General features: G+C 62.5%; 51 protein-coding genes (2 of these 51 cut by a window edge). 31 read left to right on the top strand and 20 right to left on the bottom strand.

The annotated features are described in order from the left end of the window. The 10 genes from gspE to ACIP1G_RS00670 all read left to right on the top strand — a co-directional run. Window positions 1–477: the final stretch of a type II secretion system ATPase GspE gene (gene gspE, locus ACIP1G_RS00715; RefSeq protein WP_400732635.1), read on the top strand. It extends 987 nt beyond the left edge of the window; the window shows 477 of its 1,464 coding nt (coding positions 988–1,464); the start codon falls outside the window, past its left edge; it ends in the stop codon at window positions 475–477. 1 nt (window position 478) lies between these two features. After that, window positions 479–1,684, top strand: coding sequence for a type II secretion system inner membrane protein GspF (gene gspF, locus ACIP1G_RS00710; RefSeq protein ID WP_400732632.1), 1,206 nt, complete (start codon window positions 479–481; stop codon window positions 1,682–1,684). Between the two features lies 1 nt (window position 1,685). Beyond that, a complete protein-coding gene (gene gspG, locus ACIP1G_RS00705; protein ID WP_201201920.1) occupies window positions 1,686–2,132 on the top strand; it encodes a type II secretion system major pseudopilin GspG in 447 nt (148 codons plus the stop codon). After that, the gene (gene gspH, locus ACIP1G_RS00700; RefSeq protein ID WP_400732629.1) at window positions 2,129–2,593 is read left to right on the top strand and encodes a type II secretion system minor pseudopilin GspH; all 465 of its coding nucleotides are present in this window, start codon (window positions 2,129–2,131) and stop codon (window positions 2,591–2,593) included. The genes gspG and gspH overlap by 4 nt, the downstream gene beginning before the upstream one ends. Continuing rightward, window positions 2,571–2,954: a type II secretion system minor pseudopilin GspI gene (gene gspI, locus ACIP1G_RS00695; RefSeq protein ID WP_400732626.1), complete on the top strand. Its 384-nt coding sequence runs from the start codon at window positions 2,571–2,573 to the stop codon at window positions 2,952–2,954. The genes gspH and gspI overlap by 23 nt, the downstream gene beginning before the upstream one ends. Continuing rightward, window positions 2,941–3,528, top strand: a complete 588-nt coding sequence (locus tag ACIP1G_RS00690; protein ID WP_400732623.1) for a type II secretion system protein GspJ — start codon at window positions 2,941–2,943, stop codon at window positions 3,526–3,528. The genes gspI and ACIP1G_RS00690 overlap by 14 nt, the downstream gene beginning before the upstream one ends. Further along, complete coding sequence (locus ACIP1G_RS00685; protein ID WP_400732621.1) at window positions 3,525–4,382, top strand: general secretion pathway protein GspK; 858 nt, start codon at window positions 3,525–3,527, stop codon at window positions 4,380–4,382. The genes ACIP1G_RS00690 and ACIP1G_RS00685 overlap by 4 nt, the downstream gene beginning before the upstream one ends. Beyond that, window positions 4,375–5,484, top strand: coding sequence for a type II secretion system protein GspL (gene gspL, locus ACIP1G_RS00680; RefSeq protein ID WP_400732618.1), 1,110 nt, complete (start codon window positions 4,375–4,377; stop codon window positions 5,482–5,484). Before ACIP1G_RS00685 ends, gspL begins: the two co-directional genes overlap by 8 nt. Then, window positions 5,481–5,960, top strand: a complete 480-nt coding sequence (gspM, locus tag ACIP1G_RS00675) for a type II secretion system protein GspM (protein WP_400732615.1) — start codon at window positions 5,481–5,483, stop codon at window positions 5,958–5,960. The genes gspL and gspM overlap by 4 nt, the downstream gene beginning before the upstream one ends. A gap of 61 nt (window positions 5,961–6,021) precedes the next feature. Further along, window positions 6,022–6,369, top strand: coding sequence for a NirD/YgiW/YdeI family stress tolerance protein (locus tag ACIP1G_RS00670; RefSeq protein WP_400732612.1), 348 nt, complete (start codon window positions 6,022–6,024; stop codon window positions 6,367–6,369). Window positions 6,370–6,469: 100 nt separating this feature from the next. On the opposite strand, the gene ACIP1G_RS00665 is transcribed toward ACIP1G_RS00670, so the two are convergent. Continuing rightward, window positions 6,470–7,747: an MFS transporter gene (locus ACIP1G_RS00665; protein WP_400732610.1), complete on the bottom strand. Its 1,278-nt coding sequence runs from the start codon at window positions 7,745–7,747 to the stop codon at window positions 6,470–6,472. Between the two features lie 75 nt (window positions 7,748–7,822). On the opposite strand from ACIP1G_RS00665, the gene ACIP1G_RS00660 reads away from it, so the two are divergent. After that, window positions 7,823–8,716 (top strand): LysR substrate-binding domain-containing protein, encoded by an 894-nt coding sequence (locus ACIP1G_RS00660; protein ID WP_400732607.1) that lies wholly within the window; start codon window positions 7,823–7,825, stop codon window positions 8,714–8,716. 92 nt (window positions 8,717–8,808) lie between these two features. Beyond that, entirely contained in the window at window positions 8,809–9,582 is a 774-nt protein-coding gene (locus tag ACIP1G_RS00655; protein ID WP_400732605.1) for a ParA family protein, read from the top strand. A gap of 400 nt (window positions 9,583–9,982) precedes the next feature. Here ACIP1G_RS00655 and trxC read toward each other — a convergent pair whose 3' ends face one another. From trxC to betI, 7 genes are all read right to left on the bottom strand, one after another. Then, the gene (gene trxC, locus ACIP1G_RS00650; RefSeq protein WP_400732602.1) at window positions 9,983–10,417 is read right to left on the bottom strand and encodes a thioredoxin TrxC; all 435 of its coding nucleotides are present in this window, start codon (window positions 10,415–10,417) and stop codon (window positions 9,983–9,985) included. Between the two features lie 130 nt (window positions 10,418–10,547). Beyond that, a complete protein-coding gene (selO, locus tag ACIP1G_RS00645) occupies window positions 10,548–12,008 on the bottom strand; it encodes a protein adenylyltransferase SelO (RefSeq protein ID WP_400732599.1) in 1,461 nt (486 codons plus the stop codon). Between the two features lie 181 nt (window positions 12,009–12,189). Beyond that, window positions 12,190–15,498 (bottom strand): mechanosensitive channel MscK, encoded by a 3,309-nt coding sequence (gene mscK / locus ACIP1G_RS00640; protein WP_400732597.1) that lies wholly within the window; start codon window positions 15,496–15,498, stop codon window positions 12,190–12,192. Window positions 15,499–15,533: 35 nt separating this feature from the next. Continuing rightward, entirely contained in the window at window positions 15,534–17,276 is a 1,743-nt protein-coding gene (locus tag ACIP1G_RS00635) for a potassium/proton antiporter (protein ID WP_176510910.1), read from the bottom strand. A gap of 249 nt (window positions 17,277–17,525) precedes the next feature. Next, window positions 17,526–19,223 (bottom strand): choline dehydrogenase, encoded by a 1,698-nt coding sequence (gene betA, locus ACIP1G_RS00630; protein WP_400732593.1) that lies wholly within the window; start codon window positions 19,221–19,223, stop codon window positions 17,526–17,528. 78 nt (window positions 19,224–19,301) lie between these two features. Continuing rightward, window positions 19,302–20,774 (bottom strand): betaine-aldehyde dehydrogenase, encoded by a 1,473-nt coding sequence (gene betB, locus ACIP1G_RS00625; RefSeq protein WP_400732591.1) that lies wholly within the window; start codon window positions 20,772–20,774, stop codon window positions 19,302–19,304. A gap of 39 nt (window positions 20,775–20,813) precedes the next feature. Continuing rightward, a complete protein-coding gene (gene betI / locus ACIP1G_RS00620; RefSeq protein WP_400732588.1) occupies window positions 20,814–21,470 on the bottom strand; it encodes a transcriptional regulator BetI in 657 nt (218 codons plus the stop codon). 536 nt (window positions 21,471–22,006) lie between these two features. On the opposite strand from betI, the gene ACIP1G_RS00615 reads away from it, so the two are divergent. From ACIP1G_RS00615 to ACIP1G_RS00605, 3 genes are all read left to right on the top strand, one after another. Continuing rightward, window positions 22,007–23,953 carry a BCCT family transporter gene (locus ACIP1G_RS00615; RefSeq protein ID WP_400733126.1) on the top strand — a complete coding sequence of 649 codons (1,947 nt, stop codon included), beginning with the start codon at window positions 22,007–22,009 and terminating at the stop codon, window positions 23,951–23,953. Between the two features lie 534 nt (window positions 23,954–24,487). Continuing rightward, window positions 24,488–25,003 (top strand): hypothetical protein, encoded by a 516-nt coding sequence (locus ACIP1G_RS00610; protein WP_400732586.1) that lies wholly within the window; start codon window positions 24,488–24,490, stop codon window positions 25,001–25,003. Beyond that, window positions 24,981–25,694: a hypothetical protein gene (locus ACIP1G_RS00605; RefSeq protein ID WP_400732583.1), complete on the top strand. Its 714-nt coding sequence runs from the start codon at window positions 24,981–24,983 to the stop codon at window positions 25,692–25,694. The genes ACIP1G_RS00610 and ACIP1G_RS00605 overlap by 23 nt, the downstream gene beginning before the upstream one ends. Window positions 25,695–25,773: 79 nt before the next feature. Here ACIP1G_RS00605 and ACIP1G_RS00600 read toward each other — a convergent pair whose 3' ends face one another. The 5 genes from ACIP1G_RS00600 to gpmI all read right to left on the bottom strand — a co-directional run bounded on the left by ACIP1G_RS00600 (window position 25,774) and on the right by gpmI (window position 32,504). Then, on the bottom strand, window positions 25,774–27,177 hold the full coding sequence (locus ACIP1G_RS00600) for a trypsin-like peptidase domain-containing protein (protein ID WP_400732582.1): 1,404 nt from the start codon (window positions 27,175–27,177) through the stop codon (window positions 25,774–25,776). Between the two features lie 77 nt (window positions 27,178–27,254). After that, a complete protein-coding gene (locus tag ACIP1G_RS00595; RefSeq protein ID WP_400732579.1) occupies window positions 27,255–28,022 on the bottom strand; it encodes a divergent polysaccharide deacetylase family protein in 768 nt (255 codons plus the stop codon). An 8-nt stretch (window positions 28,023–28,030) separates the two neighbouring features. Continuing rightward, window positions 28,031–29,347 carry a S41 family peptidase gene (locus tag ACIP1G_RS00590; protein ID WP_400732578.1) on the bottom strand — a complete coding sequence of 439 codons (1,317 nt, stop codon included), beginning with the start codon at window positions 29,345–29,347 and terminating at the stop codon, window positions 28,031–28,033. A 77-nt stretch (window positions 29,348–29,424) separates the two neighbouring features. Further along, on the bottom strand, window positions 29,425–30,738 hold the full coding sequence (locus ACIP1G_RS00585; protein WP_400732576.1) for a murein hydrolase activator EnvC family protein: 1,314 nt from the start codon (window positions 30,736–30,738) through the stop codon (window positions 29,425–29,427). Window positions 30,739–30,968: 230 nt separating this feature from the next. Next, window positions 30,969–32,504, bottom strand: coding sequence for a 2,3-bisphosphoglycerate-independent phosphoglycerate mutase (gene gpmI / locus ACIP1G_RS00580; protein ID WP_400732574.1), 1,536 nt, complete (start codon window positions 32,502–32,504; stop codon window positions 30,969–30,971). 207 nt (window positions 32,505–32,711) lie between these two features. On the opposite strand from gpmI, the gene ACIP1G_RS00575 reads away from it, so the two are divergent. The 3 genes from ACIP1G_RS00575 to secB are packed head-to-tail and all read left to right on the top strand — an operon-like array spanning window position 32,712 to window position 33,906. Continuing rightward, the gene (locus ACIP1G_RS00575) at window positions 32,712–33,125 is read left to right on the top strand and encodes a rhodanese-like domain-containing protein (protein ID WP_400732572.1); all 414 of its coding nucleotides are present in this window, start codon (window positions 32,712–32,714) and stop codon (window positions 33,123–33,125) included. 1 nt (window position 33,126) lies between these two features. Beyond that, window positions 33,127–33,381: a glutaredoxin 3 gene (gene grxC, locus ACIP1G_RS00570; protein ID WP_400732570.1), complete on the top strand. Its 255-nt coding sequence runs from the start codon at window positions 33,127–33,129 to the stop codon at window positions 33,379–33,381. A gap of 39 nt (window positions 33,382–33,420) precedes the next feature. Beyond that, window positions 33,421–33,906, top strand: a complete 486-nt coding sequence (gene secB, locus ACIP1G_RS00565) for a protein-export chaperone SecB (RefSeq protein WP_400732567.1) — start codon at window positions 33,421–33,423, stop codon at window positions 33,904–33,906. 146 nt (window positions 33,907–34,052) lie between these two features. Here the strand turns inward: secB and trmL are convergent, their stop codons facing one another. Beyond that, window positions 34,053–34,514, bottom strand: a complete 462-nt coding sequence (gene trmL, locus ACIP1G_RS00560) for a tRNA (uridine(34)/cytosine(34)/5-carboxymethylaminomethyluridine(34)-2'-O)-methyltransferase TrmL (protein WP_400732564.1) — start codon at window positions 34,512–34,514, stop codon at window positions 34,053–34,055. On the opposite strand from trmL, the gene ACIP1G_RS00555 reads away from it, so the two are divergent. Beyond that, entirely contained in the window at window positions 34,513–34,950 is a 438-nt protein-coding gene (locus ACIP1G_RS00555) for a hypothetical protein (RefSeq protein ID WP_400732561.1), read from the top strand. The genes trmL and ACIP1G_RS00555 overlap by 2 nt on opposite strands. 452 nt (window positions 34,951–35,402) lie before the next feature. On the opposite strand, the gene ntrC is transcribed toward ACIP1G_RS00555, so the two are convergent. The 3 genes from ntrC to glnA all read right to left on the bottom strand — a co-directional run bounded on the left by ntrC (window position 35,403) and on the right by glnA (window position 39,699). Then, complete coding sequence (gene ntrC / locus ACIP1G_RS00550; protein WP_346645121.1) at window positions 35,403–36,839, bottom strand: nitrogen regulation protein NR(I); 1,437 nt, start codon at window positions 36,837–36,839, stop codon at window positions 35,403–35,405. After that, the gene (glnL, locus tag ACIP1G_RS00545) at window positions 36,836–37,921 is read right to left on the bottom strand and encodes a nitrogen regulation protein NR(II) (protein WP_346645120.1); all 1,086 of its coding nucleotides are present in this window, start codon (window positions 37,919–37,921) and stop codon (window positions 36,836–36,838) included. The genes ntrC and glnL overlap by 4 nt, the downstream gene beginning before the upstream one ends. Window positions 37,922–38,292: 371 nt before the next feature. Continuing rightward, the gene (gene glnA, locus ACIP1G_RS00540; RefSeq protein ID WP_400732558.1) at window positions 38,293–39,699 is read right to left on the bottom strand and encodes a type I glutamate--ammonia ligase; all 1,407 of its coding nucleotides are present in this window, start codon (window positions 39,697–39,699) and stop codon (window positions 38,293–38,295) included. 613 nt (window positions 39,700–40,312) lie between these two features. Between glnA and thiI the strand changes: the two genes are divergently transcribed. Together thiI and typA are read left to right on the top strand one after the other, a co-directional pair. Continuing rightward, window positions 40,313–41,767 (top strand): tRNA uracil 4-sulfurtransferase ThiI, encoded by a 1,455-nt coding sequence (thiI, locus tag ACIP1G_RS00535; RefSeq protein WP_400732557.1) that lies wholly within the window; start codon window positions 40,313–40,315, stop codon window positions 41,765–41,767. Between the two features lie 128 nt (window positions 41,768–41,895). Next, window positions 41,896–43,719 (top strand): translational GTPase TypA, encoded by a 1,824-nt coding sequence (typA, locus tag ACIP1G_RS00530; RefSeq protein ID WP_400732554.1) that lies wholly within the window; start codon window positions 41,896–41,898, stop codon window positions 43,717–43,719. Window positions 43,720–43,905: 186 nt separating this feature from the next. On the opposite strand, the gene ACIP1G_RS00525 is transcribed toward typA, so the two are convergent. Next, on the bottom strand, window positions 43,906–44,799 hold the full coding sequence (locus ACIP1G_RS00525) for an RHS repeat-associated core domain-containing protein (protein ID WP_400732552.1): 894 nt from the start codon (window positions 44,797–44,799) through the stop codon (window positions 43,906–43,908). A 103-nt stretch (window positions 44,800–44,902) separates the two neighbouring features. On the opposite strand from ACIP1G_RS00525, the gene ACIP1G_RS00520 reads away from it, so the two are divergent. Further along, window positions 44,903–45,130 carry a hypothetical protein gene (locus tag ACIP1G_RS00520; RefSeq protein ID WP_400733148.1) on the top strand — a complete coding sequence of 76 codons (228 nt, stop codon included), beginning with the start codon at window positions 44,903–44,905 and terminating at the stop codon, window positions 45,128–45,130. 200 nt (window positions 45,131–45,330) lie between these two features. Here the strand turns inward: ACIP1G_RS00520 and ACIP1G_RS00515 are convergent, their stop codons facing one another. Next, complete coding sequence (locus tag ACIP1G_RS00515; RefSeq protein WP_003249225.1) at window positions 45,331–45,735, bottom strand: YkgJ family cysteine cluster protein; 405 nt, start codon at window positions 45,733–45,735, stop codon at window positions 45,331–45,333. Between the two features lie 185 nt (window positions 45,736–45,920). On the opposite strand from ACIP1G_RS00515, the gene ACIP1G_RS00510 reads away from it, so the two are divergent. The 5 genes from ACIP1G_RS00510 (at window position 45,921) to ACIP1G_RS00490 (ending at window position 51,339) form a co-directional block, all read left to right on the top strand. Then, the gene (locus ACIP1G_RS00510) at window positions 45,921–48,371 is read left to right on the top strand and encodes a glycogen/starch/alpha-glucan phosphorylase (protein ID WP_400732550.1); all 2,451 of its coding nucleotides are present in this window, start codon (window positions 45,921–45,923) and stop codon (window positions 48,369–48,371) included. A 239-nt stretch (window positions 48,372–48,610) separates the two neighbouring features. Then, window positions 48,611–49,621 carry a class 1 fructose-bisphosphatase gene (locus tag ACIP1G_RS00505; RefSeq protein WP_025340932.1) on the top strand — a complete coding sequence of 337 codons (1,011 nt, stop codon included), beginning with the start codon at window positions 48,611–48,613 and terminating at the stop codon, window positions 49,619–49,621. A gap of 3 nt (window positions 49,622–49,624) precedes the next feature. Next, window positions 49,625–50,221, top strand: coding sequence for a DUF924 family protein (locus tag ACIP1G_RS00500; RefSeq protein WP_400732547.1), 597 nt, complete (start codon window positions 49,625–49,627; stop codon window positions 50,219–50,221). Between the two features lie 294 nt (window positions 50,222–50,515). Then, entirely contained in the window at window positions 50,516–50,770 is a 255-nt protein-coding gene (bamE, locus tag ACIP1G_RS00495; RefSeq protein WP_003249234.1) for an outer membrane protein assembly factor BamE, read from the top strand. Further along, window positions 50,767–51,339 (top strand): lipocalin family protein, encoded by a 573-nt coding sequence (locus ACIP1G_RS00490; RefSeq protein ID WP_400732545.1) that lies wholly within the window; start codon window positions 50,767–50,769, stop codon window positions 51,337–51,339. Before bamE ends, ACIP1G_RS00490 begins: the two co-directional genes overlap by 4 nt. 115 nt (window positions 51,340–51,454) lie before the next feature. On the opposite strand, the gene ACIP1G_RS00485 is transcribed toward ACIP1G_RS00490, so the two are convergent. After that, the gene (locus tag ACIP1G_RS00485; protein ID WP_400732543.1) at window positions 51,455–52,819 is read right to left on the bottom strand and encodes a formimidoylglutamate deiminase; all 1,365 of its coding nucleotides are present in this window, start codon (window positions 52,817–52,819) and stop codon (window positions 51,455–51,457) included. A 145-nt stretch (window positions 52,820–52,964) separates the two neighbouring features. On the opposite strand from ACIP1G_RS00485, the gene hutC reads away from it, so the two are divergent. The 4 genes from hutC to hutH form a co-directional block, all read left to right on the top strand. Continuing rightward, complete coding sequence (gene hutC, locus ACIP1G_RS00480; protein WP_400733123.1) at window positions 52,965–53,675, top strand: histidine utilization repressor; 711 nt, start codon at window positions 52,965–52,967, stop codon at window positions 53,673–53,675. Further along, a complete protein-coding gene (locus ACIP1G_RS00475) occupies window positions 53,672–54,244 on the top strand; it encodes a HutD family protein (protein ID WP_400732541.1) in 573 nt (190 codons plus the stop codon). Before hutC ends, ACIP1G_RS00475 begins: the two co-directional genes overlap by 4 nt. Before the next feature lie 258 nt (window positions 54,245–54,502). After that, a complete protein-coding gene (gene hutU, locus ACIP1G_RS00470) occupies window positions 54,503–56,176 on the top strand; it encodes a urocanate hydratase (protein WP_400732539.1) in 1,674 nt (557 codons plus the stop codon). A 107-nt stretch (window positions 56,177–56,283) separates the two neighbouring features. Then, on the top strand, window positions 56,284–56,773 hold the start of the coding sequence (gene hutH / locus ACIP1G_RS00465) for a histidine ammonia-lyase (RefSeq protein ID WP_400732538.1). 1,043 nt of this gene lie beyond the right edge of the window; 490 of the gene's 1,533 nt are visible here — the first part of the coding sequence; its start codon is at window positions 56,284–56,286; its stop codon lies beyond the right edge, outside the window.

The raw sequence follows: 56,773 nt of genomic DNA, 5'->3' as shown, positions 1-56,773 counted from the left end.
GTGCAGGCCTCGCTGACGGGCCACCTGGTGCTGTCCACCTTGCATACCAACAGCGCTCTGGGCGCTATCACGCGCCTTGCCGACATGGGCATCGATACCTGTCTGCTTGCCACCTCGCTGGCGGGGGTGATGGCCCAGCGGCTGGTGCGGCGGCTCTGCGACCACTGCAAAGTCGCTTATGCAGTGGAGGAGGCCACGGCCAGCGCCCTGGGCTACCCCGCCGGGCTGCCGTTGCAGCTCTATGAAGCGCAGGGCTGTAGCGAATGCCAGCTGGGCTACAGCGGGCGCCTGGCCTTGCACGAGATGGTGGAGGTGACACCAGCGCTGGCCCAGGCGATCCATGCCCGGGCGTCGCAGGCGGGCATGCTCGAATTGATCCGCCGGGACACACCAAGCCTGTTCCAGCATGGCGTCCAGCGTGTCTGCCAGGGGCAGACCAGCGTGGCAGAGCTGCTGCGCGTGACGGGGCAGGACTGACATGTCGCTGTTCCGCTACCAGGCCCAGGATGCGAAGGGGGCGCGCCAGCGCGGCACCCTGGAGGCACAGGGGGCGCGCCAGGCTCGGCAAACCTTGCGCGAGCAAGGCTTGCAGGTACTGAAGCTGGCCCCCGTCCGGGTGTCGGCCATGGGCGGCTGGGGCATACGTAACAGCCTGAACCTGGCCCAGCGCTCGCTGCTGACGCGCCAGCTGGCGACCCTGCTGCATGCCGGGGTGCCGTTGACCGAGGCCCTGCAGGCCGTGGCTGAGCAGAGTACCCAGCACCAGGTACGTCAGGTGTTGCGTGGCGTGGCTGAGCGGGTTGCCGAGGGCCATGCCCTGGCCCAGGCCCTGGCGCATTACCCGCAGGCGTTCCCCGTGGTTTACCGGGCCACCGTAGCCGCCGCCGAGCGCTCTGGCCACATGGCGGGCGTACTCGAGCTCTTGGCCGAGCATGGCGAGAACCAGCAGGCCCTGCGCCAGAAAGTACAGCTGGCCATGGTTTACCCGGTGATCCTGCTGGTTGTTTCGTTGCTGGTGGTGGGGTTTCTGCTGGGTTACGTGGTGCCGGATGTGGTGCAGGCCTTTTCGCGTGACCAGGCGCAGCTGCCGCTGGCAACGCAAGTGCTGATCGCCCTGAGCGATGCCACCCAGCAGTTCGGCCTGGCAGCGCTGGCGCTAGTGGCGGTAACCATTGCACTGGTTGCCTGGGCCCTTCGGCAACCGGCACGGCGCAGGCAATGGCATGGCTTTTCACTGCGCCTGCCGGGCTATGGCGAGTTTGTCCGCGCCAGTGAAGCGGCCCGCTTCATCAGTACCTTGGCGATCCTTGGGCGCAGCGGTGTGGCCCTGGTCGAGGCGATGAACATTGGTGCGGCGGTGATCGGCAACCTGATCCTGCGCGAGCGTTTGCTGCAGGCGGCTCGCGAGCTGGGCGAGGGCCGCTCGCTGGCCAATTGCCTGGCACGCAGCCAAACCTTGCCGCCACTGATGCTGCACATGATTGCCAGCGGCGAACGTGCCGGTGAGCTGGACGCCATGCTGGAGCGGGCCGCAGACCTTCAGGCCAGGCAACTGGCAGGGCGTATCTCGTTGCTGGTGAGCCTCTGCGAGCCGCTGATGCTGCTGGTGATGGGCGCCATCGTGCTGTTCATCGTGCTCGCCATCCTGCTGCCGATTCTCAACCTCAACCAACTGGTCAACTGATATGTCCTTACGTTCAGCACGCCGCGCCCAACGCGGCTTCACCCTCATCGAAATCATGGTGGTGGTCATCATCCTGGGCGTGCTTGGCGCGCTGGTGCTGCCCAATGTGATGAGCCGTCCTGACCATGCCAAGCTGACCGCAGCCCGCACCGATATCCAGTCGATTTCCACCGCGCTGGAAATCTACCGTCTGGATAATGGCCGCTACCCGACCACTGCCCAAGGGCTGGAAGCCTTGGTGAAGCGACCAACCGTGGCGCCACTGCCGCGTCAGTGGAGTGCCCAGGGCTACCTCAAAAGCACACCTACCGACCCTTGGGGCTCGCATTACCAGTACGCGAACCCGGGCACCCGCTCGACCCAAGGTTATGACCTTTACTCGTTGGGGGCCGATGGGCAACCGGGTGGCGAGGAAATGGATGCCGATATCGGTAACTGGCCTGAATGAACCCGCGCCGTTCTCAAGGCTTTACGCTGCTGGAACTGCTGCTGGTCATGCTGCTGCTGGGCATCGTGATGGGCATGGCGGAGTTCATCTTCGGGCGTGATCCGCAACGTATGGCCAATCAGGAAGCCAACCTGTTCTACCAGTTGGTGCAGCACGCGCGGCAACAGGCGGTGCTGGAGGGCTTGGCGCTGGGTATTCGCATTGATGCCCAGGGCTATCAGCTGCTTGAAGCCGCTGACGATGGCTGGGCGGCAGTGGGTAAGCATCGAGATGTCGAGCTGGATTTGCGTGTGGAGGTCGATGGGGTTGGGGTGCCTCACGCCCTGCCTGGCAGTGCACCGCAACTGGTGATGTACGGCAATGACGAGCACACGCCGTTTTCCCTTCATTTCGAGGCGGGCAACGTGCGCCTTGTCTCTGTGTCGAGTGATGGCATCAATGACCCCAGCTTTGTGCGCTGAGCGCGGCTTCACCTTGTTGGAGGTGCTGGTGGCGTTGGCGATCTTCGCGGTACTGGCCGTGGCGGTAACCTCCGCCAGCCAGCACGTACTGCTGCAGTCGCAGGGGCTTGAGGAGCGCTTGCTCGCCAGCTGGGTCGCCGACAACCACTTGATGGATATGCGCCTGCAACCTGCGCCGGCGCCTGGCCAGCGCAGCCTGGATGTCATGTTCGGCCAGCGTCGCTGGACCCTGCTGGAAACCCGCCGCCGCCTGGGCGGGAGTGCGTTGCTGGAGGTGCACGTGCGGGTGGCCCTTGCCTCGGATCGCCACGTACTGCATCAAGCCACGGGCTGGCTGGGGTTGGTCGATGCGCCACGCTAGAGGCAGGTTGGCCCGTCAACGCGGCTTCACCTTGATCGAACTGTTGCTGGCGATCGCCATCTTTGCCTTGCTGGCGGTGGGCAGCGCGCGCGTGCTCGATGTGTTCATGCGTGCCGAAAGCGCACGCCAGGTGCAGGCTGATGAGCTGCGTGCGTTAGGCAGGGCCATGAGCCTGATGCAGCGCGATGCCTTGCTGGGTTACCAGCCCGCGAGCCTGGGCAAGGAAGGTTTTGGTGTGCTGCTGCACGGCGCACGGGTTCACTGGCTGGCCAGGGAGCAAGACAACCAGGCGCTCAAGCGCAGCGAGTTGAGGGTTGTCGAATACTGGCTGGAGGAGGGCGTGCTCTGGCGCCAACGGCGCACCCAGGGGCAAGACCAGCCTCGACCGCAGCGCTTGCTTGAAGGTGTACGTGAACTGCACTGGCGTGTGCATGTGCCCGGAAGCGGCTGGCACGCACGCTGGCCAATGGCGCAACGGCGGCCGGTGCCACCACAAGCGCTGGAGGTGACGCTGTCGACCAAGCGCTTTGAGCAGCTGCGGCGGGTACTGCCGCTGGGGGGCGCCAGCCAATGAGGTGGCAACGGCAAAAGGGGCTGGCACTGGTTACCGTGCTGTTGATCATGGCGCTGTTCACGTTGCTGGTGGCCGGCATGTTGCACAGCCATCAACTGCTGCTTGGTGGGGTCACCCAGCAGATCGAGAGTACGCGCTTGCTGCGCCTGGCCCATGCTGGCGAGCAGCATGCCCTGGCCAGCTTGCGCCGCGAAGTGGGCGAGGTACTGCAGGTTACCCATGACCGGCAAGCCTGGGCCCAGCCGCGAGAGTTAAGCCTCGGTGAAGGGCAGGTACATCTGCAGCTTGAGGACCTTGCGGGGCGCTTGAACCTGGGCGCCCTGATGCCCGGGAAGGTGCCTGACCCACTGCTGCTAAAGCGCTGGGAGCGCCTGTGCCATTCGTTGCAACTGGAGCCACCGGTATTGGACAGGCTGATTGGCCAGCCGATGCTTGACCCCACCCAGCTGCGCGCATTGCCAGGTGTTACCGCCGAGGTGATGACGCGTTTGCAGCCATGGGTGGTGGTATTGCCCAAGGAGGCGCGGCTCAACATCAATACGGCCCCGGTGCGCTTGCTGGCTGCGCTCGCCGAGCTGTCACCCACGGTGGCTGCAGCGTTGGCAAGTGAGCGCCCAGAGTCGGGCTACCCCTCGGTGGAACGCTTTCTGGCCCAGCCCCAACTGGAGGGCCTGGGCCTGGACCGCCGTGGGCTGGCAGTGACCAGCCGCTGGTTTCGCCTTGAGGTACAGGCGCAGCTGGCAGATAAGCGAATGTACCTGTACAGCGACATGGAAATCGATTTGAACACGCACCAGGTCCGTGTGGTGCGTCGTGTGTTTACTGCAAGGCGGGAGCGTAGTGCAGATGAGTGAGAACTGGCTGTACCTGTTACCTGAAGGCGTTGCGGCGGCTGATGCGCACTGGCCGGTGTGGTTGCGGACGAAGGATGGCAGCCTGAACAAGGCGCGCCTGGGTGAACTGGCCGCGAGCGTGACCGGCCCTGTGATCGTGGTGGTGCCCATGGAAATGCTGGGCAGCTGTGAAATCGGCCCTGTACCGGGTAAACGGCCGACAGCAGAAACATTGGCCTATGCCGCCGAGGATCAGTTGGCAGCGCCGCTGGAAACGTTGCACCTGGTGTTCGGTTCGCCGAGTCCGCAAGGGCATCGTCGTGCCCTGGTAATAGAACTTCAGGTCATGACCAACCTGATGGCCCTGCTGCAAGCCCAAGGTATCGACCCGCTGGGCCTGTACGCCGATGCCGACCTGCTGGGTGCCGGGCCGCCCTGCGCCTTGTGGGTCGGGGGCCGCTGGTTGCTGGGCGGTCAAAATGGGCCATGGCTGGCCGCCAGCCCCAGAGTGGCTGAGGTTCTGGCGCAGCAGTTGCCGCCGATGCCCTGGCAGGCCGAGGCTGCTCATGCAGGGCAGGTACTCTGCAACCAGGCAGTCGACAGCGTTTTCCACGTCCTGGTGCAAGGGCGGGCCACGGCCCTTGACCTGCGCCAAGGAGCATTCCGGCGGCGCGGCTCGGCCGTGCCCTGGCCGGCCTTGGCGGGCGGGGTGCTGCTGGCATTGGTGATGGTGTGCCTGGCGGATCATCTGCGCGCCACGTGGTTGTCGCAACGCGCGGCGCAGCTGGATGCCGACAACGTTCAGGCATTTCAGCGGTGGGCGCCTGGGCAGCCTGTCGCGGGTGACCTGCTTGCACAGGTCAAGGCGCTGGAGTTCCGCCCCCGGGCAATGACCGCTGTCGAGGAACTGGCAACGTTCACCGAGCAGTTGGTGGAGGCCGGGAACATCACGGTTGAACAGGCGGTGGCCAGCCCTACCGAAGGCTGGCGCCTGGAAGTGGTTGCCCAAGGGTTCGAAGACCTTGAGCGCTTGCGTCAGCGGGCCCCTGCGGTGTTGATGGACCAGGCCCGCCAGGCCGAGCAAGGCGTGCGCGCGACCCTCACTTGGCGCGAGGCTCGATGATGCGGTGGTTCAAGCAGACCTGGCTACGCCAGTGGCAATCGCTACCTGGCGCGCGGCGCAGCGTGATTGGGGCCGCACTCTGGAGCCTGGTCTTGGTCGTACTCTGGCAAGTTGCCTGGGAACCCGGCAAGCAGCGCTTGCAGCAGGCCGAGCTTGATCATGCACGCGCGCTGGCGCTGGCCGGGCACCTGCAGAGGGTTTCGGCAGGCCCGGCCATGGCTCGGGACGCGGTGCGGACGTTGACCCCCGCCGGGCTCAACGAGCGAGCGCAGGCTGCCGGACTGCGGGTCACCGGGCTGCAGGCCCGCGCCGCTCAAGTGGATGTCAGCCTTGAAGGCGACCCTGCGAAACTGCTGGTCTGGCTGCACGCACTGGAGCGCGATGGCGCGCAGATCCGCAGTTTGCAATTGCAGGTGGTCGGTGAGCAGTTGCAAACGCAGCTGGTGCTGGAACTGGACGAAGCCTGGACAGATTAAGATTCGCTTCAGCCAGCTTCGGTAGGCTTTTCCCATCGAAAACGAAAAAGGACCTGCCACCATGAAAGCTCGCTACCTCGCCCTGATCCTCGCCCCACTGTTCAGTACTGCCGCCTTGGCTGCTGGCTACACAGGCCCCGGTGCCCAGTCGGTTAGCACCGTTGCAGCGGCCAACGATGCCGCCGATGACACCCCGGTGGTGCTGCAGGGCTTCGTGACCAAGAAGATCAACAACGACGACAAGTACGAGTTCAAGGACAACACCGGCACCATCACTGTTGAAATCGACGATGAAGACCTGCCGCCGACACCGTTCAATGACAAGACCAAGGTCAAGCTGACCGGTGAGGTGGAGAAGCACCTGATGAGCCGGGAAGTGGATGTGGATATGGTTGAGATCATCAACTGATCCGGCGGCCCTTTCGCGGGTAAACCCGCTCCTACAGGTATGGCGCTTGCCTCAGGTGTAGCGCAGTCCCTGTGGGAGCGGGTTTACCCGCGAAAGGGCCTCATGCGGTTTTCGGTGGTAACTTGCTCAAGTGCAATGCCACCAGCAACGCCACCGCCAGCAAGCTGCCAATGAACAACCCGATGCCGTTCCAGCCCCACTGGTGCCAGAACACCCCGCCCGCCGTACCGGCCACACTGGACCCTGCGTAATAACTGAACAGATACAACGACGACGCCTGCCCCTTGGCCCTAAGCGCCCGCCGGCCAATCCAGCTGCTGGCCACCGAGTGCGCGCCAAAGAAGCCGAAGGTGAACACCAGCATGCCGATGATCACCATCGCCAACGGGCTGGCCAGGGTCATCAGCAAGCCGCCTGCCATCACCACGATACTGGCCCAGAACACCTTGCGCCGGCCCAGCTTGTCGGCCAGGGCGCCGACTTGCGCCGAGCTGTAGATACCTGACAGGTACACCACCGACAGCAAGCCGACCAGCGCCTGGTTCATGTGATAGGGCTCGGCCAGCAGGCGGTAGCCGATGTAGTTGAAGAGGGTGACGAACGCGCCCATCAGCAGGAAGGCTTCAAGGAACAGCCAAGGCAGGCCGGCGTCCTTGAAGTGCATGACAAAACCGTCCAGCAGGCTGCGCGGGTTCATCATCTGCGGGCGGAAGTTGCGCGATTCCGGCAGCACCTTCCAGAACACCAGCGCGGCCACCAGGGCCAGGCCGCCGATGCTCAGCATTGCCGTGTGCCAGCTGACGAAGTCGATCAATACGCCGGTGATGAGCCGCCCGCTCATGCCGCCAATGGCGTTGCCGCCGATGTACAGGCCCATGGCCAGGCCGATGTGCTGCGGGTGGATCTCTTCGCTCAGGTAGGTCATGGCCACCGCCGCCAGGCCGCTCAGCGACAGGCCGACCAGGGCGCGGGTGGCCAGGACCAGCTCCCAGCTTGGCATCACCGCGCTGGCCAGGGTGGAAAGAGCAGCACAAACGAGGGCAAAGACCATCACCGGCTTGCGCCCTATGCGGTCGGAGATGGGGCCGGTAATCAGCAGGCCGAACGCCAGCATGGCGGTGGCTACCGACAACACCAGGCTGCTCTGCGCCGCGGTGATGGCAAATTCCTTGGACAGCAGCGGCATCATCGGCTGCACGCAGTACAGCAGGGCGAAGGTGGCGAAGCCGCCGCTGAACAAGGCCAGCACGGTTTTCATGAAGGCGGCGGTGCCTTTTTCGATCCACATCTCGTTCAGGGGAGCAAGTTCTGGCTCGGCAGGAAGGGGGGCTACAGCAGTTTTCACGGCGGGTACCTCTGGCGCAATGAAAAAAAGCATATAGCTGGCTAATGATTAGATCCAATATATTGTTCGACCTATTTAAGACGTTTTGCGACCTGTTCGGAGCCGACCATGGAACTGCGTCATCTGCGTTACTTCATTGCCGTGGCCGAAGAGCTGCACTTTGGCCGAGCCGCCCAGCAGCTGGGTATTTCCCAGCCACCGCTCAGCCAGCAGATCCAGGCGCTGGAGCAGGAGCTGGGGGCGCGGTTGTTCGAGCGTACCAATCGTCGGGTCGAGCTGAGCGAGGCGGGCAGGCTGTTCCTTGAAGAGGCACGCCAGGTGCTGGCGCAGGTCGATAGAGCCGCGGATGTAGCCCGACGCGCTCAGTTGGGCGAGTTGGGCGAAATGAAGATCGGTTTTACCTCGTCGGCACCCTTCACTTCGAAGATTCCCAAGGCCATCCACGCCTTTCGCCAGCGCTTTCCGGCGGTGCACCTGAACCTCAAGGAAATGAGCAGCCGGGATGTCGCCGAGGGGGTGTTCGACGAAACCATTGAAGTGGGGCTGATGCGGCCGATGCCGCTGCCTGAGGGCTTGCTGGCCACCGAATTGTTTCGTGAGCCGCTGGTGGCGGTGATCAACGCTTCGCATCCGCTGGCCGAAAGTGCTGAGCATGGCGTGCATATGGCGGCTTTGGCCCATGAGCCGTTCGTGTTCTTTCCGCGCAGTTACGGCAGCGGTTTGCACGCGCAGTTACTGAGCCTGGCGCGGCAGGCGGGCTTCAGCCCGCATCTTGCCCAGGAGGCAGGGGAGGCGATGACCATCATCGGCCTGGTATCGGCGGGGTTGGGGGTGTCGGTGCTGCCGGCCTCGTTCCAGCGCATGCGCATTGAAGGGGTGGTGTACCGCACATTGCTCGACGAAGGGGCCACGTCGGCGGTGTGGCTGGTGCAGCGTGAGCGCGGAGGTTCGGTTATGGCCAAGGCATTTGCCGAGCTGGTCACCGGGCAGGCCTATGGCTGACCAGCCGATGTATCCATACCCGGCAAATGGCACTGGCCATTGCTGCGGCGTCGCCACATACTCGGGCATTCGTAGAAACACGGAGGTCAATCATGCGGCGCGTGGTGTTCAATCAGAAGGGTGGCGTGGGCAAGTCGAGCATCGCCTGCAACCTGGCGGCGGTCAGTGCCAATGAAGGCTACCGGACCCTGTTGATCGACCTGGATGCCCAGGCCAACTCGACCCAGTACCTCACCGGTCTGACCGGCGAGGACATCCCCATGGGCATTGCCGATTTCTTCAAGCAGAGCCTATCCAGCGGGCCATTCAGCAAAAAGAACAAGGTCGATATCTACGAAACCCCGTTCGACAACTTGCACGTGGTGACTGCAACGCCTGAACTGGCCGACCTGCAGCCCAAGCTTGAGGCCAAGCACAAGATCAACAAGCTGCGTAAGTTGCTCGACGAGCTGGACGAGGACTACGAGCGTATCTATATCGATACCCCACCGGCGCTTAATTTCTATGCGGTATCTGCACTGATCGCTGCCGATCGTGTGTTGATCCCATTCGACTGCGACAGTTTCTCGCGCCAGGCCCTGTATGGCCTACTGGCCGAGATCGAAGACCTCAAGGAAGACCATAACGAAGACCTGGTGGTAGAAGGCATCGTGGTCAACCAGTTCCAGTCCCGTGCCACCCTGCCGCAGCAGATGCTTGACGAGCTGCTGGCCGAAGGCCTGCCGGTGCTACCGGTATACCTGGGCAGCTCGGTGAAGATGCGCGAGTCGCACCACGCCAACCTGCCGCTGATTCACCTGGAGCCGAAGCACAAGCTGACCCAGCAGTTTGTCGAGTTGCATGATTTGCTGGAGGAGGGGGTTTAGGCGGAGGGTATGGCTAGGGATTCGGTCAGGGCTGCTGGGTGGCTGGCGGGGAATTTTCGGCGCCTGTGAAATCGAGCGCCGCGGATGTTCGCCGAAACATTTACAGCGCCTATGAGATCGAGCGCCGCCCGCGCGGCGCTTCGCGGCTAAAGCCGCTCCTACGTTTGTTTCTGGCCAATTATTTCTGTGGGATTTGCGCGCGAACGCCTTGGCGCATATCTCGATATCGCGTCGTACAAACAAGGCGGTCGCGCGCGTCTGGCACAGGCGATACTGGCCCGAAACAAATGTAGGAGCGGCTTTAGCCGCGAAGCGCCGCGCGGGCGGCGCTCGATCTCACAGGCGCAGACCTCCTCAAGGCGTACCCCTGGCAGCCCTCACGCATTCAACAGCGGCCCCCCTAAACCCCCTGCCCACGCACCCATTCCAGCAACGACTGCAGCGGAAACGCCCCAGCCTGGCGGCTGACTTCGCGGCCGTTCTTGAACAGCAGCAGGCTGGGGATCGAGCGGATGCCCAGTTGCCCGGCCAGGTTGCGGTTGGCTTCGCTGTCGAGCTTGGCCAGGCGGCAACGGCCGGCCAATTGGTGGGCGGCTTGTTCGAAGGTGGGGGCGAAGGATTTGCAGGGGCCGCACCAGTCGGCCCAGATGTCGACCAGCAGCGGCAGGTCGCCTTTGATCTGACTGGCGTAGCTGGCTTCGGTGAGTTCGAAGGGGGTGCTCAGCAGAACATCCTGTTTGCAGCGGCCGCATTTCGGGGCATCGCCCAGGCGTTCGGCGGGCAGGCGGTTGAGGCCGTTGCAGTGGGGGCAGGGGATTACCAGTGGTTCGGACATTTCATCTCCAGTATGTGTATCGCGGACCCCTTGTAGGAGCGGGTTTACCCGCGAAGAATACGACGCGGTGGATGGCACCGGCTGCGCCGGTGTTCGCGGGTAAACCCGCTCCTACAAGATTCGGCGTTAATCAGGAAGAGCAGCTGATTTCCAGGTGCTTGCCCCACTCTGGTGGCCGTTCGGCGTAGGCCTGCATTCCGGCTTGCTCTTCGAAGGGTTTACTCAGCACCTGGTGCAGCCGCCGCACTTCACAGTAATCCCCTGCTTCTGCCGCTTCGATGGCTTTCTGCGCCAGGTAGTTGCGCAGCACATACAGCGGGTTCACTGCATGCATGCGCGCTCGCCGCCCGTCGGCATTCCCGGACTCCCGCTCGCAGCGGGCCAGGTAATCGGCGCCCCAGGCATCGAAGCCGGCCAGGTCGATGAAGTCGTCACGCACCACGCTCAGCGCCTCGGCCACTGGCTGCTCGCCCAGTTTGCGGAAGAAGAGGTTGTAATCCACGCCACCGCTCTGCATGCGTTGCAGCAGGCGCTCGACCAGCGCCATGTCGTCATCCTCGGCAGTGGTCAGGCCCAGGCGTCGGCGCATCAGGTCCAGGTAATGGGCCTGGTACAACGGCAGGAACAACCCCAACGCTTCCTTCAGTGGCTCCACCTCGATCACCGTGGTCAGCGCCTGGGCCAGCGCGCTGAGGTTCCAGTGGGCGATGGGCACCTGGTTGGCGTAGCTGTAGCGGCCACGGTCGTCGGAGTGGTTGCAGATGAAGTTGGCGTCGAAGTCGTCGAGGAAGGCGAACGGGCCGAAATCGAAGGTGATGCCGAGGATCGACATGTTGTCGGTGTTCATCACCCCGTGGCAGAAGCCATACGCCTGCCAACGGGCGATCAGTTCGGCGTTGCGTTCGACGATGGTGCGGAACATGGCCAGGTACGGCTGCTCGGCGTCACGGCATTCAGGGTAGTGCTGCTCAAGCACATGGTCGATCAGCACCCGCTGCTGCTCGGGCTGCTTGGTGTAGTAGAAGTACTCGAAATGGCCAAAACGCACATGGCTCTGCGCCAGGCGTGTGAGCATGGCGGCGCTTTCGCGAGTTTCGCGCCATACCGGGGTGCTGGAGCCGATCACGCACAGCGCCCGGCTGGTGGCGATGCCCAGGGCGTGCAGGGCTTCGGAGGCGAGGAATTCGCGGATCGACGAGCGCAGCACGGCGCGGCCGTCGCCCATGCGCGAGTACGGGGTCTGGCCGGCGCCCTTGAGGTGCAGGTCCCAGTGTTCACCTGCGTCGTTGAGCACTTCGGCCAGCAACAGGCCACGGCCATCGCCCAAGCGTGGGTTGTATGAGCCGAACTGGTGGCCGGAGTACACCATCGCCCGTGGGTCGGCTTGTTCCCACAGCTTGTGGCCGCTGAACAGCTCGGCGAATACCGGCAGTTCGGCCTGGGCTGGGTCGAGGTCGAGCAGGGCCATGGCCGACTCGCTCGCTACCACCAGGCGCGGGTCTGCGATGGGTTCGGGCAGGACCTGGGTGGAGAACGCATCGCCCAGGCGGGCGAAGCGGTTGTCGAAAGTGAGTTGGTCGAGGGCTTTCACTAGGCTGCTCCTTGGAATCGGTGCAATGGGGCCGCTTTGCGGCCCTTCGCGGGTGAACCCGCTCCTACACAGGGAGGGGTGAGCCGGAGAGCGGCGCGGTCCCTTGTAGGAGCGGGTTTACCCGCGAACGAGGGCAAAGCCCTCGCAGTAATTTTGCACAGAATAAAGTATTCGAGCCCACTCAGCCCGAAGCAGTGCCATCCAACTTAGGCTGTTCCATCGGGATCAGCTGCTGCTTGCCACCTTTCGGGTCCATCAGGAACACCTCGACCTGGCGTACCGAGATCTTGATGTCATGCGCCTTGAACTCGCGGCTGATGTAGCGGTTGAGCTCGTCCAGCGTCGGGTTGCGGTCGCCCAGGTCGCGCACATGCATGCGCAGCTCATGGTCCAGCGAGCTTTCGCCGAAGTTGAGGAAGTACACGATCGGCTCCGGGTCCTTGAGCACCCGTGGGTTCTCATGTGCGCCCTTGAGCAGCAGGTCACGCACCAGGTCGAGGTCGGAGCCGTAGTCGATGCCCAGCTTCAGCGTCACCCGGGTAACCGTGTCGGTCAGCGACCAGTTGATCAGCTGGCCGGTGATGAAGGTCTTGTTGGGGACGATGATGTCCTTGCGGTCGAAGTCGGTGATGGTGGTGGCGCGGATGCGGATTTTGCTCACCGTGCCGGACAGGTTGCCGATGGTGATGGTGTCGCCGATGCGCACCGGGCGCTCGAACAGGATCATGATGCCGGAAATGAAGTTGGCGAAGATTTCCTGCATGCCAAAGCCCAGGCCCACCGACAGCGCGGCCACCAGCCATTGCAGCTTGTCCCAGCTGACCCCCAGGGTCGACAGGGTGCTGACGATGCCGACGCCGACGATGGTGTACGACAACAGCGTGGTGGTGGCGTAGGCGCTGCCCTGGGCCAGGTTCAGGCGTGACAGCACCAGCACTTCCAGCAGGCCTGGCAAGTTGCCGGCCAGGGCGAAGGTGATGCCGACGATCACCAGTGCGCCCAACAGGTCGCCGAGGCTGATCGGCACCATGCTGGCGGCGGCGCCGGTGCCACTGGTGTATTCGTAAAGCACGAAGTTGTTGAGGTAGGCGAACACCGAGATCAGGTCCGACCACACCCAGTACAGGCCGGCGATGAATCCGCCGAGCAGGGCCAGGCGGATCAGGCGCAGCGACTGCTGGTTGACCTGTTCGATATCCAGCGTTGGTTCTTCGGTAATGACCTCGCCATCCAGCCCTTCCTTGGCCGCCGCCCGCTTGCTCAGCGCGCGTTGGTAGGCCAGGCGCCGTGCTGCCACCGACAGGCCGCGCACGAATGCGGCTTCGATCACCAGCCAGAACAGCAGCAGGTAAAGGGTGTAGATCAGCCGGTCGGTGAGCTTCAGTGCGGTGTAGTAGTAGCCGAAGCACACGGCGACGAACAGGGCGATGGGCAGGGCGGTAAACGCCACGCCCACTGCCCTGCGGAACAGCGAGGTGTCGCGGTGTGCCGGGCTGCTGAGCAGCAGGCGGCTGAGCAGCCAGGCCATCAGGGCATAGCAGGTCAGCACCACGCCGATACCCAGCACGTCGTCGGCCAGCGCCGAAGGCTGGTGCTCGGCCACCGCCACCACGCCGACCAGTGCCAGCACCACGGTGCCCAGGCGGCGCACCCAGCCGCGCAGGAACTCGACCTGCGGCTTGTGCCAGCGGAAGTGGACTTCGGCCACGCCACCGGGGGCGAGGATGCGATAGGCGGTGTAGAACACCAGCCAGGCCTGGGCCAGCTGCCAGAGCGCGGCGCCCAGGTTGGCGTTCTGCCCGCGAGCGTCGATCTGCAGGGCGTAGCTGCACAACGCCAGGCCCAGGCTGACCGGCATCGCCAGCAGGATGTTGATGAGGATTGCCTGGGGCGTGTGCCACTGGCTGTCACGGCGGAAGTGGCCAATGTCCTGGTGCACCTTGCCCAGCCGTTGGTACAGGTACTTGCGCCGCCACAGCAGCGCGCCGATCACCAGCAACAGTGGCAGGAACAGCAGCGGGCGCTGGCTGAGGCCGTCGGCCAGTTCCTTCAGGCCCGAGCCCCACGGCAGGTTGGCGACCTGGTCGGCCAGGCGCTCTGGCACATAACGCAGCCAGTCCCAGTCCAGCGGTTTGTTGCTGGGGATCCAGAACATCTGCTCGTCGAGAGTGGTGCGCAGGCTCTGCGCGGTGCTCAACAGCTGCTTCTGGTTGAGCTGCAAGGTGATCGACTCGTTAAGCAGCGCCGACAGCTCGCGGTTCAGCCGTTCCAGCAGGTCGCTACGGGTGATGGCCACTTCCAGCAGGGCCTTGCGCAGCTGAGGGGTCACCTCTTCTTGCGGCTGGGCGGCCAGCAGCTTGTCGACGTAGGTGACCGGGCTGCTCATCTGCTCGCGTTGTTGGTTGACCTCGAACTGGTACAGGCGGGTGTCGGCGATCTGGTCGGCCAGGTCACGGTCGACCTTCAGGTGCGGCAGGGTCTGCTTCTGCTTGTAGAGGATCTTCGACAGCAGCAGGCTGCCCTTGAGCACGTTGATCTGCTCATCCAGCGCCTGGTCGGCCTGGGTCAGGCTGTCGAGCTGCTGTTTGCTGCGCAGGTTTTGCTGGGTCAGTTCGTTGAGGCGGTCGGTACTTTTGAGCAGGTAGTCAGAGAGTTTGAGGTTGACCGCGCTTTCAGTGGCCAGCAGGCTGCTGCCACCGGCTTTCTGGGCTTCAATCGACTGCTGGGTTACCGCCTCCTGGGACTGGGCCAGGCGCTTGTCGTTGATCAGGGTCTGCAAGTCCTGGATTTCTTGCTCCAGGCGCGCGGCGCGCTCGATCAGCAGGTCGTGGCGGGCGTTGCCCAAGTCTTGCAACAGGCTGTTGCCAGCCAGTTCCTGGCGGCGCAGCAGGGTCAGTACGTTGAGCGAGGCCAGTTCGGCATTGAGTTGGTTGCGCTGGTCGGCGTTGATCGGTTTGCCGGCGTCTTTGCCGGTCTTGAGGATGTTGTTGATCTGCTGGGTGCGTGCCTGGCTGTTGCTGATTTCGGCCTGGGCGCGTTCTGGGCGGGTTTGCGAGTTGATGATCAGGCTGTTGGCTTCGGACAGCGCCTTTTGCAGCTCGCCCTGTTGGGTGTTGCGCTCGCTGAGCATCTGCTCAAGCTGTGGCACGCTGAGGGTGGCGTAGCGCTGGGCCACGGGCTGCGCCTTGCTTTCCTTGAGCCTGGCGAGCTCTTTCTGGCTGTCGCTGGTTTCTTTGGGGGCACCGGTCAGCTGCTGCTTCAGCGCTGCAACTTTCTTCTCGTTGTCTTCCTTGCTGGCCAGCAGGCTCAAGGTTTGTTCGAGCACTTGCTGCAAGGCCTTCTGGTCGGCTTCGGGCAGCTTGCGCTCGGCGATCTTGTCGAGGCTGTTCTGGATGCTGGCGGTGGTCGGGGCTTCTGCAGCGGTGGCTGCAAAAGAAAGGGACAGGCACAGCCCGAGCAGGGCTGTGCGAAGGTACACGCGCAGGGACATAGGCAGACTACTTGTGGATCCGGCAGAAACGAAGTTTAGAGGAACAATCCTGGTCCGGGTCGCGTTCCTTCGGGGAATCTGACGCCTACTTTCTGGATCTTGTTCCCGTCCATGGTCGCCACGGTCCAGATCGTGCCATGCCATTCGACCTGGTCGCCTACTACTGGAGCGCCTCCGACCTTCTGTCGGATGAACTGCGCCAGCGGCATTTTCGCGTCCAGACCGTCGAGTTTCAGGCCGTACAACGCGGCCACCGCGCCCAGCTCGGCATCGCCTTCGAGCACGAAGTCGCCAAAGAAGCGCAAATCGAGGCCGCGCTGCGGCGCCTGGCTGAACAGTTTGCCGAGGGCTGGCAGGTTGTGCTCGTGGCCGATCACGCAGAGCATGTCGCCGACTTCCAGCACGGTACTGCCCGAAGGGTGCAGCAACTGCTCGTTACGGAACAGCGCGGCAATCCGCGTGCCTTCGGGCATTTTCAGCTCGCGCAGGGCGGCGCCGATGCACCATTTTTCCGCACCCAGGCGGTAGACGAACAATTCCCACTCGCTGGTGACGTGCACTTCCAGGGCTGAGCGGGAGATCGGCGCCGGGTCTGGCGGTACGGTCACTTTCAGCAGCTTGGCCATCCACGGCAGGCTGGTGCCTTGCACCAGCAGCGAAACCAGCACGATGAAGAAGGCCAGGTTGAAGAACAGTTGCGCGTCCGGCAGGCCGGCCATCAGCGGGAACACCGCCAGGATGATCGGTACTGCGCCGCGTAGGCCGACCCAGGAAATGAAGCCCTTTTCACGGCCGTGGAAGGCCTTGAACGGCAGCAGCGCCGCGACCACCGACAGTGGCCGCGCCACCAGGATCATCCACAGCGCCAGGCCCAGCGCCGGTAGGGCGATGGGCAGCAGGTCATGCGGTGTGACCAGCAGCCCCAGGACCAGGAACATGCCGATCTGTGCCAGCCAGGCCATGCCGTCGAGCATGTGCAGGATGCCGTGGCGGCTACGGATCGGCTTGTTGCCCAGCACCAGGCCGCACAGGTACACGGCAAGGAAGCCGCTGCCGTGCAGGGCGTTGGTCAGCGAGAACACCACCAGGCCGCCGGCGACAACCAGAATGGGGTAGAGGCCGCCGGCCAGGTTGATGCGGTTGACCAGCTGCAGCATCAGCCAGCCGCCGCCCAGGCCCAGCAGCCCGCCGATGCCGAATTCACGCAGCAGGTGGGTGAGCAGGCTCCAATGCAGGCCGGTCTGGCCGCTGGCGATCATGTCGATCAGGGTGACGGTGAGGAACACCGCCATCGGGTCGTTGCTGCCCGACTCGATTTCCAGGGTGGCGGTAACCCGCTCGTTCAGGCCTTTGCCGCCCAGCAGCGAGAACACTGCGGCGGCATCGGTGGAGCCGACGATGGCGCCGATCAGCAGGCCCTGGATCAGGCTCAGGTTGAACAACCAGGCGGCGACCAGGCCGGTGAGGGCGGTGGTGATCATGACCCCGACGGTGGCCAGCGACAGCGCCGGCCACAACGCCACGCGAAAACTCGCCACCCGCGTGCGCAGGCCGCCGTCGAGCAGGATCACGGCCAGTGCCAGGTTGCCCACCAGGTAGGCGGTCGGGTAGTTGTTGAAGATGATGCCGCCACCATCGACACCGGCGACCATGCCGACGGCGAGGATGATGACCAGGATAGGGATGCCCAGGCGCGACGACAGCGAACTGACCAGGATACTTGCGCCCACCAGCAATGCGCCGATCAGGAACAGGCTGTTGATGGTGCTTGCATCCAAAGGCAGGTACTCCGGGACAGCGCGGGGAAAGAGGACTTGATAGCGAGTCGCTAGCAGGTCGCGTGCCAAATGATTCTAACCTGATGAATTGGCAGCATGTAAAGCGTTTCTGCAGATGTGCAAAAGGCACCGCGGTGGGTGCCTTTTGTTGTGTTGCCTGGGCGGGCCTCTTCGCGGGTAAACCCGCTCCTACAAGGGATACCCTATTCATGTAGGAGCGGCTTTAGCCGCGAAAGGGCCGGTGCAGGTTTACGCCTGCTTCACCTCACGCATCGCCTTGCCCTTCACCGGTGCACCGTTGGCCTTGTAGTACTTGGCGGTGCTGCGCGCCAGAGGCTTGCGGTTGCGGATCTTGTCCGAGATTTTCTCGGCGATCATGATCGTGGTGGCGTTGAGGTTGCCAGTGATGATGATCGGCATGATCGACGCATCCACTACGCGCAGGCCTTTCATGCCGTGCACGCGGCCTTCGCCGTCGACCACTGCCATGTCGTCGGTGCCCATCTTGCACGAGCAGGACGGGTGGAAGGCGGTTTCGGCGTGCTCGCGGATGAACTTGTCCAGTTCTTCGTCGGTTTGCACATGCGCGCCCGGGCTGATCTCGCGACCGCGGTACGGGTCCAGCGCCGGCTGGGCCATGATTTCGCGGGTCAGGCGGATGCCGTCACGGAATTCCTGCCAGTCCTGCTCGGTGGCCATGTAGTTGAACAGGATGCTTGGGTGCTGGCGCGGGTTCTTCGACTTGGCCTGGATACGGCCGCGGCTTGGCGAACGCATCGAGCCCATGTGCGCCTGGAAACCGTGTTCCTTCACGCCATTGGAGCCGTTGTAGTTAATCGCCACCGGCAGGAAGTGGTACTGAATGTTCGGCCACTCGAACTCAGGGCGGGTACGAATGAAACCACCGGCCTCGAACTGGTTGCTGGCGCCGATGCCGGTGCCCTTGAACATCCACTCGGCACCGATGGCCGGCTGGTTCCACCACAGCAGCGATGGGTATAGCGACACGGGCTGGGTGCAAGCGTATTGCAGGTACAGCTCCAGGTGGTCCTGCAGGTTTTCGCCAACGCCCGGCAAGTCGTGCACAACCGGGATGTCGAGGCTTTCCAGCAGGGCGCGCGGGCCGACGCCGGAACGCTGCAGCAGCTGTGGCGACGCAATGGCGCCGGAGCTGACGATCACTTCCTTGCGCGCACGGGCTTCAACGCGCTCTTCGCTGTCGCCGACCAGGTAGGTCACGCCAACGGCACGCTTGCCGTCGAACAGTACGCGGTCGCTGAGGGCGTGGGTGACGATGGTCAGGTTCGGGCGCTTCTTGGCCTGGTCCAGGTAGCCACGGGCGGTGCTGGAACGGCGGCCGTTCTTGGTCACCGAACGGTCCATCGGGCCGAAGCCTTCCTGCTGGTAGCCGTTGAGGTCTTCGGTGCGCGGGTAGCCAGCTTGTACGCCAGCTTCGACCATGGCGTGGAACAGCGGGTTGTTGCCGGCTTTAGGCGTGGCAACGCTGACCGGGCCTTCGCCACCGTGGTAGTCGTTCGGGCCGATGTCCCGCGTTTCAGCTTTTCTGAAATACGGCAGGCAGTCGAGGTAAGTCCAGTCCTCGAGGCCTGGCAGTTCTGCCCAGCCGTCGAAGTCCATGGCGTTGCCGCGGATGTAGCACATGCCGTTGATCAGCGACGAGCCACCCAGGCCTTTGCCGCGGCCACATTCCATGCGGCGGCCGTCCATGAACGGCTCCGGGTCGGTCTCGTAGGCCCAGTTGTAGCGGCGGCCCTGCAGCGGGAAGGCCAGGGCGGCTGGCATTTGGGTGCGGAAGTCGAAGCGGTAGTCGGGGCCACCGGCTTCCAGCAGCAGCACGGTGACGCCGGCGTCTTCGGTCAGGCGGGTCGCCAGGGTGTTACCGGCCGAGCCGGCACCGACGATGATGTAATCGAATTCTTGGGACATGAAAGTACCCTCGTGTTGGCGGTGATCAGGGAGCGGGAACGCCCGTGCACGGCGGCACGGGCGTGGCTTTACAAGGCCTTAGAAGACCGAGTTGTAGCCGCCCAGCTCGACCTGGACCGACTTGATGCGAGTGTATTGAGCCAGCGAGCTGATGCCGTTCTCACGGCCGACGCCCGACTGCTTGTAGCCACCCACCGGCATTTCGGCCGGCGACTCACCCCAGGCGTTGATCCAGCAGATACCGGCTTCAAGCTTGTGGATGATGCGGTGGGCACGGGTGATGTCGTTGGTGCAGACACCGGCGGCCAGGCCGTATTCGGTGTCGTTGGCGCGACGGATCACTTCTTCTTCGGTCTCGTAGGACAGAATGCTCATCACTGGGCCGAAGATCTCTTCCTTGACGATGGTCATGTCGTCGCTGCAGTCGGTGAACACGGTCGGGGCGACGAAGGCACCCTTGGCGAAATCACCTTCGGTCAGGCGCTCGCCGCCGCACAGCACGCGGGCACCTTCTGCTTTGCCCTTGGCGATGTAGCCGAGCACGCTTTCCATGTGCTGGAAGCTGACCAGCGGGCCGAAGTTGGTGTTTTCGTCTTCCGGGTTGCCAACGCGGATGCGGGCAACGCGCTCGGCGATCTTGGCTTCGAAGGCCGCCTTCATTTCAGCCGGGATGAACACGCGGGTGCCGTTGGTGCACACCTGGCCCGAGCTGTAGAAGTTGGCCATCATGGCGATGTCGGCGGCCTTGTCCAGGTCGGCGTCGGCGCAGATGATCAGTGGCGACTTGCCGCCCAGTTCCATGGTGACTTCCTTGAGCGACGAGCTCGAGGCGCTGGCCATGACTTTCTTGCCGGTGGTGGTGCCGCCGGTGAAGGAAACCTTCTCGATGCGCGGGTGTTCGGTCAGCCAGGTGCCGACTTCGCGGCCGCTGCCGGTCAGGACGTTGAACACACCGTTTGGCAGGCCGGCTTCGGTGTAGATCTCGGCCAGTTTCAGGGTGGTCAGCGAGGTGACTTCCGACGGCTTGAAGATCATCGCGTTGCCAGCGGCCAGTGCCGGGGCGGATTTCCACAGGGCGATCTGGATCGGGTAGTTCCAGGCGCCGATACCGGCGGTCACGCCCAGTGGCTCGCGGCGGGTATATACGAAGGACGATTCGCGCAGTGGGATCTGCTCGCCTTCGATGGCCGGTACCAGGCCTGCGTAGTATTCCAGCACGTCGGCGCCGGTGACGATGTCGACGTAGCGGGTTTCCGAGTACGACTTGCCGGTGTCCAGGGTTTCCAGCATGGCCAGCTCATCGTTGCGCTCGCGCAGGATGTCGACGGCGCGGCGCAGGATGCGCGAGCGCTGCATGGCGGTCATCGCAGCCCAGACTTTCTGGCCACGCTCGGCGCTTTCGACGGCTTTCTCGACGTCAGCCTCGGTGGCACGTTGCACGTGGGCGAGGACTTCGCCGGTAGCCGGGTTGATGGCTTCGAAAGTGGCATCGCTGCCAGCGTCGACGTAAGCGCCATCAATGTAGAGTTTTTGCGTTCCGAAACGGGCCATAGTGTCCTCGCAAGTGCAGTGTGTGGTTTGGCTTGCGCGTCACGCTCCTGCCGGGTTGGCAAGGGCCGTGCGCGCTGGGTCAGCGGCCTGGTCGTTTGTACCCAGGGTGTGCTGCTTAGCCAGTTGTAGATCCATGTATTCGTAAGCAATCCGTATTGCCTGGTCGGTGTCGAATGCATCACCCGACAGGGCGCCACGCAGCCACAAGCCGTCGATCAAAGCCGCCAGGCCGCGGGCGGCCTTGCGCGCATGGTAGAGCGGCAGGGCGCGGCGGAACTGGCAGCACAGGTTGGAATACAAACGGTGGTCGTTGATCCGCTGCAACCTGTGCAAATCGGGCTGGTGCATGCTGGAAGCCCAGAAGGCCAACCAGGTTTTCATTGCCGGGCCGTTCACCTGGCTGGCATCGAAGTTGCCCTCGATGATCACTTTCAGGTGGGCGCGCGGGCTGTCGTCCGTCAGGGCCTGGCGACGTGCTCTAACACCTTCGTTGAGCATGTTCATGATGTAACCCATCGTCGCTGCGATCAGGCCGTTCTTGTCCTGAAAGTAGTGACTGATGATGCCGTTCGACACACCGGCCAAACGGGCAATCAGCGCAATGCTGGCGTCCCCCAGACCGACCTGATCGACCGCCTGCAACGTGGCTTCGATCAACTGCTGGCGGCGGATGGGTTGCATACCGACCTTGGGCATCTTGCTATCTCCTCAGGCCTCTTCGAGCAGACGACACGCGGCTGACTCGGCGAAGGCCAGTCTATTTTGTTTTGATTGAACGTTCAATCAATAAAGAATAAGCTCTGCGACAATTTGTGCCATTGACAGTTTTTCAGGCCGTCGAGAAGGCACGGATTGACACCCCAGGAAATCGCGTAACCCCCGGAATACAAGGCGTTGACGGGCATGAGCGATGCGAAATGCAGATTCTGCCGTACGGCCACTGGCCCTGCGACAGGCCCTTGGAGCGGGCGGGGTGATCTGTGACGAATGCGCGCACCTCGGCTTGAGGCGTGGCATTTTCAGCAGGCCACCTGTCTGTTTTTTTGCAACGTATCGATTCGGGATCACGGTTTCCAGGGTGCTTTTATAACACCTGACGCAGTGGGGATATTCCACCAATTGCTCGGGAAAGACTGATTAGCCTCCACAGCCGTACTGCCCGGAGCATTCGTGCAATGAGTTCTGCCTCACTTACCAAGCCCCCCGCCGAGAGGGTACGGGTCAACCGCGTGGTGTTCTTCACCTCCGCGCTGATGATCCTCGTTCTGACTGCCTTGCTGATCGCTGTACCCGAAACCGCCGGCCAGGTGCTGGGCGTGGCCCAGAAGTGGCTGACGCGCACCTTTGGCTGGTACTACATGCTGGTCATCTGCGGCTACCTGGTGTTTGTCGTCTACCTGGCCTTCTCCGACTACGGCAGCCTCAAGCTGGGCGGCAAGGACGACCAGCCGGACTTCAGCTACGGCGCATGGGCCGGCATGCTGTTCTCGTCCGGTATCGGTATCTCGCTGCTGTACTTCGGCGCTTCCGAGCCGCTGGACCACTACTTCAACCCACCGGAAGGCACCCCAGCCAGCCTCGAAGCTGCGCGCCAGGGCCTGCAACTGACCTTCCTGCACTGGGGCCTGCATGGCTGGGCGATCTACGCCCTGGTCGGCCTGGCCGTGGGCTATTTCGCCTACCGCCACAACCAGCCGCTGGCGTTGCGCTCGGCGCTGTACCCGCTGGTGGGTGAGCGTTGGGTCAAGGGTGCTGCCGGCAATGCCGTGGACATCTTCGGCATGTTCGTCACCCTGCTGGGCCTGGTGACCAACCTGGGTATTGGCTCGATGCAGGTGTCGTCCGGCCTGGAATACTTGTTCGGCATGGACCACAGCAAGACCAACCTGCTGGTGGTGATCCTGGTCATGGCCGGCGTGGCTACCGTGGCAGCGGTATCGGGTGTGGAAAACGGCATCCGCCGCCTGTCCAACCTGAACATCATGCTGTTCAGCGGCCTGCTGATCTTCGTGCTGCTGGGCGGCGAAACCCTGCACCTGCTCAATGGCTTCGTGCAGAACGTTGGCGACTACCTCAACGGCATCGTGCTGAAAACCTTCGACCTCTACGTGTACGAAGGCGAGGCCGGCAAGTCCGAGCGCTGGCTGGGCCTGTGGACCGTGTTCTACTGGGCTTGGTGGATTTCCTGGGGCCCGTTCGTCGGCATGTTCATTGCCCGTATCTCCAAGGGCCGCACCGTACGTCAGTTGGTAATGGGCGTGCTGCTGATCCCGCTGGGCTTCACCCTGGCCTGGTTGTCGATCTTCGGCAACACCGCGCTGGACCTGGTGATCAACCAGGGCGCCGTGGAGCTGGGCAAGACTGCGCTGGAACAGCCGTCGATGTCGATCTACCAGCTGCTGGAATACTTCCCGGCGGCCAAGATCGTGATCGGTGTAGCAGTGTTCGTTGGCTTCGTGCTGTTCCTCACCCCGGCCGACTCCGGTGCGGTGATGATGGCCAACCTGTCGTGCAAGGGCGGCAAGGTCGACGAAGACGCCCCGCACTGGATGGTGGTGTTCTGGTCGGTGGTCATTACCCTGGTCACCATCGGCCTGCTGTTTGCCGGTAACTTCGAAGCCATGCAGACCATGGTGGTGCTGGCAGGCCTGCCGTTCTCGGTGGTGCTGGTGCTGTTCATGTTCGGCCTCTACAAGGCCATGAAGCAGGACGTGGCGGTGGAGCAGGAGCGTGCCGAGCTGGCCGCCCGTGGCCGTCGCGGCTTCAGCGAGCGCCTGACTCAGCTGGAACTGCAGCCGACCCAGGCCGTGGTGCAGCGCTTCATGGACAAGCAGGTCACTCCGGCCTTGAAAGAAGCCGCTGCACAACTGCAGACCCTGGGCTTCGAGGTGGAAACCCGTGTTGGCCAGTCGCGCAACATGATGGGCCTGCGGGTGATGATGGACGAGGGTAACCCGTTCGTTTACGAAGTGAGCCTGGACGGCTACATGGCTGCGCCGAGTGAAGCACCGGTGGAAGGCGAGCCGGAAGTGCGCCAGCGCTTCTACCGTGCCGAGGTGTACCTGCACGATGGCAGCCAGGAGTACGACCTGATGGGCTTTGCGCCCGAGCAGATTGTGCGTGATGTGCTGGACCAGTTCGAAAGCCACCGGCAGCTGTTGGGGCGTGTGTACAGCTGACGCTGATTTGCTGAAATGAAGGCCTTGCTCGAGTAGAGCAGGGCCTTTTTTTTGGGGCCGCTCTGATAAGACATCTCGGCTGCCAGGTGCCTGTCACAACATTTTCAGCGCCTATGAGATCGAGCGCCGCCCGCGCGGCGCTTCGCAGCACAAGGCTGCTCCTACATCTGTTTCGGGCCAGTTATTCCTGTGCCAGGTGGGTTGTATCCTTGGTGCATGTCTGGAGATCGATGAAGAGCAACTGCGTCCCCTACGATATCGAATGGAACAAACAAGGCGGTCAGCGGTGACCCCACAGGAGTGACTGGCCCGAAACAGATGTAGGAGCAGCCTTGTGCTGCGAAGCGCCGCGCGGGCGGCGCTCATCTGTGCATCACCTCAAATCCCAAGACATACGCCTGGAAGCCCTCACCCCACCTCCTCAAGGGGCAAATCGCGGCCCGTAAACATCTTCTTCTGCCCCAGCAATATGTAGCGCGAACATCGGCACTGTTTGCCGCAGCCTCCCGGTTTTTCCATGGAGGCATGCATAGCATGAGCAGTACCGAGATCCCTACGTTCGACTTCAGGCAAGCCGTTGCCCGGCAGTTCGCTGGTCGGCCAACCCTGCGCCAGGTCACCGGCGAGCAGCTGTTGCAAGTCATGCTGGCCGAGTTGCCATGGCTGGCTGATGTGACACCGGCCCTGACAACGGCCGAGCCGTTGATGCTGGATAGCCCGGCCCCTGACACGCCTTACTGGGCCACGCAGCCCATGCTCGACCGGGTGCTGCAAGCATTGCTGGACCCGAAGCCGCTGAGTATCGAGCCCTTGGCAGATGGGCGGCATTTCAACCTTGCGGTGACCGCCGCCTATCGCTTTGCGGGATCACACAGCGAGTTCGATACCCGGCAGTTGACAGGGTTGTCACGCGCGCTGAACGAACTGGTCGCGCACTTGCCGCAGCGCTTTGCCGAAGCCAAGCTCATCAGTTCGGCGCACTGGCCAAGCAATCGTTGGACTCCTGCTGATCGGAACAGAGGCCGACGTGCAGGGGCAGCGCCTTCTTGAGGTGCGCGAGGCGTTCAGCGATGAGGTCCTGGCCATGTTTGAAGAGGTGCAGGGCGAATGGCGAGAGCGGGAGGGCGACAAGCCGTCAGTCACTGTCGAAGCTGCCCCGGTCGATCTGCCAATGTGGGTGCAGTCACTGCTGGACGAAGGCAACAAGGTGCGAGGCAAGGCCAGGTTGTATGTGCAGCACGACATCAAGGGTGCCTTGCTCGCCCAGTTGTTCGACCAGCAACTGGGGCAACTGGACCGGGCGGCGAGTACCGTACGCAACGCCGGAGGCAACGACGCGCTGCTGCGGGCCCTGGAGCGGGAGGCGGACGGATTGCGTGCGGAGAAAAAACTCCAGCTCACCACCCTTTATACCGACACCAGCTATCCCTCTGCCGAAGCCCTGCGCTTCCTGCACGCGGAAGGTTTGATCACCGTCGAATACAGTGAACGGCGCACCATGCAGGACGGCAGTGCTTTTGATGAATACCGCGTGCTGCGCCTGCCGAGCCGGCGCAATCTCTGGGCGGCGCATTTTCATTTGCGCTCGCCGGACGCCTTCGCCCAGGACTTCATCGCCGGTCACCTCAAGACCTGGAGCCAACGCCGCATGAGCAGCCGCCTTGCTGCCACCGCTGGCCAGCGGCTACATCGTGGCAAGCTGACGCTGGAGCAGGCCAATGGGATCATTCCTTTCCATTGAACCGGCCGGTAATCCGGAGAGCGGCAGCTGTTTGCTGTGCCTGGCATTCATGCGCAGGCACAGCAGGTTCATGGGGCAATCAGGGCGCAGTGGCCTGTAGCAGATCGGTGCGGAATTCGGAGTTTTGCCCAATCACGTCGATAGCGACGCTGCACAGCTTCAAGGGCAGTGCAGCGCTGGGAATGTCGCGGCTTTGTGCACGCAACAGGCGATAACCAGAAAGGTCGTTGCAGTCTGTCGTTGCCGGTTCACCACGTTTTACCCGGTAGAACGCGACATCAGGATCTTTCGGCCAACTGATGCGTGCACCACCGTCAGGCAAGTGTTCAACCAGCACCCGAGCCTGGGGCCTGCCAGGCGGTAACAGATTCACTTCAATGCTCAGACTGTTGGCCATGAGCGCACGAGAAGGCCGCTGGTCTGGCGACTGTACGCCGACCAGGCACAGGTAATGAGTACCGGGTAAAGGGCCGATCGGGTCGTTGATCATGGCCTCTCTCGAAGGGATGGTGCCGCTGTAGCCCACCGGGTCTTCGCAGGCGAGTGCATCTGTACTGGCTTTGTAGCGGTAGCGCGGTGTGTCGAGCAGAAACTGGAAGCCCCAGCGTGCGGGCTCAAGGGAACCATCGGCCATGCTTCGGGCCTTGGTGAGGGATTTGAAACCATTGCCCTGCGGCTCGAGCTGAAAGGCCGGCAGCAACTGGCAAGCCTCAAGCTCGAGGTCCGCTTGACCTGCGTTGAAGCAGCCCTGAAGGCGATTGAGCGGGATTGCACCCACTTCGGTGTCATGCAGGCTATTGGCGATGCTGACCAGGCCATGGCTACCAACGTCCATGACCGGGCCGCCGGAGGCCCCCTCATCCAGGCCTTGGCAATCGTTACGCCTGACGTTGCGCCACACCCAGTTGCCGACACTGGCTGTACTGTGGAAGCGCTCCGTGCAGGTGGACAAGCGCAGGCCTTTACTGATCGAACTGGGTTCGCCGATTACGTGAACCGCGCTTCCCGATGCGGGGGACCGGCCCAGTTTGAGTGGCGTGATGCCTTGTGCCAGCAGCTCCTCAAGGGTGGCGTCCAACTCCAGAAGCGCCAGGTCGGCACCTTGCAAGCTGTTCCATACGGTACGCTTCAGGCGCACCGTGTGACGCTGGTCTTTGGTGTCGATAAAATAATTGAAGGCAATGCTGCCGGTAATCGGCTGGTCGACAATGACTTTGCCATTGACGCCGCCAGCGCAGTGGCCGGCTGTCAGTATGTAGGCCGGCCCACTTGTACCGTGGGTGTCATCACGGCTGTCCAGCAAGGTGCCGATGCAATGTCGGTTTTTCCAGATCAGCCGGCCAACGCCTGTCCACTGCGAGTCCTGGCCAGCGCTGTTGTACAGGGTAAGTGGTGCTGTGGGAGGGGGGGTGGTGTCGTTGGCATTAGCCAGGTGGCTGAAGAGTGCCAGGCCCAGCGTGGCCAGGAATAATGGTTTATGCATGTCGTACTCCATGGGGTGGAGGACGAAGCGTGAAGATGCTACCGATGCCCTTGGCGGTACATAGATGAAGGGCCTGCTCAGCGGTTGCTGTAGCGGCCATGCTTGCCATGTGCCGGCATGGCCTGGTTGCTCCGCTCGGCGATCATCTGTGGCAGCTTGATCAAGATGACACCTTGGCCTTTGAGCCGTGGCAGTTCGCGCTCTAGCACTTCCAGCGTCTGCGGGTAAGGATGCCCGATCAACACTGCCGAGCCTTGCTTGCGGGCCAGGGCAATGCCTTGCTGCAGCTGCCCGGTAATCGCCTCGGTGGTGCGCACATCGTCGAGGAACACATCCCGAGAGACATGCGCCAGCCCCTGCGCCTGCGCTTCGGCTGCCGCCACCGTGGCGGCACTGGTGCGGCTGTCGACGAAGAACAGGTGGCGCCGCTGCAGCTCGCCAACCAACCAGGCCATCGGCTCGCGCTGGGCGGTCATGCGGCTGCCCATGTGGTTGTTGATGCCGGCAGCGTAGGGCACCTTGAGCAGCGCGGCGTCCAGGCGCCGGCCCAGTTCCTCGATGGGCAGACCAGGGTGCCAGGCATAGGGCCCGGTAGCCGGGTCCATGGGCATGTGCAGGATCACCGTCTTGCCAGCCTTGTGGGCCTGGCGGGCGAAGTCGGTGGCGTGCGAGGTGTCGGGCATGATCGCCATGGTCACCGGGCCGGGCAGGGCCAGGGTACGGCTGTCACGCTCGGGGCTCTGGCCCAGGTCGTCGATGATGATGCTCATGTAGGCCTTGCCAGCCGGCGCCGCTTGCGCGACCCCGGTCAACAGGCAGAACAACAGACACAGCAGATAACGCATGGAGTGGATCAGTCGCCCTTGGTGATGTTCAGGCCCTTGAGCAGGCTCAGTGCCTGGCTCAGCTGGAAGTCGTCATCCTGCGGGCGCTCCTTGCGCTTGCTGCTGCCAGTCGGGCGCTCGGCACCGCCGTTGCCATTGCCCAGGTGGCCTTGCAGGTCGGCTTCCTTGAAGTTGTCGGTGTCGGCTTCGGCAGTGAGCTTGGCCGGGCGCACTTCGATGTCGGGGACAATGCCCTGGGCCTGGATCGAGCGGCCATTGGGGGTGAAGTACAGTGCGGTGGTCAGCTTCAGCGCACGGTCGTTGGCCAGTGGCAGCACAGTTTGCACCGAGCCCTTGCCAAAGCTGTCGGTGCCCATCAGCACGGCACGCTTATGGTCCTGCAGGGCGCCGGCGACGATTTCCGAGGCCGAAGCACTGCCGCCGTTGATCAGGACTACCAGTGGCACGCCTTCGCTGGCGTCGGCCGGGTCAGCCGAGAAGCGCAGTTCGGAGTTGGCGATGCGGCCTTTGGTGTAGACGATCAGGCCTTTGGTGAGGAAATGGTCGGCCACTTCCACGGCCGATTGCAGCACACCACCCGGGTTGTTGCGCAGGTCGAGCACCACCCCGCGCAGCTTCTTGCCGTTGTCCTTGCGCAGCTTGGCCAGGGCTTTGCTCACCTCGTCGCCGGTCTTGACCTGGAACTGGGTGATGCGGATGTAACCGTAATCGTTCTCCAGCAGCTGGCTCTTCACGCTCTTGACCTGGATGACTGCGCGGGTCAGGGTCACGTCAAACGGGTTGCCGCCGTCGCGCACCAGGGTCAGGGTGATTTTCTCTCCAACCTTGCCGCGCATCTTGTCGACGGCTTCGGTCATGGTCTGGCCGCGGGTCGGGGCACCGTTGATCTTGACGATCAGGTCGCCGGCCTGCACACCGGCACGCGTGGCCGGGGTGTCGTCGATTGGCGAGACCACCTTGATGAAGCCGTCTTCCTGGCCCACTTCGATGCCCAGTCCGCCGAACTCGCCGCTGGTGCTCTCCTGCAGCTCCTGGAAGTCCTCGGGGCCGAGGTAGGCCGAGTGTGGGTCAAGGTTGCTGAGCATGCCCTTGATGGCGTTTTCCAGCAGGGTCTTATCGTCCACGGGTTCGACGTAGGCCGCCTTGATGCGGTCCAGGACCTCGGCGAAGGTGCGCAGCTCTTCCAGCGGCAGCGGCGCCTTGGCGGTCACCTCGGTAGCCGGGACGACGGCGGCCTTGGCCGGTTCTGCGGCAGTGGCCAGGGGCGCGCCGACCGCCAGGGCGATGGACAGGGCCAGCTGGGTGAGACGAGGCGAGTGCAGCATGTCGAACGAACTCCTGATCCTGTAAGCGCTCCCTGGGGAGCATCGGCGTAGCACTCAGGCTACCCCGTAAAAATTGACTAGCCTCGGCACCACTGCGAAGGGTCGGTCGGGCGGCCCTGCTGGCGGATGGCGAAGTACAGGCCTGCCGCGTCCTGGCCGCCGCTGTCGCCAACGGTGGAAATGGCTTCACCGGCCTTGACGATATCACCAGCGCTCTTGAGCAGGCTCTGGTTGTGGCCGTACAGGCTCAGGTAACCGTTGCCATGATCCAGAATGACCAGAAGCCCGGCGCCGCGCAACCAGTCGGCGAACACCACGCGCCCGCCGTGTACCGCACGCACCTGGGTGCCCGGGTTGGCGCTGATCATCACCCCGTCCCACTTGGCACGGGCGTCGCTGCCGCGGGCATCACCGAAGCGTGCCAGCAATCGACCATTGACTGGCCACGGAAGTTTTCCCCGTGCGGCAGAAAAAGCACCGCCATAGTTCGCCCCGTCACTGGAAACCAGCGGGCCCAGTGTGGTGCGGGCCTTTTTCGGCGGCTCTACGGGTTCTGCCGGCTCGCGGGCCTGGTCGCGCGCAGCGGCGGCGGCCAGGGCTTCCTGCTGGCGGCGCTTTTCCGCTTCTTGCTGGGCCAGCAAGGCCTTCTTGCGCGCTTCTTCGGCCTCGCGGGCCTGGCGGGCCAGGGTTTCCTCGATGGTCTTGAGCACTTTGGCCAGATCGGCCTGGTCCTGTTCGCGGGCCTGCAGCTTCTGGTCGCGGTCTTTCACGTCGCTGTTGAGCTTGGCCAGTACCTGCTGGCGTTTGCCGCGCTCGGTTTCCAGCGCCTGGCGGCGGCTGTCGAGGTCAGCGCGCTGGGCCAGCAGTTGTTGCTGCTGGGTGGCGCTTTCCTGCTCGACGTTGGCCAGCTGGCGCAGGGTTTCGTTGAAGGTGCGCAGTTGCTCCAGGCGCGCCTTGCTCAGGTAGTCGTAGTAGGTGAGGGTGCGGGCGAACTTCTCGGGATTCTGCTGGTTGAGCAGCAGCTTGAGGTATTCCTCGCGGCCGTTCTGGTAGGCCGAACGGGCCTGGATGGCGATCAGTCGCTGTTGTTCAACGCGGGCGCTCTGGAGTTTTTTTTTCTCGGTATCAAGGCGCTCCAGCTCGCCCTCAGTCTTTTTTAGTTCTTGCTGCAGGGCCTCCACCTGCTTTTCGAGGTCGCCGATATCGGTCTCGGTGGCTTTGAGGTCCTTTTGCACACCGGCCTTTTCTTCCTGGAGCTTGCCCAGCGTCTTCTTGAGCTCGGCAATGTCCTGGCGGGTGGCATCCAGTTGCTGCTGGGTCTGTGCACGCTCATCGGCGAAGGCCGGGCTGAGCAGGCAAGACAGGGCTAGGAGGATCAGGGCGCGAAGCATGAGGTTTGGCGTACCAAGGATGGAGACTGGCCTAGTATGCCCGCGTGGGCAGGCAAAAAAAACGCCTCGCTGCGGGTGCAGGGGGGCGTTTGTCTGGAATTCATGTGTTATAGGGGGCTGCTGCGCAGCCCGATCGCGACACAAGGCCGCTCCTACAGTCATAACGCGGTCCCCTGTAGGAGCGGCCTTGCGTCGCGATGGGCCGCAAAGCGGCCCCCTTCAACACCAGATCAGGCATCAACCAGGATCGAAGTACCGGTCATTTCCACCGGCTTCTCCAGCCCCAGCAGCTTCAGCATGGTCGGCGCCACATCAGCCAGCACGCCGCCATCACGCACCTTGACGTTGCGCTTGCCCACATAGATGAACGGTACCGGCTCAGTGGTGTGCGCGGTGTGCGCCTGGCCGGTGCACTCGTCTTCCATCTGCTCGACGTTGCCGTGGTCAGCGGTAATCAGCGCTTCGCCGCCCACCTTGTCCAAGGCTTCAACGATGCGGCCAACGCAGGTGTCCAGCGCTTCGACGGCCTTGACCGCAGCTTCGAACACGCCAGTGTGGCCGACCATGTCGCCGTTGGCGTAGTTGACCACAATCACGTCGAAACGCTGCTGCTCGATGGCTTCGACAATGCGATCAGTCACTTGCGGGGCGTTCATTTCCGGCTGCAGGTCATAGGTGGCGACCTTTGGCGACGGGATCAGGATGCGCTCTTCGCCTTCGAACGGCTCTTCGCGGCCGCCGGAGAAGAAGAAGGTAACGTGGGCGTATTTCTCGGTTTCGGCGATGCGCAGCTGGGTCTTGCCGTTTTTCGCCAGGTATTCGCCCAGCACGTTGTTCAGGCTGGATGGCGCAAAGGCAGCCGGTGCGGCAATTTTTGCCGAATACTGGGTCAGGCCGATGTAGGCCGCCATCTTCGGCAGGCGCGCACGGTCGAACTCGGTGAAGTCCGGCTCGACAAAGGCACGCGACAGCTCGCGGGCGCGGTCGGCGCGGAAGTTCATGAAGATCACGGCGTCGCCGTCTTCGACCTTGACCGCTTCGCCAATGCGCGTGGCCTTGACGAACTCGTCGCTCTCGTCACGGGCGTAGGCCGCTTCCAGGCCAGCCACGGCGGTGTCGGCGGTGTATTCGGCGGCGCTGTCGACGATCAGGTTGTAGGCGGCGCTGACGCGGTCCCAGCGGTTGTCGCGGTCCATGGCGTAGTAGCGGCCGATCAGGCTGGCGATACGGCCTTTGCCCAGCTTGGCGAAGGTGGCGTCGAGCAGTTCGATGGACGACTGCGCGCTGCGTGGCGGGGTGTCGCGGCCATCGAGGAAGGCGTGCAGGTAGATCTTTTTTGCGCCGCGCTGCGCGGCCAGTTCGGCCATCGCCACCAGGTGGTCCTGGTGGCTGTGTACGCCGCCATCTGACAGCAGGCCGAGGATGTGCACGGCCTTGCCGGCACCGGCGGCCTTGTCCACGGCACCGGTGAGTACCGGGTTCTCGAAGAACTCGCCGTCACGGATGGCCTTGGTCACCCGGGTGAAGTCCTGGTAGACGACGCGCCCGGCGCCCAGGTTCATATGACCGACTTCGGAGTTGCCCATCTGCCCGTCCGGCAGGCCGACATCCATGCCTGAGCCGGAAATGAGGCCATGCGGCAGGGTGGCGCGCAGGCGATCATAAACCGGCGTATTGGCGGCAAAGATGGCGTTGTGTTCGGGGATTTCGCTGTGGCCGAAGCCATCCAGGATGATCAGGACCAGGGGTTTGGGCGTACTCGTCATCAATCAAACTCACGGTTGTTCAAAGATGATAAAGAAACGCATTTTAGGGCAAATACGCCACCCACGGCGAATATTCGTCCCATTCCCCCGACCGGCGCGCCTGTGCTAGCAACATGAAGGTGGTTTTCCGGCCGGCCTGTCGGGCTTTGGTGGCACTAAGGGGCTGTGTATACTGGCCGGCATTTTCAATCGCCTGGAACACCGCTGATGGTTGCTCACCTGATTCAATTCGCGACAGATCACTACATCCTGGTTGCGATCTTCCTCATTCTGCTGGTCCTGCTGCTCATCAATGAAATCCGCCGTGGCGGCCAGAGCCTGAGCAATGGCCAGCTGACTGCTCTGGTCAATGCCGACAAGGCCCTGGTGATCGACATTCGCCCGGCCAAGGAATACTCCGCCGGCCACATCGTCGGTGCGGTGAACATCCCGCAGGACAAGCTGGCCAACCGCATGGGCGAGCTGGAAAAGCACAAAGAGAAGACCCTGATCATCGTCGATGCGATGGGCCAGCAGTCCGGCACGCACTGCCGCGAGCTGCTAAAAGCCGGTTACAACGCCGCCAAACTGAGCGGTGGCGTTTCCAGCTGGAAAGCCGATAACCTGCCCCTGGTGAAGTGATATGAAGTCCGTCATCGTCTATTCCAGCGACTACTGCCCGTACTGCATGCGCGCCAAGTACCTGCTTGAGAGCAAGGGCGTGGCCTTCGAGGAAATCAAGGTCGACGGCAAGCCGCAGGTTCGCGCCGAGATGAGCCAGAAGGCCGGCCGTACGTCGGTGCCGCAGATCTGGATCGGCAGCACCCATGTCGGTGGATGCGATGACCTCTATGCCCTGGAGCGCGCCGGCAAGCTCGACGCGCTGCTGGCTGCCTGATTTGCACTGCATTCAAAAACATTAGGATAAGGATCTGCCATGACTGACCAACAGACCAACGGCGCTGCTGCAGAAGACAACAGCCCTCAGTTCTCCATGCAGCGCATCTATGTGCGCGACCTGTCGTTCGAGGCCCCGAAAAGCCCGCAGATCTTCCGCCAGACCTGGGAGCCGAGCGTTGCCCTGGACCTGAACACCAAGCAAAAGGCCCTGGAAGGCGACTTCCACGAGGTGGTGCTGACCCTGTCGGTTACCGTCAAGAACGCTGACGAAGTGGCATTCATCGCTGAAGTGCAGCAGGCCGGTATCTTCCTGATCAAGAACCTGGACGCGGCTTCGATGAGCCACACCCTGGGTGCGTTCTGCCCGAACATCCTGTTCCCGTACGCCCGTGAGACCCTGGACAGCCTGGTGACCCGCGGTTCGTTCCCGGCGCTGATGCTGTCGCCGGTCAACTTCGACGCCCTGTACGCGCAAGAAATGCAGCGTATGCAGGAAGCTGGCGAAGCGCCGACTGTGCAGTAATCGCTGCCGGTACCAAGAAAGCGCCTCTCGGGGCGCTTTTTTGTTGCCTGTGCTGGCCTCTTCGCGGGTGAACCCGCTCCTACACTGGGCGCGCGGTCCCTTGTAGGAGCGGGTTTACCCGCGAAGAGGCCAGCACAGGCGACCCATCAACTCCCGGCAAACCCGTTCTGCCGCCACGCCTCATACACCGTCACCGCCACGGTATTGGACAGGTTCAGGCTACGGCACCCCGGCCGCATCGGCAGGCGCAGGCGCTGTTCGGCTGGCAGGCTGTCCAGCACCTCGGCCGGCAAGCCGCGGCTTTCCGGCCCGAACAGGAAGGCATCGCCTGACTGGTAGGCCACTTCGTGGAACGGGTGCGAGCCCTTGGTGGTAAAGGCGAACAGCCGCGGGTTACCCAGGCTTTCCAGGCATCCGGCCAGGCTCTCGTGGCGTTTGAGCGTGGCATACTCGTGGTAATCAAGCCCAGCGCGGCGCAGGCGCTTGTCATCCAGTTCGAAGCTGATGGGTTCGATCAGGTGCAGGTGGCAGCCACTGTTGGCGCACAGGCGAATGATGTTGCCGGTATTCGGCGGAATTTCTGGTTGAAAAAGGATGACGTGAAACATGCACGGCTCCAAGCGTGAAGATGACGGGCATTCTACTCCTGAACCGGACGTGCGTTCGAAGGCGTTCCCGCGGGTGATGTTGTCCTTGGCGATTGTTGGCTTGATGGTGGGGCTAATGATTGGCCGCCTGACCACGCCCGACGAGCGCGAGCTGCAGCAGGTGGAGGTGGTGCAGGACGGCCTGGAGCTGTGGTTCAACGAAGAGCCGCAACTGCATGGCGAAAATGTGGACGGCACCGTTGCGTTGCTGTTCCAGGCCCAGGGCAAGGTTCAGCAGGGGCAATTGAGCCTGCAGGGCAAGCCGGTGAGCTGGCGGGTGCAGAAGAGCAAGGAAGGTTTGTTGCTGACGGTGGTGGCTGCGCGCCCCCTGCACGGCGAGTGGGCCGGTGCAGAGGACGCTGGGCGCTGGCGGGTGCAGGTGAAACTGCACGAATAAAAGAGGGGATTTCCCGGCCTGCCTGTACCAGGGTCCCCAAAAGGGCTACGGCGTACTGCGTGTAAAGGGGGGATGGCCCGGCCTGCCTGTACCGAGGTCCCCAAAAGCGGCGGTGCTGCGAATAAAAGAGGGGTTCACCCGGCCTGCCTGTACCAGGGCCCCCGAAACGGGTTATGTATGAGTTATTGCAGGGGGCGTGCCAGTTTTGCAAAGCCCGGGGAATACTGGGCTTTGAGGGGGATTTGGCCGGGTTTGGAGGGGATTTGTGCCTTGAGGCGGTGCGTTGGGCACAGGATCGGTGCATCGGAAGGCTGAAATAGCTGGGGCCGCTTTGCGGCCCTATCGCGACACAAGGCCGCTCCTACAGGGGAACGCGATTTCCTGTAGGAGCGGCCTTGTGTCGCGATAGGGCTGCGCAGCAGCCCCAGAAATCTTGTGGGTTAAACTAGAGCTCAGTGCTCATCACCTTCCTCTTCATCCCCCCCAGCCACATTCATCCCCAGCTCCTTGATCTTGCGCGTCAGGGTATTGCGCCCCCAACCCAGCAGCAGTGCGGCATCCCGGCGGCGCCCGGCGGTGTGCTTGAGCGCTGTCTCGATCATGATCCGTTCAAAGCTCGGCACCGCGCTGTCCAGCAGGTTGGTCTGCCCACGCGCCAGCGCTTGGTCGGCCCACTGGCGCAGGGCCTGCTCCCAGTTGGTCACCGGCGCGGCGTCCTGTGGCAGGTTCAGCAGTTCGGGCGGCAGGTCACCGATCAGCACCTCGCGGCTGGAGGCCATCACGGTGATCCAACGGCAGGTGTTCTCCATCTGTCGCACGTTGCCTGGCCACGGCAGGTTACGGATGAATTCCTCGGTTTCCGGCTTGAGGATCTTCGGCTCGACCGCCAACTCCTGGGCAGCGCGGGCGAGGAAGTGGCGGGCGAGGGCGGGGATGTCTTCGCGGCGGTCGGCCAGGCGCGGGATGTGGATGCGGATCACGTTCAGGCGGTGGAACAAGTCCTCACGGAACTTGCCGGCTTGCACCAACGATTCGAGGTTCTGGTGGGTGGCGGCGATGATGCGCACATCGACCTTGACCGGCACATGACCGCCCACGCGGTAGAACTCGCCGTCAGCCAGCACCCGCAGCAGGCGGGTTTGGGTGTCGGCAGGCATGTCGCCGATTTCGTCGAGGAACAGCGTGCCGCCATCGGCCTGCTCGAAGCGGCCCCGGCGCAGGTTGGCAGCGCCAGTGAAGGCGCCTTTTTCATGGCCGAACAGCTCGGACTCCATCAGGTCCTTGGGGATGGCGGCCATGTTCAGTGCAATGAACGGTGACGCCGCACGCGGGCTGTGGCGGTGCAGGGCATGTGCCACCAGCTCCTTGCCGGTACCTGATTCGCCGTTGATCAGCACGGTGATGTTGGAGTGGCTGAGGCGGCCGATGGCGCGAAACACCTCCTGCATGGCCGGGGCTTCACCGATGATTTCCGGGGTGCGCGCCAGGTTCTGCGGCACATCCAGCCCTTGTTGCTCCTGGGCGTGCTGGTTGGCGCGCTTGACCAGCGAGACGGCTTCGTCGACGTCGAACGGCTTGGGCAAGTACTCGAAGGCACCTCCCTGGTACGACGCCACGGCACTGTCCAGGTCGGAATGGGCGGTCATGATGATGACCGGCAGGCGCGGGTGTTGGTCGCGGATCTGTGCCAGCAGGTCGAGGCCGCTGGTGCCGGGCATGCGGATGTCGGAAATGATCACGTCCGGCTGCTGGCGCGCCAGGCGGCCCATGACGCCATCGGCGCTGTCGAAGCTCTGGGTGGTCATGCCTTCTTGTTGCAGGGCTTTTTCCAGGACCCAGCGGATGGAGCGATCATCGTCGACGATCCATACGGTTTCACTTCGGCTCATGAGGCGGTGGCTCCTTGTTCCAGGGGCAGGTAGATCGAGAAGGCGGTGTGGCCTGCATGGCTTTCACACTCGATCAGGCCCTGGTGCTGGCTGATGATGTTCTGGGTAATGGCCAGGCCCAGCCCGGTACCGTCCGGGCGACCACTGACCATGGGATAGAAGAGGGTGTCCTGCAGTTCCGCCGGGATGCCTGGGCCGTTGTCGATGATCTCGACACGCGCCACCAGGCGGTGACGCACATGGCCGATGGTGAACTGGCGCAGGGCCCGGCTGCGCAAGGTGATGCGGCCCAGGCGCAGTTCGTTCTGCGAGCTGATCGCCTGCATGGCGTTGCGCACGATGTTGAGCACGGCCTGGATCATCTGTTCACGGTCAATCAGCACGTCTGGCAGGCTTGGGTCGTAATCGCGCACCAAAGTGATGCAGCCCTGGCTTTCAGCCTCCACCAGGCTGCAGACCCGCTCCAGCACTTCGTGGATGTTGGTCATGGCCAGTGACGGCAGCTTGTTCGAACCGAGCATGCGGTCGACCAGGTTGCGCAGGCGGTCAGCCTCTTCGATGATCACGTTGGTGTAGTCGCGCAGGCCTTCCTCGGGCAGCTCGCGAGCCAGCAGCTGGGCTGCGCCGCGGATGCCACCGAGGGGGTTCTTGATTTCGTGGGCCAGGCCGCGCACCAGCATCTTGGTGGTTTCCTGCTTGCTCAGCTGGGCCTCTTCCTTGGTGATGCGCAGCAGCCGGTCACGCGGGTGTACCTCCAGCAACAGCAGGGTCTGGCCCTGGTGCAGGATTGGCGTTACCGCGTAGTCGACGGTGATGGTCTGCCCGGTCAGCGAGGTGAGCTGCGCTTCACGCTTGGTGAAAGGGTGCGCCTGCTCGACCGCCTGGCGCAGCGAGCTGAGCGCTTCGGTCGACTCGGTGAACAGTTCGCTGATGAACTGCCCATGGCTGCGCTGGCCACTGACGGCCAGTAACATTTCCGCGGCCGGGTTCATGTACTCCAGGCGCAGCTCTGCGTTGAGCAGCAACGTGGCGGTGGTCAGGTTGTCCAGGAGCAGACGGTGCTGTGCATCGCTGATGGTCATAAGGCGTCGTTGACCTCTTTTGGCGCTTGCCTGGCACTGCTTTGGCCAGGGCCGGACGCGGGTGGGTCCGCTGGTGCGAGACTCTCTACCTCAAGAAAATGCAAGAAACAAACCAAAGCTCCGAAAAGAAGCGGGATTGGCCGATAAAGGCCTGAATCTGCGCGAATTCGGATCATAAACTCTGGATGAAACGTTTCACTTGAACCAGATTGGGGAGCAAATGGGGGCACGACGTTCAGTTGTGCACCAAGATAGAGCATAGCGTGGTGGGGGAGGTTTCTGTCGCTGCCCTATGGTGCAGAAACGAAAACGGCCTCCCGAAGGAGGCCGTCTCGTCTTGATCATGTCATCGGCGCGAGGCGCCGGTCAGATCAGCAGCTGTAGTACAGCTCGTATTCCAGCGGGTGCACGAAGGTACGGACCTTGATCTCTTCTTCGCTCTTCAGCTCGATGAAGGCATCGATGAAGTCGTCGGAGAACACGCCGCCCTTGGTCAGGAACGCACGGCCTTTGTCCAGCTCTTCCAGAGCTTCTTTCAGGCTGCCGCACACTTGCGGGATGTCCTTGGCTTCTTCTGGCGGCAGGTCGTACAGGTTCTTGTCGGCAGCATCGCCAGGGTGGATCTTGTTCTGGATGCCGTCCAGGCCAGCCATCAGCAGGGCCGCGAAGGCCAGGTACGGGTTGGCCGATGGGTCCGGGAAGCGTGCTTCGATACGGCGGGCTTTCGGGCTGCCGACGTAAGGAATACGGATCGAGGCGGAACGGTTGCGAGCCGAGTAGGCCAGCATTACCGGGGCTTCGAAGCCTGGCACCAGACGCTTGTACGAGTTGGTCGACGGGTTGGTGAAGCCGTTCAGGGCCTTACCGTGCTTGATGATACCGCCGATGAAGTACAGGGCGGTGTCGGACAGGCCGGCATAGCCTTCACCCGAGAAGGTGTTCTTGCCGTCTTTCCAGATCGACATGTGCACGTGCATGCCCGAGCCGTTGTCGCCGTATAGTGGCTTCGGCATGAAAGTGGCGGTACGGCCGTAGGCGTCGGCAACGTTGTGCACGACGTATTTCAGGGCCTGTACTTCGTCAGCTTTCTTTACCAGGGTGTTGAACTTGACGCCGATTTCGTTCTGGCCGGCAGTCGCCACTTCGTGGTGGTGAACTTCAACGATCTGGCCCATTTCTTCCAGTGCGTTGCACATGGCAGTACGGATTTCGTGGTCGTGGTCGAACGGCGGAACCGGGAAGTAGCCGCCTTTCACGCCAGGACGGTGGCCTTTGTTGCCGCCTTCCACGTCAGCGTCGGTCATCCACGAGCCTTGCTCGGAGAAGATCTTGAACATCGAGCCGGAGATGTCCGACTTGAACTTCACTTCGTCGAAGATGAAGAATTCTGGCTCTGGGCCGGCGAATACGGTGTCACCGATGCCGGTGCTCTTCAGGTACTCTTCGGCGCGCTTGGCGATGGCACGTGGGTCGCGATCGTAGCCCTGCATGCTCGACGGGTCGACGATGTCGCAGGTGATGATCAGGGTTGGCTCTTCGGTGAACGGGTCCAGAACGGCGGTGTCGTCGACCGGCATCAGGATCATGTCGGAAGCTTCGATGCCTTTCCAGCCAGCGATGGAGGAACCGTCGAACATCTTGCCGACTTCGAAGAAGTCTTCGTCCAGAGCGTCACGCGACGGCATGGTCACGTGGTGCTGAATGCCTTTGGTGTCCGTGAAACGCAGATCAATCCACTTGACGTCATGATCTTTGATGAGTTGAACCGACTTCGACATGTTGTCCTCCGGATGGTCTAGAGCGCGGTGGGCCGCTGCCCTGGAAAAAGGGTGTTGCCGGGCGCGGATAGTCGGCCAAGCTTACCTGCCTCACAAGGGAGCAAATTGCATGCCAGTGCCCGAAAATGGCGAGCGCGGGATAAAAGGGGGCGTTTGCGGGCATTTTGCGGTGGGTTGGGCGGGAAAAATGCACCCTTACGAGGCGATTTTTCGATTGCTCGCACCAATGTGGTGCATGTCTTGAGTTGTGTGACGTTTGCGAGATCGAGCGCCGCCCGCGCGGCGCTTCGCAGCGCAAGGCTGCTCCTACATCTGTTTCGGGCCAATTATTCCTGAGGCAGAGGCGCGCGCCCTTGGTGTCCACCTCAATGTCGTGTTGGACAAACAAGGCGGTCGCGTGCGCTGGTACAGGCTTGACTGGCCCGAAACAGATGTAGGAGCAGCCTTGTGCTGCGAAGCGCCGCGCGGGCGGCGCTCGTTCTCACAGGCGCCACAAAACCCGCCTCCTACATTTATCTGAAAGCTTCTGATCAAAAGTTGGTCAAATCCTGAGCAATTTCCGCTATAATTCGCGCCCCTCATTTTCGGCAGGCCCTGCGCGCGCTGTTAACCAATGAAACTTATCGTCAAAGTCTTCCCAGAAATCACCATCAAGAGCCGGCCGGTGCGCAAGCGCTTCATCCGCCAGCTCGGCAAGAACATCCGCAACGTGCTCAAGGACCTCGACCCTGAGCTCGCGGTCGATGGTGTCTGGGACAATCTCGAAGTGGTCACCCGCGTCGAAGACGAGAAAGTCCAGCGCGAGATGATCGAGCGCCTCACCTGCACCCCGGGTATCACCCACTTCCTGCAGGTAGAGGAATACCCGCTGGGCGACTTTGACGATATCGTCGCCAAGTGCAAGCACCACTTCGGCCACCTGCTGGCCGGCAAGCGCTTCTCGGTGCGCTGCAAACGCGGCGGCCACCACGACTTCACCTCGATGGACGTCGACCGCTACGTCGGCAGCCAGCTGCGTCAGCAGTGCGGCGCCGCCGGCATCGATCTGAAGACGCCTGAAGTCGTGGTGCGCATGGAAATCCGTGACCAGCGCCTGTACGTGATCCACAACCAGCACAACGGCATCGGCGGTTACCCGCTGGGTGCCCTTGAGCAAACCCTGGTGCTGATGTCCGGTGGCTTCGATTCCACCGTGGCGGCCTACCAGATGATGCGCCGCGGGCTGATGACCCACTTCTGCTTCTTCAACCTCGGTGGCCGTGCCCACGAGCTGGGCGTGATGGAAGTGGCCCACTACCTGTGGAAGAAGTACGGCAGCAGCCAGCGCGTGCTGTTCATCAGCGTGCCGTTCGAAGAAGTGGTCGGCGAGATCCTCAACAAGGTCGACAACAGTTACATGGGTGTGACCCTCAAGCGCATGATGCTGCGCGGTGCCGCGCACATGGCCGACCGCCTGCAGATCGAGGCGCTGGTGACCGGCGAGGCGATTTCCCAGGTGTCCAGCCAGACTTTGCCGAACCTGTCGATCATCGACTCGGCCACCGACAAGCTGGTGCTGCGCCCGTTGCTGGCCAGCCACAAGCAGGACATCATCGACCAGGCCACCGAGATCGGCACGGCCGACTTCGCCAAGCACATGCCGGAATACTGCGGCGTGATCTCGGTGAACCCGACCACCCATGCCAAGCGTCACCGCATGGAGCACGAAGAAAAGCAGTTCGACATGGCCGTGCTGGAGCGCGCCCTGGAGCGTGCCAAGTTCATCTCCATCGACCACGTGATCGATGAGCTGGGCAAGGACATCGAAGTCGAGGAAGTGGCCGAGGCGCTGCCAGGCCAGATCGTCATCGACATTCGTCACCCCGATGCCCAGGAAGACGAACCTCTGGCGCTGGAAGGTATCGAAGTCCAGGCCATGCCGTTCTATGCGATCAACAGCAAGTTCAAGCACCTGGACCCCACGCGCCAGTACTTGCTGTATTGCGACAAAGGTGTGATGAGCCGTTTGCACGCACACCACCTGCTCAGTGAGGGACATGCCAATGTGCGTGTTTATCGTCCGACATAAGACGCCGGGGCTGTATGGCGGCAGTATCCGCCATCGCCCTCCCGACCGCCGGGCCCGCTGAGCCTTAAACAGTACATATTGGCCGCCTACACTGGGCGGCAACCGAATCCTCTGATCGAGATACACTTGTGATCGAAAATCTGCGTAACATCGCCATCATCGCCCACGTTGACCATGGTAAAACCACCCTGGTCGACAAACTCCTGCGTCAGTCCGGCACCCTGGAGCGTAACGAGCTCAACGACGAGCGCGTCATGGACTCCAACGACCAGGAAAAAGAGCGCGGTATTACCATTCTGGCGAAAAACACCGCCATCAACTGGAACGGCTACCACATCAACATCGTCGACACCCCCGGCCACGCCGACTTCGGTGGCGAGGTTGAGCGTGTAATGTCGATGGTTGACTCCGTGCTGCTGCTGGTCGACGCCCAAGACGGCCCGATGCCACAAACCCGCTTCGTGACCAAGAAGGCCTTCGAAGCCGGCCTGAAGCCGATCGTCGTGATCAACAAGGTTGACCGCCCGGGCGCGCGTCCTGACTGGGTTCTGGACCAGATCTTCGACCTGTTCGACAACCTCGGTGCCACCGACGAACAGCTGGACTTCAAAGTGGTCTACGCCTCGGCCCTGAACGGCATTGCCGGTCTGGACCACACCGAAATGGGCGAAGACATGACTGCCCTGTACCAAGCTGTCGTCGACCACGTTCCAGCGCCAGCTGTTGACCGTGACGGCCCGTTCCAGATGCAGATCTCCGCACTGGACTACAACAGCTTCCTGGGTGTGATCGGCGTTGGCCGTATTGCCCGTGGTCGCATCAAGCCGAACACCCCGGTTGTCGCCATCGACGCCGACGGCAAGAAGCGTAACGGCCGTATCCTCAAGCTGATGGGCCACCACGGTCTGCACCGCGTCGACGTCGAAGAAGCCCAAGCTGGCGACATCGTCTGCATCAGCGGTTTCGACGAGCTGTTCATCTCCGACACCCTGTGCGACCCGACTGCCGTTGAGGCGATGAAGCCGCTGACCGTTGACGAGCCTACCGTTTCGATGACCTTCCAGGTCAACGACTCGCCGTTCTGCGGCAAGGAAGGCAAGTTCGTCACCAGCCGTAACATCAAGGACCGTCTGGACAAAGAGCTGCTGTACAACGTTGCCCTGCGCGTTGAAGAAACCGACTCCCCAGACAAGTTCAAAGTCTCGGGCCGTGGCGAGCTGCACCTGTCGGTACTGATCGAAACCATGCGTCGCGAAGGCTTCGAACTGGCCCTGGGCCGTCCGGAAGTGATCATTCGTGAAGTGGACGGCGTGAAGCAGGAACCGTTCGAAAACGTCACCATCGACATCCCTGAAGAATCCCAGGGCAAGGTCATGGAAGAGATGGGCCTGCGTAAAGGCGACCTGACCAACATGGTCCCGGATGGCAAGGGCCGTGTACGCCTGGAATACAACATCCCGGCGCGTGGTCTGATCGGTTTCCGTAACCAGTTCCTGACCCTGACCAACGGTGCAGGCATCCTGACCTCGATCTTCGATCGCTACGACACCGTGAAGTCCGGCCACATGTCCGGCCGTCAGAACGGCGTACTGGTTTCGGTCGAAACCGGCAAGGCGCTGACCTACTCGCTGGAAACCCTGCAGGCTCGCGGCAAGCTGTTCGTTGAACACGGCCAGGAGATCTACAACGGTCAGATCATCGGCCAGAACAGCCGCGACAACGACCTGGGCGTCAACCCTACCAAGGGCAAGAAGCTCGACAACATGCGTGCTTCGGGTAAAGACGAAGTCATCGCCCTGGTTCCACCTGTTCGTTTCACCCTGGAACAGGCTCTGGAATACATTCAGGAAGACGAGCTGTGCGAAGTAACACCGAAGTCCATCCGTCTTCGCAAGAAGATCCTGGACGAAAGCGAGCGTACCCGCGCTGCCAAGAAAGCCAAGAACAGCTGAGTTAGCGTTGGCTGAATGAAAACGCCCCCGGTCGCTAGGCCGGGGGCGTTTTTGTTTGTCTGGGGAGTGCTCAGCGGGTCGTGCCCAGTTCGGCGTCCTCCAGCAGGGCCTTGGCCAATGCACTGAGGTAGAGCGCGGCCCAGATCAGTTGCGGGTCGTTGTCCAGGAACGCGGGACGCCTCTTTCTCAGCGCCCTCGCTCGCCCGATCTGATTTTTTCTGATGAACCTCCAAACATAAAAATACTGGTAAGTTTGTGAGCATGAAAAATACCGTTGTGCTCATATCGCTCTACCGGAACCCTATGCTTGTAACCTACGACTTCACTCCCCGTTAAAGTGGCCATCTGGTCTATAAAAGAGGGCATTTTAGGCCCTGCCGGCTCAGCAGAATAGCAGGCCAATATATGTATCTTCCTGTTCCTTGTAACAATACCCTGAGCATTCAAGCCTTGGATTACAGCCGGAGCTTTATATGCCTTATTGCCCTGTCCAACGAGCAGGCCTGGAATGCCATGGCCTAAGATATAGAGTTTGTCATTGGCGTCTGTTTTACTTCCAGATTTGGAAAACACAGTAATTCCATCGTGCTTCATCAGGGGTGTGCCCGTGTACTCCTTTACTGTAATTAACGATAGTAAAGCGCGTTTAATGTTATGCCAGGACCACTGGCCTGTAGGGTCAGTCCGATTGACAGGGTCGTTCAGGCAGAATGCATAGCTATTGGTTCCGCCTCGCCCAAACGGACTAAGATTGTCGGCGGAAACAAAGCGCCTGAGCGCTGTACTGTATGCGCGACGACCGTTTCCCAGCAGATATAAATGAGAGAGGTGATCTCGAAATGCCCCTTGAAAGCCGACATTAAGGGAAATATTATTGGAGTTAGCCCCGTACACATCAAAGCAAATTTGCTGACTGTTCAAGCTATCGCTGAGAAAAATGGCCGATCCTTGTCCGTCCACGCCAGCCAATGCGTCCCGAGCATTTTTCTGTTTCACGGCCATGCACGGCAGCCCATATTTGAATAATCTCACTTCAGGCGAGGCGGTAACCAGAATCTCGTTGCAATATGTGTAAATCATGGTTCTTTTCCTAAAAGAAAGTCACCATTTTGTAGTCTCAAAGCAAAACTGGACAACTGTCAAAAATGACAGTTTTAGTCAAGAGCACATGAGTTGAGCCTCGATGAAAACCAGGCGTGCGGCGCTGTACGCCGAATTACCCAACTACCCATCACCCAAGGCATTGAAACTTGCCCGCCATGACCTGGAGCATGCCGACTCACTGATGCGCCGGGCGGAGCTTGATGTCCGCCACACAATCACAACCAAGGCATGCGCCCGGCGGCCCTCACTCGGGGCGGCACGAGAAGATCAAAGGCTGGTCGCTGATGCTGAAAAAACTGAGAAATAAGCCGATTCGACGACCTGCAAGGCGATAGCGATCTGTAAAAATACGAAACCCCCAATGAAGGGGGTCGTATCGCGGATGCCCTTAGGGACTAATCCCATCAACCGGCACGGCCGGAACCAGGTGGCGGCGTCTAGATACTTCTGACGGAAGCTCCGTGTACATCGAGACAGGTGAAAGCCTATTGAGTCCTGGCGGGACCGTCAACGCCCAACCACCTTGGGCTTGTAAGCACAATACCCCGGCCGCGGCCCGACCTTGGGGTGATTGCGGCAGGTATCCGGGCGCTTGTCATAAATGGTGCACAGCCGGCTCTTACGATCCAGGTACATGCAGTCATCGTTGCTCATCCGGGTCAGGGTAAAGATCCCCGACTTCTGGTTGAAGCGCTCGATGATGCCTTCTTTCTGCAGGCGCTTGGCCACGTTCTTCGGCGGTTCGTCTTTTTCGAACTCGTCGACCACGCCGATACGGATCAGATCCTTGATCTTCACCTCCACCGGCAGGGTGCAGCAGGTCGAATGGCAGCCATGGCACATGTTGCTGGTGTAGCGCTGCCAGGTCTCCAGGCGGTCGACTTCGGCTGCGGCGATCAGGGTCGTTTTCATCGTTATGGGGGTGGATCACGGTCTTGGGGCGCGCGATGATACCGGAATCGCTCAATTTATGAACAACCTTTTGGCCGATTACGCAAAGGTAGATGAAAACCGCGAACGCCGGCTTTCGCTCCCGGTCGAAGCGTCTAGGCTGAAAAGTTTCCCTCCGCTTTCGTCAACTTGCCCGAGGATGCCGCATGTCCCAGGAAGCCAAAGCACGTGACGCCGAAGTCGCGGATTTTCGTGCTGCTGTACTCAACAAGCTGACCTATGCGGTCGGCAAGGACCCGGAGCACGCCTTCGACCATGACTGGTTCGAAGCCATCGCCCTCGCCGCACGCGACCATATGGTCGACCACTGGATGGACCACACCCGTCGGGCCTATCGACGTAGCCAGAAGCGGGTCTACTACCTTTCCCTGGAATTCCTCATCGGCCGCCTGCTCTACGACAGCCTGAGCAACCTGGGCCTGCTGGACATCGCCCGCGACGCGCTGCAAGACCTGGATGTGGACCTGGAGCGTATTCGCCTGCTCGAACCGGACGCTGCACTGGGCAACGGCGGCCTGGGCCGCCTGGCGGCTTGCTTCATGGAGAGCATGTCAACCTTGGGCATCGCCGCCCATGGCTACGGCATCCGCTATGAACACGGCTTGTTCCGCCAGGCGGTGGTCGATGGCTGGCAGCAGGAACAGACCGAGAACTGGCTGGACTTCGGCAACCCGTGGGAGTTCGAGCGTGCCGAGGTGATCTACCCGATCAGCTTTGGCGGCAGCGTCGAAACGGTGCACGACAGCCACGGCAATCAGCGTCAGGTGTGGTGGCCGGGCGAGACCGTGCGGGCGGTTGCCTACGACACACCGGTGGTCGGCTGGCGCGGGGCCAGCGTCAACACCTTGCGCCTGTGGCGGGCGCGGGCACTGGAAGAGTTGCACCTGGAACGCTTCAACGCCGGTGATCACCTGGGCGCGGTAGCCGAGGTGGCGCGGGCCGAGAGTATCTCGCGGGTGCTATACCCGGCTGACAGCACCGAAGCCGGCCAGGAACTGCGCCTGCGCCAGGAGTACTTCTTCGTATCGGCGTCGCTGCAAGACCTGCTGCGTCGCCACCTGAACATGCACGACAACCTGCTCAACCTGCCTGACGCAGCGGCCATCCAGCTCAACGACACCCACCCGTCGATCGCCGTGGCCGAGTTGATGCGCCTGCTGGTGGACCAGCACGAAATCCCTTGGGACCAGGCTTGGGCGCTGACGGTCGGCACCCTGGCCTACACCAACCACACCCTGTTGCCGGAGGCCCTGGAAACCTGGCCAGTGGCACTGATGGAGCGCATGCTGCCGCGGCACATGCAGATCATCTACCTGATCAACGCCTATCACATCGACAGCCTGCGCGCCAAAGGCCTGCACGACTTCGACGTGTTGCGGGCGGTGTCGCTGATCGAGGAAGACAACGGCCGCCGGGTGCGCATGGGCAACCTGGCGTTCCTTGGTTCGCACAGCGTCAACGGCGTGTCGGCGCTGCACAGCAAGTTGATGAAGAGCACGGTGTTCGCCGAGTTGCACAAGCTCTACCCGCAGCGCATCAACAACAAGACCAACGGCATTACCTTCCGCCGCTGGTTGTACCAGGCCAATCCGCAGTTGACCGATATGCTGGTCGAAGCGCTTGGGCCAGAGCTCAAGGACGACCCCGAGGGGCGCCTGGCCGGCCTGGTGCCGTTCGCCGACAAGGCGGGCTTCCGCAAGCAGTTCGCTGCCCAGCGCCTGCACAGCAAGCGCGCCCTGGCGAGCATCATCCAGGACCGCATTGGCGTCACGGTCAACCCCGAGGCGTTGTTCGACGTGCAGGTCAAGCGCATTCACGAGTACAAGCGCCAGCTGCTCAACCTGCTGCACACCGTGGCGCTGTACCAGGCCATGCGCAACGACCCAGGCACCAACTGGGTGCCGCGGGTGAAGATTTTCGCCGGCAAGGCCGCAGCCAGTTATCACCAGGCCAAGCTGATCATCAAGCTGACCAATGACATTGCCCGGGTGGTGAACAACGACCCGACCGTGCGCGGCCTGCTGAAGGTGGTGTTCCTGCCCAACTACAACGTCAGCCTGGCTGAAAGCATCATCCCGGCGGCGGACCTTTCCGAGCAGATTTCCACCGCCGGCTACGAAGCTTCCGGTACCAGCAACATGAAGTTCGGCCTCAACGGCGCGCTGACCATCGGCACCCTGGATGGCGCCAACGTGGAAATGTGCGAGCAGGTGGGCGCCGACAACATGTTCATCTTCGGCCTCACGGCGCAGCAGGTGGAGGCGCGGCGCAAGGCCGGGGACTTCGGTGCCAATGCGGCCATTGCTGCCTCCAGCCGCTTGGGCGATGTGCTGCAGGCCATTCGCAGCGGGGTATTCTCGCCAGACGACCCTTCGCGCTATACCGCCTTGATCGACGGCCTGGTGGCCCATGACCGTTTCCTGGTATGCGCCGACTTCGATGCTTACTGGGATGCCCAGCGGCGGGTCGAGGAGCTGTGGCACACGCCGCAGGAATGGTGGCGCGTGGCGGTGCTGAATACGGCGCGGATGGGCTGGTTCTCGTCGGACCGGACCATTCGCGAGTATGCCACCGAGATCTGGAAGGCGTTGGATTGAGGTAGGCCTGTGCTGGCCTCTTCGCGGGTAATCCCGCTCCTACAAGGCCTGTGAAGAACCTTGTGGGAGCGGGTTTACCCGCGAATGGGGCCGACTCCGACCACCGGCCTGGCGCCGGCTGAACTACCGACCTATTGTGCCGTCAGAGAGCCGTGGCGAGTCTCATCACTCGCTAGCCTGCAACTCTCCCTGTAAACTGCGGGGGTTTTTTATCTCCCCCTATCCATTCGGAGCCATACATGTCCCGCGTTACCCTGAGTCGCTATCTGATTGAGCAGACCCGCAGCAACAATACCCCTGCCGATCTGCGCTTCCTGATCGAAGTGGTGGCGCGTGCGTGCAAGGAAATCAGCCATCACGTGTCCAAAGGCGCCCTCGGTGGTGTGCTGGGCAGCATGGGCACTGAAAACGTGCAGGGCGAAGTCCAGAAGAAACTGGACGTGATTTCCAACGATATCCTGCTGGAAGCCAACGAGTGGGGCGGCCACCTGGCCGGCATGGCGTCCGAAGAAATGGACAACGCCTACCAGATCCCGGGCAAATACCCGAAAGGCGCCTACCTGCTGGTCTTCGACCCGCTGGACGGTTCGTCCAACATCGACGTCAACGTGTCGGTCGGCACCATCTTCTCGGTTCTGCGTTGCCCTAACGAGTACCTGAGCCAGAACGAAACCCTGAACGAAAACGCCTTCCTGCAGCCAGGCACCCAGCAGGTCGCCGCCGGTTACGCCATCTACGGCCCGCAGACCATGCTGATCCTGACCCTGGGCAACGGCGTAAAAGGCTTCACCCTGGACCGCGAACTGGGCAGCTTCGTGCTGACCCACGAAAACATCCGCGTACCGGAAAGCACCGCCGAGTTCGCCATCAACATGTCCAACCAGCGCCACTGGGAAGCCCCGGTACAGCGCTACGTGGGCGAACTGCTGGCGGGTGAGACCGGTCCGTTGAAGAAGAACTACAACATGCGCTGGATCGCCTCGATGGTGGCTGACGTGCACCGCATCCTGACCCGTGGCGGCCTGTTCATGTACCCACGTGACGCACGCGAGCCAAGCAAGCCGGGCAAGCTGCGCCTGATGTACGAAGCAAACCCGATGTCGTTCATCATCGAACAGGCCGGCGGCGCTTCCACCAACGGTTACGATCGCATCCTCGACATCCAGCCAGAAAGCCTGCACCAGCGCGTGTCGGTGATCCTCGGCTCGAAGGAAGAGGTCGAGCGCGTCACCGCCTACCACAAGGAGTAAGTCATGCTCGCACCTTGGCAGCCGTTGCTGGAGTGGTGGTTCGGTTGGGGCACCAGTCCCCAGGCCGTGGCTGACGAGAAGAGCACGCTGTGGTTCGGCAAGCATCACGATGCCGACGCCCATGCGCTGTTTGGCGACCTGGTCGAGCATGCCCTGGCGGGCGGGCTCGACGAGTGGCAGCAAAGCCCGCAAGGCTGGCTGGGCCTGCTGATCCTGCTGGACCAGCTGCCGCGCATGATCTACCGCGACACGCCGCGCGCCTTCGAGGGCGACCGGCGTGCCCAGGTGGTGGCCATGCAGGGCCTGCAGAAGGGCTGGGACTACCAGCTGCTGCCGATCCAGCGGGTGTTCGTGCTGCTGGTACTGGAGCATGCCGAGGTGCTGGACTGGCAGAACCTGTGCGTCGAGCGCTATCAGGTGCTGCTGGATGAGCAGCCTGAGGCCAACCAGCGGCTGTTCGAAGGTTTTCTCGACTATGCCGAGCAGCATCGGCGGGTGATTGCCCGTTTCGGGCGCTTCCCGCACCGCAACCTGGTGCTGGAGCGGCCGAGTACCAGTGACGAGATGGACTTTTTGCTGGAGCCTGGGTCCAGGTTCTGACGCCACGCTGGCGGTTTTTTGTAGGAGCAGCCTTGCGCTGCGAAGAGGCCCTCGCGGCCCCTGCATCCCTGTTGGCCTTGCCGGCCCTTTCGCAGCACAAGGCTGCTCCTACAGTGCGTAGGGGCGGCCTTTTTATTTGGGGGCGACTAATTCTTTGTGATTAATCGCACAGTAGTGGCCGTCCGACCAATGGCGTAGGGGCAAAGAGGGTAGGACAGGGAACCCGGGAGGGATTTTTCCGTCGAAGAGGACTGCAGGCCACTCGCCTGTATCATCTCTCCAGGAGTGTCCTTCATGTCGTTGCGTTCCCTCGCCCTGTTGTCGCTGTGCGTCGTCCTGACTGCCTGCAGCAAGATCAACCAGGAAAACTATTCCAAGATCAAGGCCGGTATGAACAAGGCCGAGGTCGAGCAGTTGCTCGGCACGCCTACCGAGTGCTCCGGCGCGCTGGGCATGAGCAGCTGCACCTGGGGGGACGAGAAGAGCTTCATCAGCGTGCAGTACGCGGCAGACAAGGTGCTGATGTATTCAGGGCAGGGCCTCAAATGAGGCGTCTGTATGTGCTGATGGGGGTTTGCCTGGCGCTGTTGCTGGGTGGTTGTGCAGGCTCCGTGCATGACCCGCTGGCGCCGAAGACCGCGGGTAACATCGACCTCAAGCGCTACCAGGGCAAATGGTACGAGCTGGCACGCTTGCCCATGCGCTACCAGACCGGCTGCGAGCAGTCCGAGGCGCACTACAACCTCAAGCTCGACGGTAGCCTTGGCGTGCTCAACCGCTGCCGTACCATGGGTGACGAATGGCTGCGTGCCGAAGGCCACGCGAACATCCAGGAGCCGGGGCACACCGACAAGCTTTGGGTCGAGTTCGATAACTGGTTCACCAAGCTGGTGCCTGGCGTGGCTCGGGGCGAGTACTGGATTCTGTATGTGGATGATCGCTACCGCACGGCGGTGGTCGGCAGCCCGGACCGCAAGCACCTGTGGATCCTGTCGCGTACGCCGACGCTACCGGCGTGGGAGCGCGAGAACCTGCTGTCCAAGGCGCGGCAGCAGGGGTATGACACCAGCCGCTTGATCTGGCGGGCTTCGGACCAGCAGATCGTCAAGATGCATTGAATTCTGGGGCCGCTTTGCGGCCCTTTCGCGACACAAGGCCGCTCCTACAGGCGATCGCGGTCCCCTGTAGGAGCGGCCTTGTGTCGCGATGGGCTGCAAAGCAGCCCCTATACACCTATCCCAAAAGCTGCCGCAAAACCTCGGCAAACGCCCGCGCGCTTTGCTCTTCCTGCGCATGCCGCCCCTGACGCACCACCCACTGCCCATTCACCATCACATCGCGCACCTGGCGATCACCCCCGGCAAACAGCCAGCGGTTGAGAATGGCGTCGCCATCGGCCATGGCGATATAAGGGTCCTGCCCATCAAGTACCAGCCAGTCGGCACGCTTGCCCACGACCAACTCCCCGACCGCTTGCCCCAATGCCTGCGCACCGCCCGCCAGCGCTGCGTCATACAGCGTGCGCCCGACCATTGGCTGGTCGCCGCGATACAAGCGGTTGCGCCGCTGGTCTCGCAGCCGCTGGCCATATTCCAGCCAGCGCAGCTCCTCTACCACGCTCAGCGACACATGGCTGTCCGAACCAATGCCCATGCGCCCACCTTGTGCCAGGAATTCCACCGCCGGGAAAATCCCGTCGCCCAGGTTGGCCTCGGTGGTCAGGCACAAACCGGCCACTGCACCGCTGCGGGCCATGGCGGTCACTTCATCCGGCTCGGCATGGGTGGCGTGCACCAGGCACCAGCGCGGGTCCACGTCCACATGCTCGTACAGCCACTGCAACGGGCGCAGGCCGCTCCAGGCCAGGCAGTCGTCCACTTCCTTCTGCTGCTCGGCGATATGGATATGCACCGGGCATTGCTTGCCGCTGGCAGCCAGCACCTCGGCGATCTGCCCTGGCGTCACCGCCCGCAACGAGTGGAAGCACAGGCCCAGTTGTTGCGCCGGTTGCGCGGCCAGTAGCGGGGCGAGTTGCGCTTGCAGCTGCAGGTACTGTTCGGTGGAGTTGATGAAGCGCCGCTGGCCATCATTCGGCGCCTGGCCACCGAAGCCTGCGTGGCTGTACAGCACCGGCAGCAAGGTCAGGCCAATGCCACTGTCGGCCGCAGACGCGCTGATGCGCCGGGACAGCTCGGCCGGGTCGGCGTAGGCTTTGCCGGCCTGGTCGTGGTGCACGTAGTGGAACTCCGCCACCGAGGTGTAGCCTGCCTTGAGCATCTCGATGTACAGCTGGCGGGCGATGACCTGCAACTGCTCTGGGCTGATCTGGCCGACCAGGCGGTACATCAGGTCGCGCCAGGTCCAGAAACTGTCGTTGGGGTTGCCGGCGACTTCTGCCAGGCCCGCCATGGCGCGCTGGAAGGCATGCGAATGCAGGTTCGGCATGCCAGGCAGCAGCGGGCCGGCCAGGCGCTCGGCGCCTTCGGCCGAAGCGTCCGGCTCAATGCGGGTCACCAGGCCATCGCTGGCGACCTCGATGCGGACATGGCTGGCCCAGCCCGTGGTGAGCAGGGCGCGTTCGGCGAAATAGGCGGACATCGGTGCAAATCCTGTTATTGTTAACTTGTATATACATATACAGCCGTTTGCCTGCCGGGTAAACTGCGGCAAGCTACCGCTCATTCCATTTGCACAAGGATCCAACGCCGTGCCGACACCTCCTGTCTCCGCGCTGGTTGCCCAGATGGGCGAGGGCCCGGCGCCGCTGTACGCCCGGGTCAAACAGATGATCATCCAGCAGATCGACAACGGCAGTTGGCCGCCGCATCACCGGGTACCCTCGGAGAGCGAACTGGTCAACGAACTGGGTTTCAGCCGCATGACCATCAACCGCGCCTTGCGCGAACTCACCGCCGAAGGCCTGCTGGTGCGCATGCAAGGGGTGGGTACCTTTGTGGCCGAGCCCAAGGGCCGTTCGGCGCTGTTCGAGGTCAACAACATTGCCGACGAAATTGCCGCGCGCGGCCACCAGCATAGCTGCCAGGTGATTACCCTCACCGAGGAAGCCGCCGGTTCCGAGCGGGCCTTGGCCCTGGACATGCGTGAAGGCCAGCGGGTGTTCCACTCGCTGATCGTGCATCTCGAGAACGGCGTGCCGGTGCAGATCGAGGACCGCTACGTCAATGCGGCGATTGCCCCCGACTACCTCAAGCAGGATTTCACCCGGCAGACGCCATACGCCTACCTGTCCCAGGTGGCACCGCTGACTGAAGGCGAGCATGTGGTCGAGGCGATCCTGGCCGAGCCGGATGAATGCAGCCTGTTGCAGATCGAGCGGGGCGAACCTTGCCTGTTGATCCGCCGTCGCACCTGGTCCGGCCGCCAGCCGGTGACCGCTGCGCGGCTGATCCACCCCGGTTCCCGTCATCGCCTGGAAGGACGTTTCAGCAAATGAGCCAGTTGCAGTTGTTGCGTGCGCAGGACTACCCGCGCATGCCGTGGAAAAACGGTGGCGGTTTCACCGAAGAAATTACCCGCGACAATGGCGAGGGTCTGGACGGCTTTGGCTGGCGCCTGTCGATTGCCGATATCGAGGAGTCGGGCGGCTTTTCCACCTTTGCCGGCTACCAGCGGATCATCACCGTGCTGCAGGGCGACGGCATGCGCCTGCTGGTCGACGGCCAGGCCAGCCGGCCGCTGCTGCCGTTCGATGCCTTTGCCTTCAGTGGCGAGAGCCAGGTCAGTTGCAAGCTGCTGGGCGGGGCGATTCGCGATTTCAACCTGATCTATGCGCCGCAGCGTTATCGGGCGCGGTTGCAATGGCTGGATGGTACCAGTCGGGTGTATAGCTCGGCTTCGACGGTGCTGCTGTTTGCTGCCAGTAACCAGGTCGAGGTGGCCTTGGCTGGGCGTGAGACGCAGCGGTTGGGGTTGTATGACTGCATGCGGGTGGAGGGTAACGATGAGTTGCTGGGGCTGGATGTGCAGGGGCGGTGCTGCCTGATCGAACTCATTTCACGTTGAGATAGCCGGGGCTGCTGCGCAGCCCTATCGCGACACAAGGCCGCTCCTACAAGGGGCCGCGTATGCCCTGGCTTACGCGGTCCCCTGTAGGAGCGGCCTTGTGTCGCGATAGGGCCGCAAAGCGGCCCCAGCTTTTTCAGCCATTCAGCGGATAGGTCCGATTATTTTGGTTGTCCATGCTTGTACATACAAGTAAAGGTGTGTTTGTATATTGACCACGACATACCCGCCCGCGGACGACCGCAGAGGACCTTTCCCGTGACCGACAACAACAAATACCGTGACGTTGAAATCCGTGCCCCACGTGGCAACAAGCTGACCGCCAAAAGCTGGCTGACCGAAGCGCCACTGCGCATGCTGATGAACAACCTCGATCCACAGGTCGCGGAAAACCCGAAAGAACTGGTGGTGTACGGCGGTATCGGCCGCGCTGCACGCAACTGGGCCTGCTACGACAAGATCGTCGAAACCCTGACCCGCCTGGAAGACGACGAAACCCTGCTGGTGCAGTCGGGCAAGCCGGTCGGCGTGTTCAAGACCCACAGCAACGCCCCGCGCGTACTGATCGCCAACTCCAACCTGGTACCGCACTGGGCCAACTGGGAACACTTCAACGAACTGGACGCCAAGGGCCTGGCCATGTACGGCCAGATGACCGCCGGCAGCTGGATCTACATCGGCAGCCAGGGCATCGTCCAGGGCACCTATGAAACCTTCGTCGAAGCCGGTCGCCAGCACTACGGAGGCAGCCTGAAAGGCAAGTGGGTACTCACCGCTGGCCTGGGCGGCATGGGCGGCGCCCAGCCACTGGCCGCAACCCTGGCCGGCGCCTGCTCGCTGAACATCGAATGCCAGCAAAGCCGTATCGACTTCCGCCTGGAAACCCGCTACGTCGACGAACAGGCCACTGACCTCGACGACGCCCTGGTGCGCATCGCCAAATACACCGCCGAAGGCAAGGCCATTTCCATCGCCCTGCACGGCAACGCCGCCGAAATCCTGCCAGAGCTGGTCAAGCGTGGCGTGCGCCCGGACATGGTCACCGACCAGACCAGCGCCCACGACCCACTGAACGGCTACCTGCCCGCCGGCTGGACCTGGGAACAGTACCGCGACCGCGCGCAGACCGAGCCGGCCGCAGTGGTCAAGGCCGCCAAGCAGTCGATGGCCGTGCATGTTCAAGCCATGCTCGACTTCCAGAAGCAGGGCGTCCCGACTTTCGACTACGGCAACAACATCCGCCAGATGGCCAAGGAAGAGGGCGTGACCAACGCCTTCGACTTCCCAGGCTTCGTCCCTGCCTACATCCGCCCGCTGTTCTGCCGCGGCATCGGCCCGTTCCGCTGGGCGGCGCTGTCCGGTGATGCAGAAGACATCTACAAGACCGACGCCAAGGTCAAGGAACTGATCCCGGACGATGCCCACCTGCACCGCTGGCTGGACATGGCCCGCGAGCGCATCAGCTTCCAGGGCCTGCCAGCACGTATCTGCTGGGTTGGCCTGGGCCTGCGCGCCAAGCTCGGCCTGGCGTTCAACGAAATGGTCCGCAGCGGCGAGCTGTCGGCACCGGTCGTGATCGGCCGTGACCACCTGGACTCCGGTTCGGTGTCCAGCCCTAACCGTGAAACCGAAGCCATGCGCGATGGTTCCGATGCAGTCTCCGACTGGCCGCTGCTCAACGCCCTGCTGAACACCGCAGGCGGCGCCACCTGGGTTTCGCTGCACCACGGTGGTGGCGTAGGCATGGGCTTCTCCCAGCACTCGGGCATGGTCATCGTCTGCGACGGTACCGATGAAGCCGCCGAGCGTATCGCTCGTGTACTGACCAACGACCCAGGGACTGGCGTAATGCGTCACGCCGATGCCGGTTACGACATCGCCATCGACTGCGCCAAGGAGCAGGGCCTGGACCTGCCAATGATCACTGGCTGATCGCCACGCTTTGGATCGCACCCCGCAAGGGGTGATACTGAACAACAAGAAGGAGCGCGCAGGCACCTCACAACGGGCCTGCGGCTCCACGCGATTGGAGTAGTAACGTGACCGAACTCACCCTCAAGCCCGGCACCCTGACCCTGGCCCAGCTGCGCGCGATCCACGCCGCGCCCGTGCGCCTGAAGCTGGATGCCAGCGCTGACCAGCCGATCAACGACAGCGTTGCCTGCGTCGAGCAGATCCTGGCCGAAGATCGCACCGCCTACGGCATCAACACCGGTTTCGGTCTGCTGGCCTCGACCCGCATTGCCAGCCACGACCTGGAAAACCTGCAGCGCTCGCTGGTGCTTTCCCACGCCGCCGGTGTTGGCGCGCCGCTGGATGACGACCTGGTGCGCCTGATCATGGTGCTCAAGATCAACAGCCTCAGCCGCGGCTTCTCCGGCATCCGCCGCAAAGTGATCGATGCCCTGACTGCCCTGGTCAACGCCGAGGTTTACCCGCACATTCCGCTCAAGGGCTCGGTCGGCGCATCGGGCGACCTCGCGCCACTGGCGCACATGTCGCTGGTACTGCTGGGTGAAAGCAAGGCCC

Origin of the sequence: Pseudomonas sp. NPDC089392, assembly GCF_044749595.1 — a bacterium.
In the GTDB taxonomy this organism is placed as follows: Bacteria; Pseudomonadota; Gammaproteobacteria; order Pseudomonadales; family Pseudomonadaceae; genus Aquipseudomonas.
This window is presented reverse-complemented; position numbering and strand designations above follow the sequence as displayed.

Coding starts and splice junctions, on each gene's coding strand:
- secB (WP_400732567.1), top strand. CDS start 33,421: ATGACTGACCAACAGACCAACGGCGCTGCTGCAGAAGACAACAGCCCT.
- betA (WP_400732593.1), bottom strand. CDS start 19,223: ATGTCCCAAGAATTCGATTACATCATCGTCGGTGCCGGCTCGGCCGGT.
- ACIP1G_RS00525 (WP_400732552.1), bottom strand. CDS start 44,799: ATGATTTACACATATTGCAACGAGATTCTGGTTACCGCCTCGCCTGAA.
- ACIP1G_RS00515 (WP_003249225.1), bottom strand. CDS start 45,735: ATGAAAACGACCCTGATCGCCGCAGCCGAAGTCGACCGCCTGGAGACC.
- hutC (WP_400733123.1), top strand. CDS start 52,965: ATGGGCGAGGGCCCGGCGCCGCTGTACGCCCGGGTCAAACAGATGATC.
- ACIP1G_RS00510 (WP_400732550.1), top strand. CDS start 45,921: ATGTCCCAGGAAGCCAAAGCACGTGACGCCGAAGTCGCGGATTTTCGT.
- thiI (WP_400732557.1), top strand. CDS start 40,313: ATGAAACTTATCGTCAAAGTCTTCCCAGAAATCACCATCAAGAGCCGG.
- gspF (WP_400732632.1), top strand. CDS start 479: ATGTCGCTGTTCCGCTACCAGGCCCAGGATGCGAAGGGGGCGCGCCAG.
- gpmI (WP_400732574.1), bottom strand. CDS start 32,504: ATGACGAGTACGCCCAAACCCCTGGTCCTGATCATCCTGGATGGCTTC.
- ACIP1G_RS00505 (WP_025340932.1), top strand. CDS start 48,611: ATGTCCCGCGTTACCCTGAGTCGCTATCTGATTGAGCAGACCCGCAGC.
- ACIP1G_RS00475 (WP_400732541.1), top strand. CDS start 53,672: ATGAGCCAGTTGCAGTTGTTGCGTGCGCAGGACTACCCGCGCATGCCG.
- ACIP1G_RS00490 (WP_400732545.1), top strand. CDS start 50,767: ATGAGGCGTCTGTATGTGCTGATGGGGGTTTGCCTGGCGCTGTTGCTG.
- gspH (WP_400732629.1), top strand. CDS start 2,129: ATGAACCCGCGCCGTTCTCAAGGCTTTACGCTGCTGGAACTGCTGCTG.
- grxC (WP_400732570.1), top strand. CDS start 33,127: ATGAAGTCCGTCATCGTCTATTCCAGCGACTACTGCCCGTACTGCATG.
- gspL (WP_400732618.1), top strand. CDS start 4,375: ATGAGTGAGAACTGGCTGTACCTGTTACCTGAAGGCGTTGCGGCGGCT.
- ntrC (WP_346645121.1), bottom strand. CDS start 36,839: ATGAGCCGAAGTGAAACCGTATGGATCGTCGACGATGATCGCTCCATC.
- betI (WP_400732588.1), bottom strand. CDS start 21,470: ATGCCCAAGGTCGGTATGCAACCCATCCGCCGCCAGCAGTTGATCGAA.
- ACIP1G_RS00485 (WP_400732543.1), bottom strand. CDS start 52,819: ATGTCCGCCTATTTCGCCGAACGCGCCCTGCTCACCACGGGCTGGGCC.
- ACIP1G_RS00670 (WP_400732612.1), top strand. CDS start 6,022: ATGAAAGCTCGCTACCTCGCCCTGATCCTCGCCCCACTGTTCAGTACT.
- glnA (WP_400732558.1), bottom strand. CDS start 39,699: ATGTCGAAGTCGGTTCAACTCATCAAAGATCATGACGTCAAGTGGATT.
- ACIP1G_RS00685 (WP_400732621.1), top strand. CDS start 3,525: ATGAGGTGGCAACGGCAAAAGGGGCTGGCACTGGTTACCGTGCTGTTG.
- gspI (WP_400732626.1), top strand. CDS start 2,571: ATGACCCCAGCTTTGTGCGCTGAGCGCGGCTTCACCTTGTTGGAGGTG.
- ACIP1G_RS00585 (WP_400732576.1), bottom strand. CDS start 30,738: ATGCTTCGCGCCCTGATCCTCCTAGCCCTGTCTTGCCTGCTCAGCCCG.
- trxC (WP_400732602.1), bottom strand. CDS start 10,417: ATGTCCGAACCACTGGTAATCCCCTGCCCCCACTGCAACGGCCTCAAC.
- ACIP1G_RS00660 (WP_400732607.1), top strand. CDS start 7,823: ATGGAACTGCGTCATCTGCGTTACTTCATTGCCGTGGCCGAAGAGCTG.
- ACIP1G_RS00665 (WP_400732610.1), bottom strand. CDS start 7,747: ATGCTTTTTTTCATTGCGCCAGAGGTACCCGCCGTGAAAACTGCTGTA.
- ACIP1G_RS00575 (WP_400732572.1), top strand. CDS start 32,712: ATGGTTGCTCACCTGATTCAATTCGCGACAGATCACTACATCCTGGTT.
- ACIP1G_RS00590 (WP_400732578.1), bottom strand. CDS start 29,347: ATGCTGCACTCGCCTCGTCTCACCCAGCTGGCCCTGTCCATCGCCCTG.
- ACIP1G_RS00520 (WP_400733148.1), top strand. CDS start 44,903: ATGAAAACCAGGCGTGCGGCGCTGTACGCCGAATTACCCAACTACCCA.
- gspM (WP_400732615.1), top strand. CDS start 5,481: ATGATGCGGTGGTTCAAGCAGACCTGGCTACGCCAGTGGCAATCGCTA.
- bamE (WP_003249234.1), top strand. CDS start 50,516: ATGTCGTTGCGTTCCCTCGCCCTGTTGTCGCTGTGCGTCGTCCTGACT.
- ACIP1G_RS00595 (WP_400732579.1), bottom strand. CDS start 28,022: ATGCGTTATCTGCTGTGTCTGTTGTTCTGCCTGTTGACCGGGGTCGCG.
- ACIP1G_RS00500 (WP_400732547.1), top strand. CDS start 49,625: ATGCTCGCACCTTGGCAGCCGTTGCTGGAGTGGTGGTTCGGTTGGGGC.
- mscK (WP_400732597.1), bottom strand. CDS start 15,498: ATGTCCCTGCGCGTGTACCTTCGCACAGCCCTGCTCGGGCTGTGCCTG.
- ACIP1G_RS00610 (WP_400732586.1), top strand. CDS start 24,488: ATGAGCAGTACCGAGATCCCTACGTTCGACTTCAGGCAAGCCGTTGCC.
- gspG (WP_201201920.1), top strand. CDS start 1,686: ATGTCCTTACGTTCAGCACGCCGCGCCCAACGCGGCTTCACCCTCATC.
- ACIP1G_RS00655 (WP_400732605.1), top strand. CDS start 8,809: ATGCGGCGCGTGGTGTTCAATCAGAAGGGTGGCGTGGGCAAGTCGAGC.
- glnL (WP_346645120.1), bottom strand. CDS start 37,921: ATGACCATCAGCGATGCACAGCACCGTCTGCTCCTGGACAACCTGACC.
- ACIP1G_RS00600 (WP_400732582.1), bottom strand. CDS start 27,177: ATGCATAAACCATTATTCCTGGCCACGCTGGGCCTGGCACTCTTCAGC.
- ACIP1G_RS00690 (WP_400732623.1), top strand. CDS start 2,941: ATGCGCCACGCTAGAGGCAGGTTGGCCCGTCAACGCGGCTTCACCTTG.
- betB (WP_400732591.1), bottom strand. CDS start 20,774: ATGGCCCGTTTCGGAACGCAAAAACTCTACATTGATGGCGCTTACGTC.
- trmL (WP_400732564.1), bottom strand. CDS start 34,514: ATGTTTCACGTCATCCTTTTTCAACCAGAAATTCCGCCGAATACCGGC.
- ACIP1G_RS00555 (WP_400732561.1), top strand. CDS start 34,513: ATGCACGGCTCCAAGCGTGAAGATGACGGGCATTCTACTCCTGAACCG.